Annotated in this window: 44 protein-coding genes; 11 read left to right on the top strand and 33 right to left on the bottom strand. The window is 30.2% G+C overall.

All coding sequences use genetic code 11. The features are described 5' to 3' along the window. Positions 1-426 precede the first annotated feature (426 nt). The 3 genes from perR to HMPREF2881_RS04605 all read right to left on the bottom strand — a co-directional run bounded on the left by perR (position 427) and on the right by HMPREF2881_RS04605 (position 2,383). Positions 427-876: a peroxide-responsive transcriptional repressor PerR gene (perR, locus tag HMPREF2881_RS04615; RefSeq protein WP_017175209.1), complete on the bottom strand. Its 450-nt coding sequence runs from the start codon at positions 874-876 to the stop codon at positions 427-429. A 95-nt stretch (positions 877-971) separates the two neighbouring features. After that, positions 972-1,922, bottom strand: coding sequence for a phosphoglycerate dehydrogenase (locus HMPREF2881_RS04610; protein WP_002488386.1), 951 nt, complete (start codon positions 1,920-1,922; stop codon positions 972-974). Positions 1,923-1,927: 5 nt separating this feature from the next. Then, positions 1,928-2,383: a peroxiredoxin gene (locus HMPREF2881_RS04605; protein WP_002488387.1), complete on the bottom strand. Its 456-nt coding sequence runs from the start codon at positions 2,381-2,383 to the stop codon at positions 1,928-1,930. Positions 2,384-2,463: 80 nt separating this feature from the next. Between HMPREF2881_RS04605 and HMPREF2881_RS04600 the strand changes: the two genes are divergently transcribed. Then, positions 2,464-3,753, top strand: coding sequence for a glutamate-1-semialdehyde 2,1-aminomutase (locus tag HMPREF2881_RS04600; RefSeq protein ID WP_002455138.1), 1,290 nt, complete (start codon positions 2,464-2,466; stop codon positions 3,751-3,753). 154 nt (positions 3,754-3,907) lie between these two features. Continuing rightward, the gene (locus HMPREF2881_RS04595; RefSeq protein WP_002448314.1) at positions 3,908-5,002 is read left to right on the top strand and encodes an FUSC family protein; all 1,095 of its coding nucleotides are present in this window, start codon (positions 3,908-3,910) and stop codon (positions 5,000-5,002) included. Between the two features lie 77 nt (positions 5,003-5,079). Here the strand turns inward: HMPREF2881_RS04595 and HMPREF2881_RS04590 are convergent, their stop codons facing one another. From HMPREF2881_RS04590 to mutY, 3 genes are all read right to left on the bottom strand, one after another. Then, positions 5,080-6,816 (bottom strand): ABC transporter ATP-binding protein, encoded by a 1,737-nt coding sequence (locus tag HMPREF2881_RS04590; RefSeq protein WP_002488090.1) that lies wholly within the window; start codon positions 6,814-6,816, stop codon positions 5,080-5,082. Positions 6,817-6,969: 153 nt separating this feature from the next. Then, positions 6,970-7,512 (bottom strand): nucleoside tri-diphosphate phosphatase, encoded by a 543-nt coding sequence (locus HMPREF2881_RS04585; protein ID WP_002450077.1) that lies wholly within the window; start codon positions 7,510-7,512, stop codon positions 6,970-6,972. A gap of 92 nt (positions 7,513-7,604) precedes the next feature. Then, positions 7,605-8,651 carry an A/G-specific adenine glycosylase gene (mutY, locus tag HMPREF2881_RS04580; RefSeq protein ID WP_002488054.1) on the bottom strand — a complete coding sequence of 349 codons (1,047 nt, stop codon included), beginning with the start codon at positions 8,649-8,651 and terminating at the stop codon, positions 7,605-7,607. A 135-nt stretch (positions 8,652-8,786) separates the two neighbouring features. Here mutY and HMPREF2881_RS04575 point away from each other — a divergent pair, with 135 nt between their 5' ends. After that, positions 8,787-9,764, top strand: coding sequence for a metal-dependent hydrolase (locus HMPREF2881_RS04575; protein ID WP_002450068.1), 978 nt, complete (start codon positions 8,787-8,789; stop codon positions 9,762-9,764). A gap of 116 nt (positions 9,765-9,880) precedes the next feature. Here the strand turns inward: HMPREF2881_RS04575 and HMPREF2881_RS04570 are convergent, their stop codons facing one another. From HMPREF2881_RS04570 to HMPREF2881_RS11645, 7 genes are all read right to left on the bottom strand, one after another. Beyond that, on the bottom strand, positions 9,881-10,645 hold the full coding sequence (locus HMPREF2881_RS04570) for a teichoic acid transporter (protein WP_002488069.1): 765 nt from the start codon (positions 10,643-10,645) through the stop codon (positions 9,881-9,883). Positions 10,646-10,653: 8 nt separating this feature from the next. Beyond that, a complete protein-coding gene (locus tag HMPREF2881_RS04565) occupies positions 10,654-12,171 on the bottom strand; it encodes an ATP-binding cassette domain-containing protein (RefSeq protein ID WP_002488056.1) in 1,518 nt (505 codons plus the stop codon). A 15-nt stretch (positions 12,172-12,186) separates the two neighbouring features. Beyond that, positions 12,187-12,501 (bottom strand): YfhH family protein, encoded by a 315-nt coding sequence (locus tag HMPREF2881_RS04560; protein WP_002455132.1) that lies wholly within the window; start codon positions 12,499-12,501, stop codon positions 12,187-12,189. Then, entirely contained in the window at positions 12,494-13,297 is an 804-nt protein-coding gene (gene recX, locus HMPREF2881_RS04555; protein WP_002488055.1) for a recombination regulator RecX, read from the bottom strand. The genes HMPREF2881_RS04560 and recX overlap by 8 nt, the downstream gene beginning before the upstream one ends. A gap of 168 nt (positions 13,298-13,465) precedes the next feature. Further along, a complete protein-coding gene (sgtB, locus tag HMPREF2881_RS04550) occupies positions 13,466-14,278 on the bottom strand; it encodes a monofunctional peptidoglycan glycosyltransferase SgtB (RefSeq protein WP_002450042.1) in 813 nt (270 codons plus the stop codon). Between the two features lie 451 nt (positions 14,279-14,729). Then, positions 14,730-15,248 carry a type 1 glutamine amidotransferase domain-containing protein gene (locus tag HMPREF2881_RS04545; RefSeq protein ID WP_002450071.1) on the bottom strand — a complete coding sequence of 173 codons (519 nt, stop codon included), beginning with the start codon at positions 15,246-15,248 and terminating at the stop codon, positions 14,730-14,732. Positions 15,249-15,357: 109 nt separating this feature from the next. Beyond that, positions 15,358-15,519, bottom strand: coding sequence for an SE1561 family protein (locus tag HMPREF2881_RS11645; RefSeq protein ID WP_002450046.1), 162 nt, complete (start codon positions 15,517-15,519; stop codon positions 15,358-15,360). A gap of 143 nt (positions 15,520-15,662) precedes the next feature. Between HMPREF2881_RS11645 and yfkAB the strand changes: the two genes are divergently transcribed. Then, the gene (gene yfkAB, locus HMPREF2881_RS04540; RefSeq protein WP_002488050.1) at positions 15,663-16,808 is read left to right on the top strand and encodes a radical SAM/CxCxxxxC motif protein YfkAB; all 1,146 of its coding nucleotides are present in this window, start codon (positions 15,663-15,665) and stop codon (positions 16,806-16,808) included. 297 nt (positions 16,809-17,105) lie between these two features. On the opposite strand, the gene HMPREF2881_RS04535 is transcribed toward yfkAB, so the two are convergent. The 3 genes from HMPREF2881_RS04535 to HMPREF2881_RS04525 are packed head-to-tail and all read right to left on the bottom strand — an operon-like array spanning position 17,106 to position 19,137. Further along, entirely contained in the window at positions 17,106-17,639 is a 534-nt protein-coding gene (locus HMPREF2881_RS04535; protein ID WP_002488082.1) for an acyl-CoA thioesterase, read from the bottom strand. A 32-nt stretch (positions 17,640-17,671) separates the two neighbouring features. Beyond that, the gene (locus HMPREF2881_RS04530; RefSeq protein WP_002488059.1) at positions 17,672-18,919 is read right to left on the bottom strand and encodes an aminopeptidase; all 1,248 of its coding nucleotides are present in this window, start codon (positions 18,917-18,919) and stop codon (positions 17,672-17,674) included. Positions 18,920-18,930: 11 nt separating this feature from the next. Continuing rightward, the gene (locus HMPREF2881_RS04525; protein ID WP_002488079.1) at positions 18,931-19,137 is read right to left on the bottom strand and encodes a DUF1128 domain-containing protein; all 207 of its coding nucleotides are present in this window, start codon (positions 19,135-19,137) and stop codon (positions 18,931-18,933) included. A gap of 141 nt (positions 19,138-19,278) precedes the next feature. Here HMPREF2881_RS04525 and HMPREF2881_RS04520 point away from each other — a divergent pair, with 141 nt between their 5' ends. The 3 genes from HMPREF2881_RS04520 to HMPREF2881_RS04510 all read left to right on the top strand — a co-directional run bounded on the left by HMPREF2881_RS04520 (position 19,279) and on the right by HMPREF2881_RS04510 (position 21,330). Then, on the top strand, positions 19,279-19,743 hold the full coding sequence (locus HMPREF2881_RS04520; protein WP_002488081.1) for a low molecular weight protein-tyrosine-phosphatase: 465 nt from the start codon (positions 19,279-19,281) through the stop codon (positions 19,741-19,743). Positions 19,744-19,748: 5 nt separating this feature from the next. Next, positions 19,749-20,030, top strand: coding sequence for a hypothetical protein (locus tag HMPREF2881_RS04515; RefSeq protein ID WP_002488074.1), 282 nt, complete (start codon positions 19,749-19,751; stop codon positions 20,028-20,030). 91 nt (positions 20,031-20,121) lie between these two features. Further along, complete coding sequence (locus HMPREF2881_RS04510; protein WP_002488060.1) at positions 20,122-21,330, top strand: YihY/virulence factor BrkB family protein; 1,209 nt, start codon at positions 20,122-20,124, stop codon at positions 21,328-21,330. 79 nt (positions 21,331-21,409) lie between these two features. Here HMPREF2881_RS04510 and vraR read toward each other — a convergent pair whose 3' ends face one another. From vraR to HMPREF2881_RS04490, 4 genes are read right to left on the bottom strand one after another with little or no spacing between them, the layout of a single operon-like run. Next, entirely contained in the window at positions 21,410-22,039 is a 630-nt protein-coding gene (gene vraR, locus HMPREF2881_RS04505; protein ID WP_002450048.1) for a response regulator transcription factor VraR, read from the bottom strand. A 1-nt stretch (position 22,040) separates the two neighbouring features. Then, a complete protein-coding gene (locus HMPREF2881_RS04500) occupies positions 22,041-23,075 on the bottom strand; it encodes a sensor histidine kinase VraS (RefSeq protein ID WP_002450020.1) in 1,035 nt (344 codons plus the stop codon). Beyond that, on the bottom strand, positions 23,072-23,773 hold the full coding sequence (liaF, locus tag HMPREF2881_RS04495) for a cell wall-active antibiotics response protein VraT (protein WP_002450089.1): 702 nt from the start codon (positions 23,771-23,773) through the stop codon (positions 23,072-23,074). Before liaF ends, HMPREF2881_RS04500 begins: the two co-directional genes overlap by 4 nt. A gap of 20 nt (positions 23,774-23,793) precedes the next feature. After that, positions 23,794-24,180: a hypothetical protein gene (locus HMPREF2881_RS04490; protein WP_002450072.1), complete on the bottom strand. Its 387-nt coding sequence runs from the start codon at positions 24,178-24,180 to the stop codon at positions 23,794-23,796. Positions 24,181-24,407: 227 nt separating this feature from the next. Between HMPREF2881_RS04490 and HMPREF2881_RS04485 the strand changes: the two genes are divergently transcribed. Continuing rightward, positions 24,408-25,418: a HoxN/HupN/NixA family nickel/cobalt transporter gene (locus tag HMPREF2881_RS04485; protein WP_002488088.1), complete on the top strand. Its 1,011-nt coding sequence runs from the start codon at positions 24,408-24,410 to the stop codon at positions 25,416-25,418. 48 nt (positions 25,419-25,466) lie between these two features. Here the strand turns inward: HMPREF2881_RS04485 and map are convergent, their stop codons facing one another. After that, the gene (gene map / locus HMPREF2881_RS04480; RefSeq protein ID WP_002455125.1) at positions 25,467-26,219 is read right to left on the bottom strand and encodes a type I methionyl aminopeptidase; all 753 of its coding nucleotides are present in this window, start codon (positions 26,217-26,219) and stop codon (positions 25,467-25,469) included. Positions 26,220-26,392: 173 nt separating this feature from the next. Between map and HMPREF2881_RS04475 the strand changes: the two genes are divergently transcribed. After that, positions 26,393-27,382, top strand: coding sequence for an FUSC family protein (locus HMPREF2881_RS04475; protein WP_002488087.1), 990 nt, complete (start codon positions 26,393-26,395; stop codon positions 27,380-27,382). Between the two features lie 44 nt (positions 27,383-27,426). Here the strand turns inward: HMPREF2881_RS04475 and HMPREF2881_RS04470 are convergent, their stop codons facing one another. Both HMPREF2881_RS04470 and HMPREF2881_RS04465 read right to left on the bottom strand, forming a co-directional pair. Further along, positions 27,427-28,143 (bottom strand): lipid II isoglutaminyl synthase subunit GatD, encoded by a 717-nt coding sequence (locus HMPREF2881_RS04470; protein WP_002450023.1) that lies wholly within the window; start codon positions 28,141-28,143, stop codon positions 27,427-27,429. A gap of 2 nt (positions 28,144-28,145) precedes the next feature. Further along, positions 28,146-29,456 carry a lipid II isoglutaminyl synthase subunit MurT gene (locus HMPREF2881_RS04465; protein WP_002488067.1) on the bottom strand — a complete coding sequence of 437 codons (1,311 nt, stop codon included), beginning with the start codon at positions 29,454-29,456 and terminating at the stop codon, positions 28,146-28,148. A gap of 241 nt (positions 29,457-29,697) precedes the next feature. On the opposite strand from HMPREF2881_RS04465, the gene HMPREF2881_RS04460 reads away from it, so the two are divergent. Further along, entirely contained in the window at positions 29,698-30,255 is a 558-nt protein-coding gene (locus HMPREF2881_RS04460; protein ID WP_002488078.1) for a 3'-5' exonuclease, read from the top strand. 27 nt (positions 30,256-30,282) lie between these two features. On the opposite strand, the gene dinB is transcribed toward HMPREF2881_RS04460, so the two are convergent. From dinB to gatC, 7 genes are all read right to left on the bottom strand, one after another. Further along, on the bottom strand, positions 30,283-31,353 hold the full coding sequence (dinB, locus tag HMPREF2881_RS04455; RefSeq protein WP_002450074.1) for a DNA polymerase IV: 1,071 nt from the start codon (positions 31,351-31,353) through the stop codon (positions 30,283-30,285). A 108-nt stretch (positions 31,354-31,461) separates the two neighbouring features. Then, positions 31,462-32,010 (bottom strand): DUF3267 domain-containing protein, encoded by a 549-nt coding sequence (locus tag HMPREF2881_RS04450; protein WP_002488057.1) that lies wholly within the window; start codon positions 32,008-32,010, stop codon positions 31,462-31,464. Between the two features lie 136 nt (positions 32,011-32,146). Beyond that, complete coding sequence (gene rlmD / locus HMPREF2881_RS04445) at positions 32,147-33,508, bottom strand: 23S rRNA (uracil(1939)-C(5))-methyltransferase RlmD (protein WP_037555682.1); 1,362 nt, start codon at positions 33,506-33,508, stop codon at positions 32,147-32,149. A 131-nt stretch (positions 33,509-33,639) separates the two neighbouring features. Continuing rightward, positions 33,640-34,560, bottom strand: a complete 921-nt coding sequence (locus tag HMPREF2881_RS04440; protein ID WP_002450025.1) for a diacylglycerol kinase — start codon at positions 34,558-34,560, stop codon at positions 33,640-33,642. Positions 34,561-34,874: 314 nt separating this feature from the next. Next, positions 34,875-36,302, bottom strand: a complete 1,428-nt coding sequence (gene gatB / locus HMPREF2881_RS04435; protein WP_002488075.1) for an Asp-tRNA(Asn)/Glu-tRNA(Gln) amidotransferase subunit GatB — start codon at positions 36,300-36,302, stop codon at positions 34,875-34,877. A gap of 12 nt (positions 36,303-36,314) precedes the next feature. Beyond that, complete coding sequence (gene gatA, locus HMPREF2881_RS04430; RefSeq protein WP_002488084.1) at positions 36,315-37,772, bottom strand: Asp-tRNA(Asn)/Glu-tRNA(Gln) amidotransferase subunit GatA; 1,458 nt, start codon at positions 37,770-37,772, stop codon at positions 36,315-36,317. Position 37,773: 1 nt separating this feature from the next. Beyond that, entirely contained in the window at positions 37,774-38,076 is a 303-nt protein-coding gene (gene gatC, locus HMPREF2881_RS04425) for an Asp-tRNA(Asn)/Glu-tRNA(Gln) amidotransferase subunit GatC (RefSeq protein WP_002450027.1), read from the bottom strand. Positions 38,077-38,501: 425 nt separating this feature from the next. Between gatC and putP the strand changes: the two genes are divergently transcribed. Continuing rightward, a complete protein-coding gene (putP, locus tag HMPREF2881_RS04420) occupies positions 38,502-40,040 on the top strand; it encodes a sodium/proline symporter PutP (RefSeq protein ID WP_002488066.1) in 1,539 nt (512 codons plus the stop codon). Between the two features lie 59 nt (positions 40,041-40,099). Here putP and HMPREF2881_RS04415 read toward each other — a convergent pair whose 3' ends face one another. From HMPREF2881_RS04415 to HMPREF2881_RS04405, 3 genes are all read right to left on the bottom strand, one after another. Next, the gene (locus HMPREF2881_RS04415; RefSeq protein WP_049417644.1) at positions 40,100-41,299 is read right to left on the bottom strand and encodes a CamS family sex pheromone protein; all 1,200 of its coding nucleotides are present in this window, start codon (positions 41,297-41,299) and stop codon (positions 40,100-40,102) included. 11 nt (positions 41,300-41,310) lie between these two features. After that, the gene (gene ligA / locus HMPREF2881_RS04410) at positions 41,311-43,314 is read right to left on the bottom strand and encodes an NAD-dependent DNA ligase LigA (protein WP_002455115.1); all 2,004 of its coding nucleotides are present in this window, start codon (positions 43,312-43,314) and stop codon (positions 41,311-41,313) included. A gap of 3 nt (positions 43,315-43,317) precedes the next feature. Continuing rightward, positions 43,318-44,862, bottom strand: a 1,545-nt coding sequence (locus tag HMPREF2881_RS04405) for a 3'-5' exonuclease (protein WP_070653667.1), incomplete at its 5' end; no start/stop codon positions are given.

Below are 44,862 nucleotides of genomic sequence, written 5' to 3'. Positions count from 1 at the left end.
GACATATTGTCATTCAGTTTTCAATGTTCATTTTAACAATTACATTTATTTATTATATCAAATACTAATTATTCTTGTCAAGAACTTTTTTATTTTTCTTTTCTTGAAGTTAATTAATATTTCAACAAATAATATCTTATAATAAATTGTTTTTATAATCAATGGTCAAAATTACACTTTTTTAACATTGTTTTAAACTAATTTACTTTGCGTTTTCAAACAATATCTTTTGTTTTTGACGACTTTTATATAATAGCAAGATTATTATTGAACGTCAATGGATTTTATAATATAAAATCGTTTAATATTTCACATCAAATGTATTCATTATCTTTAATGAGTATTTTTTTATTTAATATTTATCTTTTAAATTCTTTAATTACTTATAAACAAAAAAAGCAATGACATTAAAGTCATTGCCTAACTTTATTCTTTGTTTTTACATTCTTCACACAATCCATAAATTTCCATTCGATGATGTGTTACGTCAAAGTTTGTAACGTGTTGAGCTAATTGTTCAATTTCATCCAATTGAGGATAGTGGAAATCTACTATTTTACCGCATCGTTCACAAATAACATGATAATGATTATGAGTATTAAAGTCGAACCTACTTGATGCATCTCCATAAGTCAATTCTTTTACAATACCTATCTTCTTAAATACTCTTAAATTATTGTAAATTGTCGCAACACTTATATTAGGAAAATCAGGTGAAAGTGCTTGATAAATTTCATCCGCTGTAGGATGTGTATGTGAGCTAATTAAAAATCTAACAATAGCTTGTCTTTGAGGCGTGATACGAACGCCTGACTTTCTTAATGCTATTATAGCTTGTTCAAGTTCATGTTCAATTGATTCTATTTCTGCACTCATCATTTTCACCATCTTTCTACTTTATAATTATTATTATCTTATTAATAATATAACTACTTTCATACGGCATTGTCAATTATTCCATAAGTTTTATATTAATAGCCATCTTTTAAGTCTACTACGTTCTCACTTATTTCTTCTTTATTGAGAAAACGAGTTAGATTTCTTTCAAATATTTTCGTTGCTTCCTTTTTATTTTCTTTATCATTACCAGTTATATGTGCAGTAATTGTCACGTTATCTAAATCATAAAGTGGATGTTCTGATTCTAGTGGTTCATTTTCGAATACATCCAAGTAAGCATGACGTATTAATTTTTCTTTAAGTATTTCAATTAAATCGTGTTCTTCTACTATAGTTCCTCTACCTACATTAATAAATAAAGTATCTTCCTTCATTAATTGGAAATGATGTTTGTTTAATAAATGATATGTTTCTTTGGTTTCTGGTAACGTATTAATTATTATATCCGCTTCTCCTAATAACTTGTCTAATTCATTTATCTCATATGTTTGATTAAATCCTTCTTTTTGTTTTCCTGTTTTACTTGCACCTATTATTTTCAATTCGAAAGGTGTCAATAACTTTACAGTATCTTGAGCAATAGCTCCAGTACCTAAAAATAAAATTGTTTCATCCTTTAAACGTTTACCTGTCAAAGTACTATCATAAATATGCTTTTGTTGATTAATAAATGATGTTTCCATTTTTTTATGATCATTTAATATAAAAGTTAGTATATATTCTGAAAGTTGCTTTGATTGTATTCCTCTAGTATTGGTTAAAATTATTCCTTTATTCTTAATGTACTCTAATGGTAGATTGTTTACGCCTGTTGCATACCATGCAATCCACTTTAAATTCGGACAAGACTTTATAAATCTTTCATTAATCTCCCCGTCATATCCTATCAATACCTCGAGTTCTTTTTTGTCATTATCTGGAATATTATCTGCTTTATCATAAAACGAAAATGAAATATCAGGATACTTTTCTATTAATTCATTTTCTATATTACCTAAACGTTTCAAGCTTACGATTTTCATTTATCTCACTCCAGCATTTGTTTTAATTCATCTATTTGTGTTTTAACTTTTACTTTTTCAATGATATTTGTAATATATCCCGCTTCATCTATTACAAACGTTGTTCTCACTATTCCCATATTTTCTTTTCCAAAACTTTTCTTCAAACGATATATTCCTACTGCATTCGATAACTTAAATTCATCATCAACTAATAAATCAAAATTCAAATGATGCTTCTTAATAAAGTTTTCGTGTTTTTTTCTAGAATCCCCGCTAATACCATAAACTTTAACTTTCATATCATTAAAGTATTGTATATTATCTCTAAAGTCACATGCTTCTGTTGTACACGTTGGTGTGTTATCTCGTGGGTAGAAATATAATATTGTTTTTTCTCCCATAATGTTTTCATTAGTAATTAATTCTCCATTTTGATTCTCTAATTCAAATTTTGGAAAAAGATCTCCTATTTTTAACATCGTATCACTCATTTCTTCATATTATAATTATTATGTTACGATAGTAACGAATATTATTAAATAAGAAAGGTTGATACTCTATGAATTTCACTGAAAGTGAACGTCTCCAAAAGTTATCAAATGAATATATTTTAGGTGGAGTTAATTCTCCTTCACGCTCTTATAAAGCTGTTGGCGGAGGTGCTCCCGTAGTTATGCGTGAAGGTCATGGCGCTTATCTTTACGATGTCGATGGAAATAAGTACATTGATTATTTACAAGCATATGGTCCCATAATTACTGGCCATGCTCATCCTCATATTACTGAGGCTATCCAAGATCAAGCGGCTAAAGGGGTTTTATATGGTACACCTACTGAACTTGAAATTGATTTTAGTAAAAAATTACGAGCAGCTATTCCTTCATTAGAAAAAATTCGTTTTGTTAATTCTGGAACAGAAGCAGTAATGACTACAATTCGAGTTGCTAGAGCTTATACTAAAAGAAATAAAATCATTAAATTTGCGGGTTCTTATCATGGCCATTCTGATTTAGTATTAGTTGCTGCAGGAAGCGGACCTTCTCAATTAGGTTCTCCGGATTCAGCTGGTGTACCTGAAAGTGTCGCTAGAGAAGTCATTACTGTACCTTTCAATGACATTGAATCTTATAAAGAAGCCATGTCACATTGGGGAGATGAAGTAGCGGCTGTATTAGTAGAACCTATTGTAGGTAATTTTGGTATGGTAAAACCTCAACCAGGCTTTTTAGAAGAAGTTAACAACATCACTCATGAGCATGGAGCTTTAGTGATTTACGATGAAGTCATCACTGCTTTCCGCTTCCATTATGGCGCTGCACAAGATTTATTAAATGTTTATCCAGATTTAACAGCATTTGGTAAAATTGTTGGTGGTGGATTACCAATCGGTGGCTACGGCGGCCGTCAAGATATCATGGAACATGTCGCTCCATTAGGCCCAGCATACCAAGCAGGAACAATGGCAGGTAACCCACTTTCAATGAGGGCAGGTATTGCATTACTTGAAGTTTTAGAGCAAGATGGTGTATATGAAAAATTAGATGCTTTAGGTAAACGTTTAGAAGATGGTTTAAATAAACTTATTGAAAAACATCATATTACTGCGACAATTAATCGTATTTATGGATCTCTAACACTCTATTTTACAGATGAAAAAGTAACACATTACGAACAAGTAGAAAATTCTGATAGTGAAGCATTTGCAAAATTCTTTAAACTTATGCTTAACCAAGGTATTAATTTAGCACCTTCTAAATTTGAAGCATGGTTCTTAACTACGGAACACACTGAAGAAGATATTGATCAAACATTAGAAGCGGCTGACTATGCCTTCAGTCAAATGAAATAATATTTAAAATTTAACGAACCTAAGAATGTCATATCGTAAATATACATTCTTGGGTTTTTATATATGCGTATACTTGTATAGTTTTATTTGTTGAGTGTATACTAATTTAAAAATACATTAAACTATAAACTTGTTATTTAAAGGAGCGTTGTATTTGAAATTAGGCGCACGTATACTTAAAACTGGAATTGCTATCATTCTCGCCCTTTTTATCGCTTCTTTTTTACCTGATAATGTTGGTTTGAAATCTGTAGCAGGAATAAGTGCTATTTTTGCAATGCAACCTAATATATATCGTTCAATGAAAACGATATCTGAACAAGCTACAGGTAATTTAATCGGTGCTATATTAGCAGTGATTATGGTAACCATTTTTGGTAAAAACATTGTGATTATGGGTATCACAGTCATTTTATTAATCGCCATTTTATACAAATTAAACTTGGCGCATGTAGCAACATTAGCAGGTGTCACTGCGTTAATCATTATGGGGCAACATACAGGATCGTTTTATCTTGTAGCTACATTTAGATTTATTTTAGTAATGATTGGAGTTTTAAGTGCTTCACTTGTAAACCTAGTATTCTTACCTCCAAAATTCGAAACTAAAATTTATCATAATGCGGTTAATATTTCTTCCGACATATTTATATGGTTTAAACTTGTGATTAATGATACTTCTGAATATCATCAGATAAAAGAAGATGGTGAACAGTTAGAATCTCGCATTATAAAATTAGAACAAATCTATGATTATTATCACGAAGAACGTACGTTTACAAGAAAAGCTGCTTTCCAACAAAATCGTAAAAAGATATTATTTAAAGAGGTCGTTGGAACAACTCGACAAGCTTACGAAGTATTAAACCGTATGGCTAGATATCAAAATGATTTGCATAATACAAATCATCATTTATTATTTCAAATTAAATTAGAGTTAGATTCGTTAACAGCGTATCACGAACAAATTTTAAAAAGTTTATCAAAAAAGGCGCGTTATAATGTAGATGATTTTGATAATCAGATTTTAAATCCTCAAAAGAAAAATCTTATGGATGCTTTTCAATATCAATTAATTCAAAATCCATATCAAGTAGAATATTCATATTCGAATATCATGCAAATTATCGCAGCTATTGAAGAATATCGATATCATTTAGAGCATTTAGATAGACTAAGATTAAGTTTCTTTACGTATCATCGTAATGACACAGATATTGAAATTCAAGATGAAGATTTTGATTTATAAAAATTAAATATCAATACTAAAAAAGACAAACTTAACTATCAAAGTTAAGTTTGTCTTTTTTAGTAGTCATTATTTAGTTATAAATCTTGAATGCTATATAGATGTTCGTATTCACCTTTTTTAGCAATCAGTTCTTTATGTGTACCAGTTTCAACGATTTGACCATGCTGCATAACAATAATTTTATCTGCATGTGTGATTGTTGATAATCTATGAGCTACAATAAGTGTAGTTCTATCTTTACTTAAAACATCTAATGCATCTTGAATAATTGCTTCACTTTCTAAATCAAGTGCGCTTGTCGCTTCATCTAAAATTAATATAGGTGGATTATTTAAGAAAATACGCGCAATAGATAAACGTTGCTTTTGACCACCAGATAATTTTACGCCACGTTCTCCAACTTCAGTATCATAGCCATTCGGTAAATTCATGATAAAGTCGTGCGCATTTGCCATTTTAGCTGCTTCGATTATTTCTTCTTCAGTAGCATCAGGACGTCCTAATAAAATATTCTCTCTTACTGTATCAGAAAATAAAATATTGTCTTGTTGAACAAGTCCAATTTGATTTCTCAAGCTTCCTGTTAAATAATCTTTAATATTACGACTATCGATCAAAATTTCACCTTCACTTACATCATAGAAACGTGGAATAAGATTAATAAGCGTAGATTTACCTCCCCCGCTCATACCAACGAATGCTACTGTTTCACCTTTATTTATATTTAAATTTATATTTTTTAAAACTAAAGATTCATCTTCATTATATTTAAAGCTTACATTTTTTAATTCAATATGTCCTTCTTTTATTTCAATAGGTTGTGCACCTTTTTTATTTTTAATGTCATAGTCTTCATCTATTAATTGAAAAATACGATCCATAGAGGCGAAACTTTGCGTTAAAGTTGTGAATGAAGAAACTAAACGTCTTAATGGTCCGAATAATTGTTCTAAATATCCTACAAAAGCTGCTAAGGTACCTACTGTAATTGAACCAGTAATTGCTAAATATGACCCTACTCCAATAACAATGATAGGACCTAAATCTGTGACTGTATTAATAGCTGCAAATGAATAGGCATTCCATGAAGTATGTTGAAACGCTCTACTTAAAAAGTTTTTATTTTTTTTATCAAAGTTTTTCGCTTCATTATCTTCAATTGCAAAGCTTTTTATTACAGACATACCTTGAACACGTTCATGTAAAAATCCTTGTACTTCCGCTAATGCTTGTGAACGTTTACGTGTTAATTTTCTTAAACGTCCAAAGAAAAAATATACTGTAAAGACATAAAAAGGAAAAATAATAATTGCTGCAAGTGTTAATTTAATATCTAAGAAGAACATAATAGAAAGCGCAATAATAATCGTTACACAGTCTAACCAAATATTCATTAACCCAGTTAAAATAAAGTCTTTCGTTTGTTCTACGTCATTAATTACTCTCGATATAACTTGTCCCACTTGATTATTTGCATAAAATCGGGCACTTAAGGCTTGTAAATGGTCATACAATTGCTTACGAATATCATATAAAATTTTATTACTCGTCCATTGTGCTAAATATTGTCGAAGGTATTCAATTGGCGGGCGCACAATTAAAAATATAAATAGAGTAATACCTATCGCTATAGCAAGATGATGGAATTTTTCATTGGTGGTTAATGTACCATTATTAATTACACCATCAATCGCATATTTAATTAATAATGGGATTAACATTGGAATACCAAATTTTATAATCCCAATAATAATCGTTGCGAAAATACGATATTTATATGGTTTGACAAATTCTAAATATCGTCGAATCACACTGACTCCTCCTTAATTTTATTATCAAAAATTAATAGAGGTTGAACCCTCTATTCATAAACTCATTTATTTAAGAATAGGCAAGTAGTTTCAACCTCTTATTTATTACTCAAGTACTATAAACTAATTAATTACTATTTGCCTCAATTATGCTTAGTAATTACGAATTTTTTTATATCTTTGTTTCCATACTTTTATAAAGTCAGGAGCAAAAGGACCTTTTTTTTGTTCTATCCATTGTTGTAAAATGTCTACATTTCTTCTTAGTATTACGTCTATTTCATGAGGATAATTCATTTGTTTCATATGTTGTTCATATTCATCCTCATCTAACAAATGATATTTACCATTTGGATAAACTTTAATATCTAAATCATAATCAATATATTTTAAAGCTTCTTCATCACATACAAAAGGCGAAGATAAATTACAATAATAGTAAATACCATCTTCTCTAAACATGCAAATTACATTAAACCAATACTCAGCATGAAAGTACACGATTGCAGGCTCTCTAGTAATCCATGTACGTCCATCACTTTCAGTTACTAAGGTATGATCATTTCCACCAATGATGACGTGATCTGTTCCTTTTAAAATCGTTGTTTCAGACCATACTCTATGAATATTTCCATCATGTTTATAGCTTTGGATTTTTATATTTTCGCCTTCTTTAGGTATGGATTCTTTGACCATACTCCACACCACCTTTTAAAGTTTTTACAATTCGAATTATACCATATTTTTTTAAACTTCTTTAAAGAGATATAGAGAGATATTATATTTTTCTATTTACCAACAATAAACTCATAAATTTTACTCATTGATACTGGGAAAGAATAATCATCTCGATTTTCTAAATCAAACCATTCCATAAAGTCTGGTAATTGTGCTGAGTCAATATTTATATCTTCAATCACACTATAAACATTTAAATTCCAAGTTTTATGTGTAAACTGATGCTTTAATTGAAATATTATGTTCTCAGATAAAGTTAATGAATGGTTTAACTTATTTTCTAGTTTTTGAATCCCATTCGGACTTTCAAACATTGGAAATTGCCACATACCATTAAGTAGCTTTTCTTGACGTTTTTCAATCAGATATTGACCTTTCTGATTTCTGACTAAAAAAACCTCCTGATTAATTATTTTCTTAGCTTGTTTTTTAGTTTTGATAGGTAAATCTAACGTAGTTCCTTTTCGAAACGCTTCACAATTTTCCTGTACTGGACAAAATAGGCATAACGGATTCTTAGGTGTACATATTGTTGCACCTAATTCCATCATTGATTGATTAAATGTACCCGCTTCTTCTTGTACAAAAGGTTCAAGCTCTTTTTCAAATGATTTTCTAGTAGATTGTAATTTGATATCACGATGGTCATTATTAAGTCGAGTCCATACTCTAAAGACATTTCCATCTACAGTAGCTAAAGGGCGATTAAAAGCAATACTCATTACAGCTGCTTGAGTATATGGTCCTACTCCTTTTAATTCACCAAAAACTTTAGGGGATGATGGTACTTCCGCATTATAATTATGGTGTACTTCTTTAATTGCTGTATGAAAATTGCGGGCACGGCTATAATATCCAAGACCTTCCCAATACTTTAATACTTCATCTTCTTTTGCTTTACTTAACGCTTCAATTGTAGGAAATCGATGAATAAATTTATTGTAATAATCAATGACCGTTTTAACTTGTGTTTGTTGAAGCATAACTTCACTTAGCCATATATAATATGGATTAGTCGTTTCCCTCCAAGGCATTTCTCGTTGATTTTTCTCAAACCATGTCACAATATTATTTTTAAATGTCGTTTCATTTAACATTAAATTATCCTTTCTCTTACATAAAAAAATGTATAAGTTATAATACTTTCTAATATTTGATAAGTATCTTAATTTTGTTATTCTAATTTTTAGATTATAATATATATTAAATCAAGATGAAAAGAGTGAACTTTTATGGATACAGCCACTCATATTGCTATCGGCATTGGACTAACTGCTTTAGCTACACAAGACCCAGCAATGTCACATTCTATGACAGCTACTGCAACAACTTTAATTGCGGGTTCTTTAATACCTGATGGCGATACGGTTTTAAAATTAAAAAATAATGCAACTTATATTTCACATCATCGTGGTATTACGCATTCCATACCCTTTACGATTTTATGGCCAATATTACTTGCTTTTATAATATATGTTATCTTTCCACATGTAGATGTGACTCATATATGGATGTGGGCTCAGTTAGCGGTCTTTTTACATGTTTTTGTAGATATCTTTAATTCATATGGTACACAAGCACTTAGACCTATATCAAATAAGTGGATACAACTCGGTGTAATCAATACATTCGATCCAATTATTTTTTTAATATTATGTATAGGAATCACGCTATGGTTATTAGGCGTTCATCCATATCTAGTGTTCTTTCCAATTATTGGCGTTTTAATTATTTATTATATCGTTAGATTTAAAATGCAATCAATAATCAAATCTCAAGCGTTGAAACACATTCATGATGAACATCATCCTGTGAAAATTTTTGTTGCACCTACTATGAAATTTATGAAATGGCGTGTAGCGATTCAAACTGAAAACTATGATTATGTAGGTAGAGCTTATGGTCGTAATATAACGTTTAGCGATAAAGTAAAACGTCAACAATTTTCACCCGATACACTTTTATGGCAAATAAAAAGTAATCCTGAAATAAGAACGTTTCTAAAATTCTCTTCTATCTATCGTTGGCAAATACGTAAACTTGATGATCAAACAACTGAGATACGATTGATAGATTTACGTTATCTAAATAAAGGACATTATTCTTTTGCAGCAATTGCACATCTTACTCAAGATCAAAAAATTGACCATTCCTATATTGGATGGGTATTTACAGAAGAAAAACTTCAAAAAAAATTGTACTCTCATTAATTCATTAACTTTAACTATAATTTAAACAACCCCTAGATGACTTATTGACAGTCATTTAGGGGTTATTATTATAACATCATTAAAATATATGTTATTTATAGCGATTCACTCATATATTAAATATATTCATATTTCTTATGAGCAACAAGTCGAGTTAAAATAAAATTGATAACTCCAATTAATACTAAAAAAGCAATAAAATAAATATGATACACAATATTGTACATATTTACAGATCCAAAAACAATTGAAGTTGATAATCCGTCAATCAAATAATATAATGGATTAATTTTTAATATTTGATCAATCATATTTGCCTTATTATTAGGTATAAAAATGATAGGTACTAAAAAGAATAACATCATTATTGCTATCACATAAAATTTAAATACTTTTTTACTTATTAAAGTCAATAAACCTAATGTTATTGATATAAAAACAATAAATATAATCGACATTAGTATGAAATAAACAAAAGATATCACCGATGTTTCAAGGTTTACTGGCTTAAAGATTGACGTAATCAATGATAAAACACAGATGATTATAGCCCCTATCAGTGCATTAAGGATGGGCGTAATAATAGGTGTGAGTTGAAATGATTTAGCAATAAGATAATCATAATTATATAATTTGAATGATTTATATATAATATAAGCAATGGTTACAAAAGTATAGAACGCAATCATTCGATATATCCATTGGGCCTTTTCAATTTCTTCGGTATTAAATAAATACATCACTCCAATTATGATACTAATGATAATTAATTGTATTAAAAATAAAATCACATCATATTTCCAAGTCTCTTTTACTTTTGCTTTAGCTAAATGTAAAAGAGATGGAAAATGTTTAAAATATAATATTAACGTATCTATCATGTTTACACCTACAATTCGATATAAATCCATTTACTATTTTTCATATCTGCAATTAAATATCCATTACTTAATTTTGAAATCCATACATTACCTTTAATATTAAATTTACGCTCTAATTTTGATTTATCTACTATAGGAAATACAAAACCAGTTAACTTATCCTCATCATTAAATAACATTTTAATAGGTTGTTGTGTAATAGGCACCACAAATCGTTGATCTTTTTCAGGAACAAGCGTCTTTTTCACTTGCTTATGTGGTTTATGTAATTGAGTATTAAAATAATCAACATACTTACTGTAGTTTGACTTCATATAAGGCGCTAAAGTACTAAATTTATGTGTTTCATATAATGCAGCAGGATTAAAATAATAAATTTTGTTCTTACCTACTTCATATGTATCATCATCGACAATTAAGCGATATTTTGAAGCACTTTCTCCAGTAATCGTCACAAAAGAATATTTTGGCATTTCAATATCTTGATGATTAGATAATGTCACTTCATCATGTAGAATAATTCCATAAGAAAGTTTATTTTCAAAAGGATCCGTGTCTTGATTTTGAACTTTCTTCTGAGATTCGTTGATAGGAATTTCAATTTTTCCTATATTATTCACTACTAGTGTGCCAAGTAACACTAAGACGATTAACGTTGAAACTAAAAGCGTCCAAAATTTAACTATAAAATCCGGAACTTTAACATGTTTGTATCGTTCGACTCTTTTAAAGTTATAACTCATTTCCGGCAATCTACTTCTACTTTTCTTCCAATCTAAATCAAAATTCTTAAGTGTTTCTTCATCTTCGATACTTAATCTATCTCTTTCATGATCATTAAATACCGGTAAAACGTCATTTAAATACCCTTCCATACGCACTTGTCCGTGAGAAATCCATGTAACATAGTTACTCACTTGAGATATTTTAGAAATATCATCGTCTACAAATATAATTGATAAGTCATTAGACACATAGTCTTTTGAAAGTTGTTTTGCCTTATTTAAAAAAGCTTCATCAAGATATTCGAGAATATGACTTAAAATAATAATTTCTGTTTTACAAACTCTTGCAACACTTAAAATCAATTGCGCATACTCAGAGTGACTAAGTTTATTCACTTGAATCGAAGATTTATCATCTAAATGCGCATATTTAATAATTTGATCGACAATATGTGAAGACGTCTTGTAATTAAATAAGCATTGTGTTTCTTCAATATAACTTTTAACAGACATATTTAATAAATGTTTGTTTTTTATATCTCCATAATAAATACTTGCTGATTGTACAACTTTCCCTCTATCAGGTGCAATATCTTGGGCCATAATTCTTCCAATCAATGTTTTGGATGAACCAGGTTCTCCTATAAGTGCAAGGGCTTCTCCTTGATAAATGTGTAAAGATATTTTATTTAATTCTATGTCTTCCGCGCCATATCCAAACGGCAGATACCACTTTCTATTCTTTTGGTTTCTATAGTATTGTGTAACATTTAATAATTTTAAAACGATTGAACTTCCCATTTGTGTTACATCCTTCTAAATTTTTAATAATGCAATGGGTAAACCCTCTTCAGGATTCGTACTATTTATTCTATAACCCCAAGCAAAAACCCCTTTTAAACGTTCAACTTTAAAGTATTGTTCACTACCATCATTTAATTTATACATTCTGCCAATGTTAATTTTAGAACGATCGACTAAATAACTCTCAGCTACAATGACTTTACTTTCATAAACATCATATTCATTCATTATGCCATTCATTTCAGCTTTACGCATTTTTTCTTTACATAATTGTATTTCATGTCTCAATTCCTGTTCAGACATTTCACTTAATCTTTTGTCACTCATCTAAAATACCACTTTCTGCTAATTTAATTTTTATTTTATCATAATTATATCCTTTTCTCATAAGTGCTTCTATTGTTTTCATTTTTAATGTATTACCGTCATGTTTACGACGTTGCTTATTATAAACTTTTTCTAAATCCTTTTGTAATAAGTCATCTAGCACTTCTTCGTCTTGAGCAAAGTCTAACTCATTAAGTACATTTTGTGCAGTTTCTATTGTATATCCTTTTTGGATTAAGCTATGCATTACTTTTTGCTTTACTTTAACAACAGGACCTTTTTTAGTTTTCATTATTTTTTTAGCAACATGAATGATAGATTCTATAGGTTGCTCTTCTTCATATCGTTTAACATATCTATCTATAATATTAGGTTCTACTCCAACTTGGTATAGTTTTTGTTTAAATACTTCAGGTCCTTTATCTGTTGTGTTGATCATTGTATTTTTTAAACTTTCAGCGTAATCTTCATGATTAATATATTGCTCTTTATAACAATATTCAATCACTTTTTGTACTGTCATTTCATTAATATCATTCTTTTTCAAATAATCACTAACTTCTTTTTCAGTTCGTTTTTTATATGATAAATATTGTATTGCCATATTAATCCCTAGACGATAGTGTTCGTATTTTTGAATTTTTTCCATTTCTGCAGCATCTATCATTTGGTTCTTTTTCAAATTGAATTTAACGAGTGTATCTATATCAATTCCCATTTCAAATGCTTCATCAAGAAAGAGATTAAATCGTTCTTTATTATTTTTTTGAACTTCTATTTTAGTAATTTTCGGCATCATTATTCTCCTCATACTAATTAAAAATTGTATTTTAATAATATATTTATTTTATAACAGAAAATCTAACATATATAGTATTTGATATTAAAAAAGAGCGAAATGGAAGTTTATTTATTCTCATTCTCACTCTTAGTTTATATTCAATTAAATTGTTATATTACTATATTAATAATTATTAAGTTGCGATAAGGCTTCTTGATATTGACTGTCAGAAATATAATTCTGTTGTCGCATTTTTTCTAAATTCACTTTAATTCGATTCTTGAAATTATTTGATACGTTATTAATATCATATACACTTGGGGCATTAACTTTACTTGCTAGCATTGCACTTTGTAATACAGTAATAATCGGATAATAACTATTATTTTGATTTGTAGTTGCACCAAAATAATAATTTGCTGCACTTTCAATATCATATTGATTATTACCATAGTAAATATTATTCAAATAAAAACTTAATATCTGATTTTTACTATATTGCTGTTCAACTTTATGCGCGACAAATAATTCTTTTAGTTTACGTGTAAATGAACGTTCATTATTGTAATAATAATTTTTTACAGTTTGTTGAGTAATGGTGCTCCCACCTTGTACATCATGTTCACCAATCGTTGAAAATAATGCACGTGTTGTCCCTTTTATATCGAATCCATGATGTTTAGAAAAACGTTCATCTTCCATAGATATAAATGCGCCCTTAACATAATTCGGCATATTGTCTGATGATACAAAATTACTCTTATTTTCAATCGTTTGTAAATCATCGACATTCGCTCTAGATGATAAAAAATACATTAATCCAGTAAACAAAGCAAATATAATAATAAATATAATAAGCATTCTTAGAAAGAGCCGTTTACTTTTCTTCTTTTTCGGTGGTGAACCCACAGGTTGATAATAGGTATTATAATGAGGCTCATTTTGATCATAAGTTGTTTTCTCTTTTGGATAGTTATCTCTTTGTCTTCTTTTCATGGGTTTGCTCCTTTACTTAAAGGTCACTCTATAATTGAGAGTTTAACAGTAAGTGTTATTTTTATCTATATATACAATCAAAAATCAGTCTCAAGGTGTATCATTGATTTTTATATCTCTGAAATTTCCAAGTTACTTTAAAGAAGATAGAGAGGAATTATTTAAATTTGGATAAGAGGATTTAAAAAACGATATTAAGTTCATCAATATATACATGCTTAAAAGTAACATTTAAAACATATTTTCTCCATTTCTAGAAAACAAGAAAAACAAATCAATCAGATGCTTATGAATTGACACGACTTGTAATGATACATTCTCAGTTTCATTGGAGTCTATCCAAAATACAGTTATATTGTAATTCAATCATCGACTATCAACACATTAAAAATGCCTGAGACAATTATATATGTCTCAGGCTCAAATATAACTTTCAAAAAGTTATTTTAAATTAATCATTTAATTTTTTAACGATTTCTCTATTGAAATCATCTAAATCATCAGGTACACGACTTGTTACAATATTATTATCAACTACTACTGATTCATCAACAACATTGGCACCTGCATTTGATAAATCTTTACGAACATTTAATACTGCAGTTAAAGTGCGACCATTTAAATCATCAGTATCAATTAGAACTTGAGGTCCGTGACAAATAGCAAATGTTGGAACATCATTTTTAGTAAAGTATTTTGCAAATGTTCCATAACGTCCTTCTGCATCTCCACGTAAATTATCTGGAGAGAAACCACCAGGAATTAATAATGCATCATAATTTTCTGGTTTAGCATCAGCAATACTTACATTTACTGTAACTTTTTCGCCATGTTTCCCAACAACTTCAGCGTTCGCAGTATCTCCAATAACTTCAGTTTCAAATCCTGCTTCTTCTAATGCTTCTTTAGGACTTGTTAATTCTATATCTTCAAATTCATCAGCTAAAATAATTGCTACTTTTTTAGTCATAACCAAAATCACCTTTTCTTTCGTTTTATTATATTTAATATATAGACAAATTTAAGATGGTTTAAACATAAATATTAAATTTAGTTAAAAACTTTTTCATACTCCACAATTACTTAGAAACTAACTTAACTTTTTCTTCTAATTGATCTAATAATCCAATCCATTCATCAATATCTTTTACACTTACTTCATCAGGATTAACGTGGTCAATATCTTCTAAAAATTTAGACAATCTTGTTTTAATTTGTTCAATAGTTTGTTTTTCATCCATCGGAATTTAACTCCTTATATATAATATTTTTAGCTTTTATTCATAACTATCCTAACAAAATTTGACAAAAAGAGATATAATTCTAATAATATTTATTGTAATTTTATAAAGAAGAATGTTTTAAAAGTTTAGGAGTTTTTATAATGACAACATCAAAAATTAAACAAGCAATCTCAATTTATAATGATCCGTGGGAAGCTTATAATGATATTAAACAATTCGATCAACTCACTTTGAGTAATGTAGAATTTACCACAACAAATTTATGTAATATGAGATGTAGTCACTGTGCAGTTGGTTATACATTACAAACAAAAGATCCTGATCCATTACCTATGAATCTTATTTATCAACGTTTAGATGAAATTCCCAATTTACGTACTATGTCGATTACAGGTGGAGAACCTATGTTTTCAAAGAAATCTATAAATAATGTTGTTAAACCATTATTGAAATATGCGCATCAAAGAGGCATATATGTGCAAATGAATTCTAATTTAACGTTACCTCAAGATCGATATCTAGAAATTGCTGAATATATTGATGTCATGCACATTTCTCATAATTGGGGTACCATCCAAGAATTTGCAGAGGTGGGCTTTGGCGCAATGAAAAAACAACCTCCTTTAAAAGCAAAGTTAAAATTATATGAACAAATGCTAGATAATGCTAGTACATTATCTGACCAAGGGATGTTTGTTTCAGCAGAAACAATGTTAAATCAAAATACCCTACCACATTTAGAAAACATACATAAAGAAATTGTTAATGATATGAAGTGTAGTCGTCATGAAGTTCATCCTATGTATCCAGCAGATTTTGCAAGTCAACTCAATGTATTATCATTAAAAGACATGAAGCAAGCTATTCATCATTTATTAGACATTCGTGATAAAAATACTTGGATGTTATTTGGTACTCTCCCAATCTATCCTTGCATAAACGATGAAAATGACCAAGTTTTACTTGAACGATTAAGAAATGAAAAAAATATTACTGTTCGAAATGACCCAGATGGCCGTAGTCGCTTAAATGTAAATGTATTTAGTGGGGACGTTATTGTAACAGATTTTGGTGATGAAAACGGAACAATTTCTAATATTAAAAATGATAAGCTCACAGATGTATTTGATGCTTGGTTATCAACAGATTTAGCAAAATCTTTAAATTGTCATTGTGAAGCTTTCCAATGTTTAGGACCAAATGTATTAGTTAAAAATATGTATTATCCAAATACAAACTTTAGAGAAAATGAAATCGCAATGCACACTGAACATAGTTTTCAATAAAATTAAAAGAAACTGGGACATAATTCCTAGCAAAATAGCCAGTAAATGAGTTTATTATAAATTCATTTACTGGCTTCTTTCTTTATAATATTGCGTATTGTTGGCTCGCTTTTTTAGAAGACAACTTCAGTCTGTAATCTTCAGCTTATCCTATTCGCTGCTCAAAAGTCTCACCAAAATATCTAGTCTTTATATAACTTTACATTGACATATGTTTTTAAAAAATAAGGCTCTTTCGTATCATTTAATGCCAATACATATAATTTATATCATATGTATTGACATTTATTATAAATCCTAAATATTTTCTATGTGCTGTGCTTCAGATAAAAATTCAATCGTTCTTTTACTGTCTTCGCGTCGTTCTTTTCTTCGTTGAACACGTTTTGGTGCCCCTTCATAGAACCACTTTTCTATTTTTGTTTCAGGGTACACCTTAGGAATACGTGTTGGTTTTCCATTTTCATCTAGGGCAACAAATGTTAAAAAGCTCAATGCTGCTAAATGCCTTTCCTTATTTAGCACATCTTCAATAATAATTTGCACACAAATTTCCATTGAACTTGACCCTGCATAACTTACCATTGCTTCATAAGACGTAATATCCCCTGTTTTTATAGGCCTTAAAAAATCCACCGAGTCGGTAGAAGCAGTAACCACTTGTGCATTCGCATGTTTCATAGCTGTAATTGCAGCTATTTCATCAATATTAGCCATCAATGATCCACCAAACATTGTATGGTGATGGTTAGTATCTTGAGGAAATACTTGTCGTGTTTTAATACTTTTTGATTCAGACATAGATTTTTTATTAACTTGAGAATTTGACATACTTTATTTCTCCTATTCCTAATTTAAATGAGTCATTGTGCCCAATTCCCATTTTCGAAAACTAATTCTTTAGAGCCGTCTTGTAAAATACCATATATCGTTAGATCTGAACTTCCAATCATAAAATCCACATGAACATTAGAATCATTTAACCCACTTGCTATTTTTTCTTCAGTAGACATTTCTGTGCCACCTTTAATATTAAACCCGTAAGCTGAACCAATAGCAAGATGACAAGATGCATTTTCATCAAATAAAGTATTATAAAAGATAGTATTACGATTTGAAATTGGCGAATCATCTGGAACTAGAGCAACTTCTCCTAATCGCTTAGAGCCTTCATCTGTGCTAATTAAATCTTTTAAAACTTCTTCACCTTTTTCTGCTTTAACATCGATAATTTCACCATTTTTAAATGTTAAAGTGAATCCATCAATAATATTACCATTATAACTTAATGGTAATTTATTAGTTACATAGCCATCTACATGATTTCTATCTGGTGCAGTAAATACTTCTTCCGTTGGGATGTTAGCAATAAATGGTTGTTGATTTCCATTTACATAGCTTGTTGCATCTTCCCAAATATGTCCTTTTGGTAGTCCTACTGTTAAATCAGTGCCTTCAGACATATAATGTAATGCCTTATAATTTTTTTCTTGAAGTTTATTTGCATGTACACTTAGAGATTTCACATGTTGCTCCCAATTTGTTATTGGGTCATTTCCATCCACACGTACAATTTCGAATACTTCATCGATAAATTGACTGTATGCTTCTTCTTCAGGCAAATTAGGATATACACGTTTTGCCCATGCTTTAGATGGAAATGCAGCTACTACCCATGGAAATGCATTTTTTTGGCTACCTTCCATATACCCTTTGAATGCTTGTCCATAATTAAACTGAGACGCTTTTAATTTTTCTGCATCAATGCCATTTAATAAATCTGGATCACCGGAAATAAGTGCTAAATTCGCTGCTCCTCTACGAGCATAATCCATACGCTCTTCAACATCATAAACTTTAACAGCATGATTTTCAAAATAATCAACAGCTTCATTTTCATATTTTAAGCGTTCTAAAATAGGATCTGTATATACCACTCTTACATCTGAAGCGCCTTCTTGATAGGCTACTTCGACAATTAAGCGCGTTAAATCTATAGTTTCTACAGATGTTCTGATAAATACAGGCTGATTTTGTTGAACGTTCATACCTACTTTTACTAATAATTCTGCATATTGTTTTAATTTGTCTTGATAATCTTGATTGGCCATTTAAATTCTCCTTACTCGTGACGTAAATTACCTAATTCATCAGCAATTGCTGTAATTTCACTTGGTGAAAATGAATCTTTAGACATAACAAAATCATGAATATCTTTAATATCCTTTGTATCTGTATCTTTAAATTTTTCTGGATTAATTAAAGATTGATTTACAATATTTAATTTTTTTCGAATATTTTTAATCATTTGTTCATTATTCTGTACCATTTGTTTCACCTCTTTATTATCATATTTTATCAAAGTATAAAAATTTATTAAACTTTTATAGAAATTAGTAAAATTATGACTTTATAAATGTTAAAAATAACTATAAAATAGTTTATATATTAAAGTTTGGAGGAGTACAAGATGGTAGATGTAGCTTTTGTATGTCTTGGAAATATTTGTCGTTCTACAATGGCTGAAGCAATCATGCGTCAACGATTAAAAGAACGCGGTATTTCTGATGTTATTGTACATTCTAGGGGTACTGGACGTTGGAATTTAGGTGAACCTCCTCATCAAGGTACTCAAAAAATTCTGAAACAACACCATATACCTTTTGATGGTATTGTTAGTGAATTATTTGAACCTGATGATGATTTTGATTATATTATCGCTATGGACCAAAGTAATGTGAATAATATTAAATCAATTAATCCCAATCTTAAAGGTCAATTGTTCAAATTGCTAGAATTTAGTAACATGGAAGAGACTGATGTGCCTGATCCTTATTACACAAATAATTTTGAAGGTGTATATGACATGGTACAATCATCTTGTGACAATTTAATAGATTTCATCGTTAAAGATGCTAATTTGAAAGAGGGGTAACTAAAATGGAAAACAAATTTGTTCCAGGTATTATTATTGGTGCTATCGTTGGTGGAGTTGCTACTTTAGCAGATAAATCAACACGCAATGCATTAGTACAATCATTCAAAGACATTAAAGAAGGTAATCGTTCTCGTAAACCTTCTAAAATTACTTCAATTAAAAATGAAGTATTGTATTGGAAAGATACGATCGAAGAAATTCGTCGTAATAATCCAGAATTAGAAAAATCAATTAAAGATGCTAAAGATACATTTGTAAATCGTAAAAACAATCGTCTTAGCTAATCAAATATAATTGACAGAAAATAAAGGCAAAATTCCTTTTTACTTAGGTAGTTTTGCCTTTATTTTAGAATTAATTTTTAAGGAGACGTCTATGTCAAAAAAAAATCAATCAAACTCTAAGTACCTTAACTCTATTAAGGAAAAAGAGACAGAAAATAAAGAGAAAATAAAGGTTGATCGTACATACGTAGAACCTCAGGAATTTCAATCAAAGAATCCTAAAAAAGATAAACAAGTTTTTTTCGTTTCTAGATTGAATAAACCTGCAAAATACACTAAAAATTCTAATTTTTTATCTTATCTTATTTATCGTATTGGTAAAGATGATGCTTCAGGTTTAGCGGCTCAAATGACGTATCACTTTGTATTGGCTTTATTCCCAATGTTAATCTTTTTATTAACTTTATTACCATTATTCCAAATTGATCCTCAGCAAATTAAAGACTTAGTTAGTCAAAATGCTCCTGCCGAGACTGCTGACGTTGTTACTAAAATTTTTAAAGATATTACAAGTAACTCTAGTGGTAGCTTATTATCAGTTGGTTTGATTTTAGCTATTTGGTCAGCATCAAATGGTATGACAGCAATTATGAATTCATTCAATGTTGCTTATGATGTTGAAGATGCTCGTAATCCTATTGTTCTTAAATTATTAAGCATTTTGTTTACAATTGTTATGGCTATTGTATTAGCTATAGCTCTAACATTACCTACATTTGGTAATTTTATTAAAGATCATCTATTTGGTCCGTTAGGTTTAGATCAACAAGTCGCTTGGATATTTGATTTAGTGCGTATATTGTTACCACTTATTGTTATTATTATTTTATTCTTAACATTATATTCAGTAGCACCTAACGTTAAAACTAAGTTTAAATCTGTATATCCTGGCGCAATCTTTACTTCTATTGTATGGTTATTAGGATCATTTGCATTTGGTTGGTATTTATCTAACTTTGGCAACTATTCTAAAACATATGGTAGTCTTGCTGGAATCATCATTTTATTACTATGGATTTATATTACATGTTTTATTATTATTATTGGTGCTGAAATTAATGCAGTTATCCACCAAAGACATGTTATTAAAGGTTCTACACCTGAAGAAGCTGCCTTAAAACATGATGATAATAATGAAAATCACTACAATGAAAATACAAAATATGAATACGATTCTACAGCATCATCTAAATATGAAAAAAATTATGATGTGGATCCTACACCAAATGATAAACATAGTGAACAAGAATCTTTTGTTGATAAAATTAAAGATAAATTTGATAAAGATAATAATAAATAGCTATAGAAAAGAAAATATCTAACGAAAAAACTCCTTATGAGATAGTCATTTTTAGACCTCTTTATAAGGAGCTTTTTTATTATTGAATTAAATTATGTTGGAATGCATAAATAACCGCTTGTGTTCTATCTTGTACCTCTAGTTTACTTAAAATATTACTCACATGTGTTTTTACTGTTTTAATTGTAATATGTGAAGCACTGGCAATTTCTTGATTAGAATAGCCTTTAGCAATTAATAACAATATTTCCATTTCACGTTCAGTGAGCATTTCATATAATTCTGCTTTCTTCTTCATTCTATTTCTCATTTTTACTAAAACTTCTGGCTCAAATACAGATTCTCCACGATATGTTTTTCTAACTGCTTCTGCAATATCACTTGCGCTTGTCGTTTTTAATATATAACTATCAACCCCTGCATCAAGTGCCCTATATACTTCTTTATCTTCTATAAAACTTGTTAACATGACTACTTTGATGTGAGGCAAATCTTTTTTTATTTGTGTCGTCGCTTCTACACCGTCCATATCATTCATTAACAAATCCATTAAAATTAAATCAGGATTTAACGTATGTGCTTTTTCAATTGCCTCTTTTCCTGATGATCCTTCCCCTACTACTTCAATATCAGATTGAGTAGATAAATAACTTGAAATACCAATTCTAACCATTTCATGATCATCTACAAATAATACTTTAATCGTCATATTAACCCTCCTCTTTCGTTAAAGGTGCTTTTACCTCTATTCTAGTTCCTGAATCTGGTAAAGATACGATATGAAACGTTGCACCTATTTCTAATGCACGTTCTCTCATATTTTTCAATCCATAACTTTGTTCTACTTTTTCATCTACGTTAAAACCTTTACCATTATCCTGAATTCTTAATAATAAATAATCTTGATGATTAAATAATTCTACTGTCACTTTAGTTCCATTAGAATGTCTTAATGTATTTGAAATTGCCTCTTGTGTAATTCGAAATAGATGATCTTCAATTCCTTTTGGAACTTTAAAATCTTGTATATCATAAATCACTTTCATAGGTACTTTCTTTTGTAAATCAATGACTAAATCTTTAATACCTTCCCCTAATGATTTATCTTTGAGTCCTAAAGGTCGCAAATGTAGTAATAGCGCTCGCATCTCTAATTGAGATTCTTGTATCATTTTCTCAAGTACTGGAATTTGTTGATTAAGAGGTGGTGCTAGTTCTGTTTCTTTTATCGCTGATAGCATCATACTTGCTGCGAAAAGTTGTTGACTTACTGAATCGTGTAGTTCCCTTGCTAAACGCTGACGCTCATCTTCTATGATTTTTTTAACTTTAATGTCATTCATATTATAGTTTTCATTTGTTAAATTTTGAGTTTTAATTCTTAATCTCTGTAATTCTTGATTTAAAGGCACTAACATTTGATAAATATCAATTGTCTCATTATATAGTTCTATGTTTTTATCATTAATCCCTACCGTTTCACCTTCAATGGCATGTTCAATTTGATTCTTTATCCAATCATTTTGCTGATTTATTTTATAAGCTAATACAGAGCCAACGATAATACAAAGTAAAATAATCACTAAATTAAGAAATAGAAACACAGGTATACCAAATATTTGAGTATAGAACATTCCTTGAAAATATATAATATTTACAAAAACTTTATCTATAAATAAAAACGCAGTTAGCATGCTATATACTAAAATAAGCATGGATCCTATTGCTCTTAAATAGTGATTCATCGATAAATCACCTCAACATCACCAATAAATGTTGATACATATATATTTACACTATAATTTTCTTCTTTAGGTTTTTCTTCTACTTGGACATGATTATTTTCTACTTTATATGCTTCTCCATTTATATAAGCTGTACCATAAAATGCTGCCATGTGAAGATTAATATTATAATTAACTGGAACAATCAGTTGTACTTTACCTAAAATATGTCTAACTACAATCGTATTATTTTCTTTGATATTTGCTGCTTTTGTCATATCAATATGAATATCTCCAACCCCATGTTGAATTTGCACATCTTCCCATTTATATACATATACTGGAGTGCGTTGTTCACCTAGCCAACGTTGTTTAATAAATTGAGGAGAGGTCACTTCTTCTTCCGACGCCGCAATCTTCAAAGGTTTAAATTTAAAAACTAAGTATCTAATAATGATTATTACTAAAAATATAAATAAAATAATAATCGTATATTTGTTGGATAACAAGGTAAACGCTATGAGTAGTGCTCCTATCCAAAACGCTAATAACCCTCTTACTTTATGAAAGTAAAGGTATCCTACATAAATTAATATACACCCTAATAATAAAATAAATAAATATCCAATTTTTTCAAAAAAGATGTAATAAAAGTTAGCGATAATCATTAGCGCTGTAAAAATAATTAATAATTCAGTAGATATATATTTACGTGTCAATGTGTCCCTCCTGATTTTAATTAAGCTACATAACTCATTTGTTCAATTATTGCATATTGTTCTTCTGCAGCAATACGTTCTTTCGTACAACGATGAATATTAGCTTCAATTTTGGCATAATATGCTTCAAATTTATCTAAACGTTGTTTTAATAAATCTATTTCATAATTATGAACTTCTTGCGCATTTTTTATATTATACATATTTATCATATCAATATACTTATTTTCTAGTGTAGCAGATAAACTGTCAATTAATGTATTCATTTTTGCTTTTTTATTCTTTAAATATTTTATATATCGCTCCATATTTTGAAGCTTATCATCTAATAATGAGCGATAATCATTGATATTATTTTTTATAATTATTTTTAAAAAGTGTTGTAAATATAAATCTAAATAATTCATAGAACCACCTCGTTGTTGATTAAACTTTATTATAAATGAGTTTAATCTTACTTAATATAGTCCTAGGAACCATTTTCTTCTCATACTTAAGTACGATTAATTTTAATTTATTGAAGAATATGCTATAAATAAATAGCGCTAAATTAAATTTATAGTTAAATCAATTCATTATTCATCAAAATTAGCATATAATAATGTATATTTAGTTAGAAAGTAGGTCATATGAGTTGAATACAATTAAAAAGAGAGATTTAAGTTGGCTTCCATATATTGTAATAGTTATTTTACTTCACATTATCGGCTTTAGTTTTTTATTTATTGCTGATACTAATCATTTATTATTTGGTATGGGAATTTTAGCATATACTCTTGGATTGCGTCATGCTTTCGATGCAGATCATATTGCTGCTATTGATAATACAGTCCGCAAGTTACTTCAACAAAAACGAAATCCTGTTGGAGTTGGGTTTTACTTCTCTATAGGTCACTCAACTGTTGTGTTTTTAATGTCTGTTCTTCTAGGAATTTCAGTAAAATGGGCTAAAGATGAACTTCCATATTTTCAAAATATAGGCGGTATTATAGGGACATTAGTGTCTGGATTCTTTTTACTTCTTATTGGAATATTAAATTTATTTATTCTAATTTCATTAATAAAGCTTTTTGCTCGATTACGTAATGAACATATACGAGAAGAAGAATTAGATGCACTATTGGAATCACGTGGTTTTATTACTCGCTTTATTGCTCCTTATTTTAAATTGATTAGCCGTAGTTGGCATGTCTTACCTTTAGGTTTCTTATTTGGTTTAGGTTTTGATACTGCAAGTGAAATCGCTCTTCTTGCACTTTCATCAGGAGCTTCTCAACAATCCATTTCGTTTTTAGGCATTTTATCTCTGCCTATTTTATTTGCAGCAGGAATGAGCTTATTAGACACACTCGATGGCATTATTATGAAATCTGCCTATAATTGGGCTTTCTTTAATCCTATACGCAAAATTTACTACAATATTACAATTACAGCCATTTCAGTAATTGCGGCATTAATTATTGGATTAATTGAATTACTTCAAATTATGGAAGATAAACTTCACCTTAAAGGTACGTTTTGGAATATAATTCAGTCGATTCAATTTGATTATTTAGGCTACATCTTGGTAGCTTTATTCTTAATTACATGGCTTATTTCTACACTTATTTGGAAATTTGGCAAAGTAGAACAACGTTGGTCATAAAAAGAAGTTGGATAGAATTCAAAACGAATTCTATCCAACTCTTTTTTCTTAATCAATTTTTGTTGTTAGAATCGGACCGTCTTTAGTAACAATGACAGTATGTTCAATTTGAGCTACAAAACTTTTATCTTTAGTTTCAAATGCCCAATCGTTTTTACCTTCAGTAACAAAAGTTGCTTTAGACGAAATAAAAGGTTCTACTGCAATGACTACGCCTTCTTTTAAAAGCGTCTTATCTTTAGGATCATAATAATTCATAACGTGACTTGGCGCTTCATGTAAAGATTGTCCTACACCATGACCTGTTAAATTCTTAATAACAGTTAAATCATTTTTACGTGCTGTAGCGTGGACTGCCTTACCAATGTTACTTAATTTTGTACCTGGTTTTACTTTAGCCATTGCTGCATCAAATGCTTCAAGTGCTACATCACATACTTTTTGTTTTAAAGGATTATCCGCTTCTCCTACTACAAAAGAAATGCCAGTATCTGCATAATATCCATTTTTTAATGCTGAAACATCTATATTAACTAAATCCCCTTCACGAATAACACGTTTGCCAGGTATGCCATGAGCTACTTCTTCATTAACACTAATACAAGTTTGACCTGGGAATTTTTCATCATGAATAGGTGCTGAGATTGCACCATGTTCTTCAAATAATTCTTTAGCGATATTATCTAATTCTTTTGTAGTAATACCAGGTTTAGTTGCTTCTTGCATTGTATCTCGCACTTTCGCACATATATATCCTATTTCTTTTAACGCTTGTAATTCTTCATCTGTTTTTACAATCATATTATCCCGTTCCTTTTTAAAAAATATTCCACCTTATTATACCAAAAATTTTTTGATATACTAAATAAGAAATGTACTATCTACTGACTTGATGTCTCACTACATCAAGCTTGATATTAAACTTATTCTAACATTATAATCATCACGTTCATTCTTTGAGAGGATTTAACAATATGAATCAATGGTATAAACATATTATAGGCGCTAGAACAATAAAAACGGGGCTAGCTACTTTTCTAACCACTTTATTTTGTTTACTATTAAACTTAACTCCTATATTTGCTATTTTAACAGCAATTGTTTCGATTGAACCAACTGCTAAAGCTTCTTTACGAAAAGGTTATCGTCGACTTCCTGCTACTGTCATAGGTGCATTATTTGCAGTTATTTTTACGTATATCTTCGGCGATCAATCTCCATTTACTTACACCTTTAGTGCTATTTTCACTATTTTAGCGTGTACGAAATTAAATCTCCAAGTTGGTACAACTGTTGCAGTATTAACTTCAGTTGCTATGATACCTGGTATTCATGAAACCTATCTTTTTAATTTTTTCTCAAGACTCTTAACAGCTTTAATTGGCCTAGTAACTGCTGGATTAGTAAATTTTTTCGTATTACCGCCTAAATATTATCATCAAATCGAAGAGAACTTAATTCATTCAGAAAATAAATTGTATGAACTATTCGCTTCTAGATGTCATGAATTATTATTAGGAAAATTTGATTCAGATAATAGTAATATTTCATTAGCAACCTTATCTGATATGAATAAAAAAACAGATACTTTAATGAATTATCAACGAGATGAATTACGCTATCATAAAAATAACGAAGATAAATGGAAACAATTAAAAAACATGTCAAATAGAGCATATATTGATAGACTTCTTGCTACACATTTATCAAATATTATTTATTTACCAAAAAACGTAAATATTTGTTTTACTACTGAGGAAAAAATGGCAATTATAAAAATTAGTAATAGTATCAACAATATTCCTTTAGATGGAGTTTTTAAAAGAGAATCTAAGTCTGTATCTACTTTAAAATCATCAGTCAAAATATTAGAAGAATTCGATAAGAATCAAATTAAGAGTCATGTTATTTATGAAATTTTACTTATCTATAATTTACTAGATAATCGATTTGTTAAAACATAAAAAAGTTGGATGAATTGAAATAATTCAATTCATCCAACGTTTTTTTATTTTTCTGAACGTTCAATAATAACATATTTCGCAGCTTCTTCTTCAGTATTATCTAACTGTTTAGGTGTAAATGGAATCCCTTTACGTTCACATGCCTTCTCTAATAAATAATCAGTAAGTTCATGATTTTTCGGTAATATAGGGCCATGCAGGTAAGTTCCTAATAAGTTTTTATAATGAATACCTTCTTTTTTATCATCATCATTATTTCCATACCCTGTTACTACATGCCCCAATGTATCAAAATTATGATATGTACGACCACCGTGATTCTCAAAACCTACTATTGTTCCAAATGTATCACTTTTAATTACGATATCCCCTGTTAAACGATCTGTTTTTGATTTTGTATAAAAGTCCAAAATTCCAAGTCCTTCTAACTCTGTACCATCAGGGGTAATATATTTAGTACCTAAAAATTGATATCCACCACAAATGGTTAAACCTGGCATTCCATCTTCTATTGCATCTTTTAATATTGTTTTAATTTTACTTAACTCTTTAGTAGCGATACTTTGTTCTCTATCACTACCCCCACCAATAAAGAAAATATCGCAATTTTCTAATGTAACTCCCTCAGTTTCATTAATTTCGATAACTTTTAAATTAATATTGCGTTTTTTTGCTCTCTGTTTTAAAGCAATAATATTTCCTATATCACTATATAAATTTAATTTGTCCGACATAAAATGAAAAACTGTTAATTCGTACATATCTAACGTCCTCCTGCAAATGAGCGATTAAGTTGTTCTAACATAGGTGAAAGTGACGTATAATTTGGAATCGCTACTGTAAAGCCTGCATAATTCATAGTTAAAGCTGTAGCTTTATAAATATCTTTCTCTAAAATAATTGGAACATCTACTTCAGCTAATTTCAGTCTAAGTTGTAATTCTTCTGCTCTTGTACCCGTTACAATAATTTTTTCTATATTTTGATTACGTAACTTTTCAAAATCTGCATCGTAAATCCAAGATGTATCTCTGCCATCAGCTGCATTATCATTCAGACTGATAACATATACTTTTTTTTCTTTAAGTTGATCTCCGACTGATAGACTCACATTCATGCCAGCAGGATTTTTAGCTAAATTAATCATTGCTTCTTTTTGACCACGTTTAAAGTATTGCATTCGGCCATTATTTGAAGTGTATGTGTTAAATCCTTTACGAATTGCATCATTATTTAAGCCTAATTCTTTTAATACTGAATATGCAGCAAGTGCATTAAAAGCATTAAAATCACCAGCAATTTTCATTTCAAAGTGTGCATTGTTCACATCCATATCAATAAATGGCTGTACCTCAAATTGTGAAACCTCATATTTAGGTGTTTCACGCTTAAATCCACATTCACAATGATAATGTCCTAATTGATTATAATGGGTATAATCATAAGTTAATAATCTACCACAATTCGGACAATATTTACTTTCATTCATAGTACTTTGTTCAAATTCATGTGCATGAGCTTTCATTCCGTAATATACAATTGTATCACTCGCTATTTTCAAACGACTTACAAATGGATCATCGGCATTTAAAATTAATTTAATCCCTTTATTACTAATTGATTTTGCAATATTATTAACCATAATATCAATTTCACCAAATCGATCCATTTGGTCGCGAAAGAAATTAGTAAATACCATCATTGAAGGTGTAACTTCTTTTAATACTTTTGGAATTGAACCCTCATCAATTTCAATAACCGCTACTTTAATACCTTTTACATTTTTCATGATGAATGCCGAGGTAATTCCAGCAGCCATGTTAGCACCTTCATTATTATGTATAATTTCAATATTATTTGCTTTTAAAGTGTGCCCAATCAAATTGGAAGTTGTTGTTTTCCCATTTGTTCCACTGATAAAAACAATATCATCAACTTGTGAAGCTAACTTTCGTAAAATATTTTGATCTACTTTGCGAGCAATTTGACCTGGTAAATCAGTTCCTTTTTTTCCTGCTGCGATACTTATCTTGCGTGCTAATTTAGCCAAGTGTGTTGCTGTCCATTGTCTCATGTCTTTCCTCCTCGCATAATTCACTCGAGTAATTATACCATGTATCTAAAATAACAAAAAATATTCTCAATTAAAAGTAACTAAATACACTTCTAATTATAACTTTTTCACTTTAAATTCCGTATCTATTTTTTTACTTTGTTATTTATAGATTATGAAAAAAAGCAATTATTTATATTTAAACCGTACTTTCTGTTAAACTGTGAATAATTCAATTTAAGTATTTAGAAAGGAATATAGAATGGTTAAAAATTCATTTATAGCTTTGGATTTTGAAACTGCAAATAAAAAAAGAACAAGTATTTGTTCTGTTGGCATGGTAAAAGTAGTAGATAACGAAATAGTCGAAACGTTTTACACGCTTGTTAATCCTCATGACTATTTTTCAGAAACACATATTCATGTTCATGGTATTCATCCTAAGGACGTTAAAGATGCGCCAGATTTTAAAGAAGTCTTTCCATATATGTTGCAATTTATAAATCAATTACCCGTAGTGGCACATAATGCTGCTTTTGATATGGGTGTATTACATCAAAGCTTAAAACATTTAAACATAGCTGTTCCCTCACTTACCTATTTCTGCTCGTATCAACTTGCTAGACGTACGATCAAAGCTTATCGATATGGATTAAAACATCTAATGAACCATTACAACTTAAATTTTCATGGTCATCATGATGCCCTAAATGACGCAAAAGCTTGCGCAATGATTACTTATAGATTATTAAAACACTATGATAGCTTACAAAGTGTGCTTCAATTTCATGGTGAAAATTTAAAAGATAGAAATAGGTAATTTAAAACGTCTTATCTATCTCTATCTTTAAATGAAATCATAAATGGTCATATTTTGATATGTTGATTGCTCTAGATGACCTACTGTAACACCAATTAATCTGATAGGTACATCAGGGTCTTTTAATTCATGATATAAATCATAAGCTATATTATAAATATCGATGTCTTTACTTACCGCTTCTCTCAAACTTCTTTGTTTAGAATATGTTTCAAAACGATGCGTTTTAATTTTGACAGTAACTGTTGTGCCAGACTTTTGCAATTGAGTTAATCGTTCAGATGTTTTACCAGAAAGTTCCCATATTTTTTGTAGAATCGCTTCATCATCATTAATATCTGTTGAAAAAGTACGTTCTGTTCCTACTGACTTACGAATCCTACTTGCCTTTACTTCACTATCATCAATTCCTCTTACTTTTTGATAAAGTCCTCGTCCTTTTTTTCCAAACCAGCGAATCAATTCAAATTCCGATTTGCTATATAAATCTTTACCAGTATAAATATCATGTTCATGCATGATTTTTTTAGAAGCTTTTCCAACGCCTGGAAAATCGCCTATATCTAAGTTCATTAGTATGTCATGCACATTCTGATAATGAATAACCATCATTCCATTAGGCTTATTCATTCCACTAGCTAATTTAGCTAAATATTTATTATAAGAAACACCAGCAGAAGACGTTAAACCTGTTTTATTGAAGATATCTTTACGTATGTTTGAAGCAATTTTTGATGCTGATCGATGAGGTTTAACTAAATGAGTAATATCTAAATACGCTTCATCTAGTGCTAAAGGCTCTACAATCTCAGTATACTGTTTAAAAATTTCCATTATCTTACTTGAAACTTCCCGATATACATCAAATCTTGCTCTAACATAGTACCCATTCGGACATAGTTTATGTGCTTGCGACATAGGCATTGCTGAATGAACACCATATTTACGTGCTTCATATGAAGCGGTTGAAACGACTCCTCGATGACTTGCTTTTCCACCTACAATGACAGGTTTTCCTTGTAATTTAGGATTATCTCTCATTTCTACCTGAGCGTAGAAACAATCCATATCAATATGAACGATTCTCCTTTCTGTCATTGTCTCACTCCTTTTTAAATAAAATAAGCCTCAATACTATTATACTGCACCCTAAAAGAAAACACTTTATAAATGCATTTATAATAATATTAAGACTTATGCAGATGTTTATTCATAGTCATTATTTATAGATATAGGCAAATGATGATACATAAAGATACCTTCATCAGTAGAATGAATATATTTAAATTTGTTAATAATTGTTATAGCTGTTAGATAAATATCAATCAAACAATACCCGATGTGTATGCTTGATATAAATATAATAGAAGAGTAAGCAAAGTGATAAAATGAAAGCATTAACCCTATTGTAATGATCACTAATGGCGCAAGCATGACTGCACAAAATTGCCATTTATTAAAGTATTTAGATGACAAATAAATGAGCAAAATTCCATTTTTATATTTAAATTGTGGTTTCTGTCCTTTAGAAAAGATAAAAAATAAATACTTATGTATTAATTCGTGAATAATTAATACCCCAATAAAACCAAGTATTCCATAAATGACATTTGTCAAAAAACGTTGTTCAATAATATCAACATAATTAATTGCCCACTTATATGTAACTAAAATTGCAAATAACATCATAACAACTTGAATGGTAAGTAATTTTGATATTTTGATTCGATTGTGTGATAAATCAATTTTGTGCATCTGTCAACCTCCACCCATTTCGCTAAAACTCTTCCATAGTATACATGTAGAAGTGTTAGAATGAAAGCCATTATACATAACTTAAACCCTTTGTAATCTTATTTTAATAAATTTCTCCTCATTTACTTTAATTTAATTACAATGTTTTTCTTTCGAATAAGGCCACAGTTTCAATATGTGTTGTATGTGGAAACATATCGACTGGTGTTATTTCTTTTAAATAATATAGATTAGCTAAAAACTGAGCATCTCTTTGTTGTGTTGAAGGATTACATGAAATATAGATAATACGTTTAGGGGCTAACTCTAATAATGTTTCTATAAAGACTTGATCGCATCCTTTTCGTGGAGGATCGACCATGATAACATCAGGTTCTATTCCTTTTTGTTTCCATTCAATTATCACTTCTTCTGCTTTACCACATTCGAACGTTGTATTATCAAAATGATTAATTAAAGCATTTTGTTTGGCATCTTGAATGGCTGATGGCACAATTTCGACACCATATACATGTTTAGCCACTGGTGCCATGTAAAGCCCAATCGTTCCTATACCACAATATGTATCTAAAACAATTTCATTTCCACTTAATTGAGCATAGTCGATAGCTTTCTGATATAATTTTTCTGTTTGAACAGAATTAATTTGATAAAACGATTGATCACTAATTTCAAAAATAGTTTCACTTAACTGATCTGTAATTTTATCTTTTCCATATAAAGTCATCGATTGCTTACCCATTATGACATTTGAATGTGAATTATTAATATTTTGTTTAATACTTGTTATGTTAGGATATACCTCTGTTAGTCTATGTACTAGGGTTTCAGCTTCTTTAAATTTAGAACCATTTGTTACAAATATAATCATAACTTCATTTGTATAATGACTTGTTCGAATGACTACATGACGTAATAACCCTTTTTTATTTTTTTCATTATAAATGCTTACATTCAATTCATTTAACCACTGTTTTATATCATTCATTAGTTCTTGTTGTTTTTCATCTTGAATTAAACAACTATCCATATCAATGATGTCATGACTTCTTTGACGGTAATATCCCATTATCGTTTTATTATTTTTATCTTTACCTACAGGAAGCTGGGATTTATTTCTATATCGCCATGGATAATCCATACCAATAGTATCATGAATCACTGTTTCCTCTAATTTCGCCTTTTTATGAAATAAATTCACAACTTGTTGTTTTTTCATTTTTAGCTGAGATTCATAAGACATATGTTGTAACTGGCATCCTCCACATTTCTCATAATATATACAAGGAGGTATTACTCTTTGCTCACTTTGTTTTAGTACTTTTATTAGTTTACCAATAGCAAAGTTTTTCTTTACTTTAATTACCTTAAATTCTACTTCTTCATCAATTAACACATTAGGAACAAAAATAGGATAACGATCTAATTTAATCACACCATGTCCTTCATGTGTTAAATCGATCACTTTTCCTTTTATTACATCATTTTTATTAATCATCACAATTATTTTTTCACTCCATATGAAAAAGAGGTACGTATAACTTCTTACCTTTTCAAACCCGAAATTATAGATAACCTCTTTTTAACTTCTTATTTCATTTTCCCTAATCCGTTTATTTCTTAAATACTTTAATTATTTTCTGAGAGCTCACTATTATAAATATCTTTAGGCGTACAAACTTCAATATGCTGTTTTAAATTTAAAAAGTTTGCAGGTAATTTACCACCATATTCTCCATCTACATTTAATTGCATATCTGTAAATGATGAAATATTAATTGATTTTGCTTTTTTATATATTACTTTAGGATGTTTGGTATGTTCACCTCTAGAAGCTAATGTCATGATATGGCCTAATTCAGCTAAGTTTGCTTTCTCAACGATAATTAAAGTATAATACCCATCGTCTAACTTAGCATCAGGTACGAGTTTTTCAAAGCCTGCCATTGAATTGGTAAGCCCTAGTAAGAATAACAGTGCTTCCCCTTGGAATACTTCATTATCATATTCAATTCTCAAATCGACTGCCTTCATTTGCGGCAACATTTCGAACCCTTTTATATAATAAGCAAAAGGTCCAACAATAGATTTTAAGCGACTAGGTGTTTCATAGGATACTTGCGTGAGCTTACCTCCAGCAGCTAAATTTATAAAATATCGGTTATTCATTTTTCCGATATCTACTTTTGTCGTATGACCTTTAATAATAACATCTACTGCACCCATAATATCATTTGGTAAATGTAAAGCTCGTCCAAAATCATTCACTGTACCCATAGGTATAATACCTAATTTAGGTCTATTGGGTTGTTCAGCAATTCCATTTACAACTTCATTTAAAGTGCCATCACCACCAGCGGCTATAATAATATCATAGTTTTGTTCAAGTGCACGTTCCGCTTCAAGTGTAGCATCTCCTTCTCGTTCAGTTGCATAAGCACTTGTTTCATAACCTGCACGTTCTAATTTTATTAAAACATCTGGTAAAGTACGTTTAAATAGCTCCTTTCCAGAAGTTGGATTATAAATGATTCTTGCTCGTTTTCTCATAAGTGATCCCTCTACTTTTTTTTACATAACACTATATTAAATGATTTATGAATGAGTTAAAAGTATTTATACCAATTCTTTTAAATTTTTGTGGGTATCATTTTGTTGTACAATTGTTGTAAGAAACTAACCGACGTAAAGCATATCTCATTCTTTTGACACTAGGAACAAACTAAATACTGCGCTTATCTATCCTATTGAAATCCAATAGCCTTTTCTCTAGAAATATGAATAAAAAAACTGTTCACAATCTTAAACGCTTTGTGAACAGTTTAGCTTAAACTTATATTTAATACCTCATATGAGATGAGCTATTATCTTTTATCCAATTCTTGTTTTAATAATTGATTGACTTTTTGAGGATTAGCTTGACCTTTTGAAGCTTTCATAATTTGACCCACTAAGAAGCCCATAGCTTTCCCTTTACCATTTTTATAATCTTTAACAGATTGTGGATTATTATCTAAAGCTTCATTAACAAATTTTAATAATGTAGCTTCATCTGAAATTTGAACTAAACCTTTATCTTCCATAATTTGTTTAGCTTCTCCACCATTTTCAGCTAATTCTGGGAATACTTTTTTGGCAATTTTACTACTCATTGTTCCATCTTCGATAAGCTTAATCATTCCAGCAAGATTTTCAGGAGTTAATTTTGTATCTTCTAAATCTACTTGATTTTTATTAAGATATTCATTAACGCCACCCATCAACCAGTTAGATGTTAGTTTAACATCTGCACCATGTTCAATCGCACCTTCAAAGAAATCAGACATTTCTTTAGTAAGTGTTAATACATGCGCATCATATTCAGGTAAGCCTAATTCATTAACATATTTAGCTTTACGTTCGTCAGGCAATTCTGGAATGGTTTGTCGCACACGTTCTTTCCACTCATCATCGACATATAGAGGTACAATATCTGGTTCTGGGAAGTAACGATAATCATCAGAACCTTCTTTAACACGCATTAAAATAGTTTTACCCGTTGATTCATCAAAACGACGTGTTTCTTGACCAATCGTACCACCATTTAATAATTCTTCTTCTTGACGTTTTTCTTCATATTCTAAACCTTTTCTCACATAGTTAAATGAGTTTAGATTTTTCAATTCAGTTTTAGTACCGAATTCTTTTTGACCGTAAGGACGTAATGAAATATTAGCGTCACAACGTAGTGAACCTTCTTCCATTTTACAATCAGAGACACCAGTATATTGGATAATTGAACGTAATTTTTCTAAATAAGCATATGCCTCTTTAGGAGAACGAATATCTGGTTCAGATACAATCTCTATTAATGGTGTACCTTGACGGTTTAAGTCTACTAAAGAGTAACCATCTTTATGAGTTGATTTACCTGCGTCTTCTTCCATATGAAGACGAGTAATACCAATACGTTTCGTTTCACCATCAACTTCAATATCAATATATCCATTTTCACCGATTGGTTGATCAAATTGAGAAATTTGATATGCTTTCGGATTATCTGGATAAAAATAGTTTTTGCGATCAAATTTAGAATTTGTAGCAATATCCATATTTAGAGCCATTGACGCACGCATCGCCCAATCTACTGCTCTTCTATTTACAACAGGTAAAACACCCGGATAAGCTAAATCAATAACATTAGTGTTTGAGTTAGGTTCAGCCCCAAAATGTGCTGGTGATGGAGAGAACATTTTTGAGTCTGTTTTTAATTCAACGTGAACTTCAAGTCCGATAACTGTTTCAAAATGCATTATTTCCACTCCTTATAATTTTTCGTATGCGTCGTGTAAGTTAAATTGTGTTTCATATTGATATGCCACACGATATAATGTTTTCTCATCAAATGGTTTACCAATAAATTGTAAACCGATTGGACGTCCGTTTGATTGGCCACATGGCACAGAAATACCAGGTAAACCAGCTAAGTTAACAGGCGTAGTTAATAAGTCATTTGCATACATTGTTAAAGGATCATCAATTTCTTCGCCTAAATTAAACGCCGTTGTTGGAGCTGTAGGCCCTACAACAACATCATAATTTTCGAATACTTTATCGAAGTCATTTTTAATTAATGTTCTAACTTTTTGAGATTTATTATAAAATGCATCATAATAACCAGAACTTAATGCGAATGTACCTAAGAAGATACGACGTTTAACTTCGTCTCCAAAGCCTTCAGAACGAGACATTTTGTATAATTCTTCTAATGTTTGTGCTTCTTTTGAATGGTAGCCATAACGAATACCATCGAAACGTGCTAAATTTGCAGATGCTTCAGACGATGCGATTACATAATAAGAAGGAATACCATATTTAGTATTTGGTAATGACACTTCATCAACTTCTGCACCAAGTGATTTTAATGTTTCTACTGCTTGTTTTACAGAAGTTTTTACTTCCTCGTTAACACCTTCTCCTAAGTATTCTTTAGGAAGTGCAATTTTAAGACCTTTGATGTCTTTACCAATTTCAGAAGTAAAATCAACATCTTCAACCGGTGCACTTGTAGAGTCATTTTTGTCTGCGCCTGCAATTGCTTCTAATACCATCGCATTATCTTTAACATTACGAGTAATTGGTCCAATTTGATCTAATGAAGATGCAAATGCAACTAAACCAAAACGTGATACACGGCCATATGTAGGTTTCATACCTACTACACCACAATATGCAGCTGGTTGTCTGATTGATCCACCAGTATCAGAACCTAAACTAAATGGTACTAATCCTGCTGCTACTGCTGCAGCTGAACCTCCAGAAGATCCCCCTGGAACTGCTTGATGATCAAATGGATTTACAGTTTTTTTGAAATAAGATGTTTCTGTAGAACCACCCATTGCAAATTCATCCATATTTAATTTACCAATTAACACTGCGTTTTCTTGATGTAATTTATTCATCACTGTTGATTCATAAATCGGTACAAAACCTTCTAACATTTTACTTGCACAAGTTGTTTCGACATCTTTAGTAATAATATTATCTTTAATTCCCATTGGGATTCCAAATAATTTACCTTCAAATTGATCTTTAGCTTGTAACTCATCTAATTCTTTAGCTTTTTTAATTGCATTTTCTTTATCTAAAGCTAAAAATGATTTAATTGTTGGATCTGTTTCTTCAATAGCATCATAAATATCTTTAACTACTTCAGAAGGTTTAATTTCTTTATTCTTAATCATTTCTGAAAGTGTTTCAACAGATTCATAGCGAATACTCATCTTAAGCGTCCTCCTCATTCATGATAGCTGGTACTTTAAATTGACCGTCTTCTGTTTCTTTCGCATTTTTTAATGCAAGTTCTTGAGGAATACCCTCGATTGCTTTATCATCACGTAACACATTTTGTAAATCTAAGACATGATATGTTGGTTCCACACCTTCAGTATCTGCTGAATCGTTTTGTTTTGCAAAATCTAAGATACTTTCAAGTGTATTAGCCATTTCTTCAGTTTCTTCAGGAGAAATTTGAAGTCTTGCTAAATGTGCTATATGTTCAACTTCTTCGCGTGTAACTTTAGTCATTATTAAAAAAGCCTCCTTATTACTCATTCATCATAAAATTGTATCAAATTTTCAGTTAAAAATCTAAATATTTATTATGATACTCGGTGTATTAACTATTCTTAGCAAAGTTAAGAATTAAAACAACTTTCTTATGTAACTCATTTACATAGTTACCTATAAATATACATTAATTTCTATTAATAATTTATTAATATTAACGTTATATAATAAAATGAATTATTTTTTATCTATACTCTAATTCTTGTTAACGCTTATAATTACATTAAAATAAACTGTTATTTATAGATAAAATTTTACTTCTCTAATCTATAAATATCATTGTATAATATTACACGTAACTAATTTAAAAATCGTCACTTCTTTTTTTCAGTACAATGTTGTTGAAAAACATAAATTTAAAAGTTTTAAAGGGGGTAATTACAATGTTTGTATTAGGTGTAAATTTAGGCACTCATGCTAACACAAACTGGCAGACTTATATTATGATTGCAATCTATTTTATTATTCTGCTAGTGATTGGTTACTATGGTTATAAACAGGCAACTGGCAATTTAAGTGAGTATATGTTAGGTGGGAGAAATATAGGCCCATATATTACTGCTTTATCAGCCGGTGCTTCAGATATGAGTGGTTGGATGATTATGGGACTTCCAGGGTCAGTTTATAGCACAGGTTTATCGGCAATATGGATTACAATTGGTTTAACTATTGGTGCCTATGTTAACTATCTCGTTGTTGCACCAAGGCTTAGAGTATATACAGAAGTTGCTGGAGATGCAATTACGCTCCCTAATTTTTTCAAAAATCGTCTTAATGATAAACATAATATCATTAAAATTATTTCTGGTCTTATTATTGTTGTTTTTTTCACTTTATATACGCACTCTGGTTTTGTTTCTGGAGGTAAATTATTCGAAAGCGCATTTGGATTAAATTATCATTTGGGACTGATTTCAGTCGCAATTATCGTCATTTTATATACTTTTTTCGGAGGATATTTAGCTGTTTCTATTACTGACTTTTTCCAAGGGGTTATCATGCTTATCGCAATGGTAATGGTACCAATAGTTGCTTTGATGCAACTTAGTGGATGGGATACATTCCATCAAGTAGCTGAAATGAAACCAACTAATATGGATTTATTTAGAGGTACTACTTTTTTAGGTATGATTTCATTATTTGCATGGGGATTAGGTTATTTTGGTCAGCCTCATATTATTGTACGATTTATGTCTATTAAATCTCACAAACTTTTACCTAAAGCACGACGCTTAGGAATAAGTTGGATGACTGTAGGTTTACTTGGAGCTGTGGGTGTAGGGTTAACAGGAATTGCTTTTATTTCGAAAAATCATATTAAAATGGACGATCCAGAAACATTATTTATTATCATGAGCCAAGTTCTTTTCCATCCTTTAGTAGGTGGATTCTTACTTGCTGCCATTCTAGCTGCTATTATGAGTACAATTTCTTCACAATTATTAGTGACTTCAAGCTCACTTACAGAAGATTTCTATAAGCTCATTCGCGGTGAAGAACATGCTCAATCACATCAAAAAGAATTTGTACTGGTAGGCAGATTGTCTGTGTTAGCTGTAGCCATTGTAGCTCTTGCTATTGCATGGTCTCCTAATGACACCATATTAAACCTAGTCGGAAATGCTTGGGCAGGTTTTGGTGCAGCATTTAGCCCACTTGTTCTTTTTTCTTTATATTGGAAAAAACTAACACGTGAGGGTGCGATAAGTGGTATGATTGCTGGAGCTCTCGTAGTCATTATTTGGATTGTCTGGGTTAAACCACTTGCTAATATTAATGAACTATTTGGCATGTATGAAATTATACCTGGTTTTATTAGTAGTGTAATCGTTACATACCTTGTTAGCATCTTCACCTATAAATCAGACTATTCTATTGAACAACAGTTAAATCAAGTTAAAACAATTGTTCGCGAAAAATAAATTAATTTATTGAAAATTAAAAAGAGGCTGCGACACGACGTGTCACAACCTCTTTTTAATTAATTACTATAAATATGGACTTGTGGGTCTTTGTCATCTTTTGTTTTACTAATAAGTGCTCTTGAATTGTTACCATCTTTTATACGAATTTCGTAACTATCTATATTATCAAAATATTTCTTAGCTTGTTCTGTTACATATTGTGTAATTCCTATTGTTTCAGCTTGACCATAGTAATCGATTGGCAAATCAATCACTAGTCTATTAGGTTTCTTATCTACAAATTTCACTTTTCCAATTGCTTGAGTAAAATTAGAGAAATAAGATTGAAGATCGTCATTAAATTGTTTAAAGTTATTATTTAGATTTTTGTCATATTTTTCTGCTTCTGTTGAAGGTAAAAGTGCTGAAATCTCATCAATTTTATTCCATTTATTAATTTTAGTTTGTTTATCATCAACAATCGTATTAGCAATAAAGTGTCCTGGCGTAATTGCATCTTGACTCGATTGAACATATATTGCAAAGTGAATTGGAATATTTTTCAAATCTTTATTTGCTCTAAGGCGTGTAAGTAACTCTTGAGCCATTGCTTTACCTTGTTTTTCAATTTCTTTATTATCTAGCGATTTGCTATATGTTTCTCCATCTTTTTCTTTTTGATAATAATAGACACTATTCATAGCAAGACCAATTGTTATGCCTTTAATTTTTTTTCCTTTTGTATCATTTGTATCATAAAAATCTTGTTCTAAGATATTAGATAAATAAGCAGGAGAGCTTTCTGCTATTTTTTCTGGTTTAGTTTCTCCATCATGTGATGGATTAAGACCTAAATTTTCAGTAGCTTTTTTTGATTCTTTTTCACTTTCACTCATGTGATCAATTTCGTCTTTAGAATACTTGGGATTTAAATATGCGTTAACTGTATTTTTGTCTAAATACTGCCCATCTTGATATAAAAAATTATCAGTTGGAAATACAGACTTACTTAGATGTAATAAACCATTTTCGAAATCTTCACCATTATAGCTATTAGCCATATTATCTTGTAATACTCCACGAGCTTGGCTTTCTTTAAATGGTAAGATTGTACGATAATTATCTCCTTGAACTTCTTGATCAGTGGCAACTGTTTTTACATTATTTGAATTTTGTTCTTGTTGCTTATTATTTGACTGACTATTTTTATCATTCCCATTGCCACACGCTGTCAATATCATAAGCGACGTTATAACTAATAATAATAACCGCTTCATTACGTTCTCCTCTATTCTGCTATTTCATTTTGTTTTTCAATAAATTGTGATTCGGACCATATTTCTGTACCAAATTGTTCAGCTTTAGACAATTTTGAGCCAGCATCTTCACCAGCTATTACTAAATCTGTACTTTTAGTTACACTACTTGTTACTTTAGCACCTTGCATTTCTAACCATGTTGTTGCTTCTTTACGTGTCATTTGTTGTAATTTTCCAGTAAGAACAATAGTCTTATTTTGAAATTCCGGATGTCCTTCAATTTCAGAGGATTTAACACCTTTATATGTCATGTTGACATTTTTATCTTTTAATTTTTCAATAAGTGCTTTAATATCCTCATTATCTAGATACGTTACTACAGATTGTGCTAATTTATCTCCAATATCATGGATCGCTACCAGTTCTTCTTCTGTTACTTTAAGTAAACGATCCATGGTTTCAAATTTCTCTGCTAAAATTTGACTTGCTTTGGCGCCAAGATGTCGTATACCTAAACCAAATAATAAATGTTCTAAAGAATTTTGTTTTGCATGTTCGATAGCGCTTAATAAGTTTTCTACTTTTTTTGTGCCCATTCGTTCTAAAGGCAATAAATCTTCTTTAGTTAAATAAAAAATGTCACCTACATCTTTAATAAGTTGATGATGATACAGTTGCTGAATGATTTTATTTCCTAGTCCGTCTATATTCATCGCTTGTCGAGAAACAAAATGAATCAATCCTTCCACAAGTTGCGCTTGGCATTTTGGATTGATACATCTAAGCGCAACCTCTCCTTCAATACGCACTAATTCATGACCACAACTTGGACAATGCGTTGGCATATGGTATGGTTTTGCATCATTTGGACGACGGTCAATAATACTTCTTACGACTTCAGGAATAATATCTCCAGCCTTTTTCACTATAACGCTATCACCGATTCTAATATCACGTTCTTTAATTAAATCTTCATTATGAAGTGATGCTCTTGAAACTGTAGTACCCGCAACACGAATAGGTTCTAAAATGGCTGTCGGTGTAACGACGCCAGTACGTCCTATACTTAATTCAATATCTTTAAGTTCTGTGACAACCTCTTCAGCTGGAAACTTATAAGCGATTGCCCAACGTGGAGATTTTTGAGTAAATCCCATTTCGTCTTGTTGATCAAGATCATTCACTTTAATAACAATTCCATCAATATCATAAGATAGCTGTTCACGTTGTTTAGTCCACTTTTTAATATATTCTAGTACACCCTCTATATCTTCTACGCGTGCACGTTCATGATTAGTTTTAAACCCTAAACGATCTAATTCATCTAATGCATCACTTTGAGTAGTAGCGCTAAAATCTGTAAAATCATTTACACTATATAAAAAGACACTTAGTTTACGTTTAGCAGCTAATTTAGGATCTAATTGTCTTAAAGAACCTGCTGCTGCATTACGTGGATTAGCAAATGGTTGTTCTTCATTTTTTTCTCTCTCATCATTCAATCTCATAAAGGAACGACGTGGCATATATGCTTCTCCACGAACTTCAACATTTAAAGGTTCTTTAATTTTAAGAGGAATCGCATGAATAGTACGTAGATTTTCTGTAATATCTTCTCCTGTGGTCCCATCTCCTCGCGTTAATCCCTGCACAAATCGTCCATCTTCATATTTTAAAGAAACTGCTAAACCATCAATTTTTAGCTCACACATATATTCCACGTTACCAATATGTTCTCGAATACGTTCATCAAAACGTCTTAGTTCTTCCTCATTAAAAGCATTACCTAAACTAAGCATAGGTGTTTCGTGATTTACTTTTTCAAATGATGATTGAGCTTCTCCACCAACCCTAACTGTTGGAGAATCGTCAGTTTTTAGTTCAGGATGTGCATTTTCAATATCAATTAATTCACGTAATAATTTATCATATTCACTATCAGGTACAGAAGGATTATCTTTCACATAATATTCGTAACTATATTGATTTAATAAATCATGCAGTTCATTGACACGATTTTGAATGTTATCCATTTACTAATCCTCCTTTTTTTCGATAGGCGCAAATTGAGCTAATAAACGCTTAGGACCTTCAGATTTAAATATAATATCTAATTCAACAGAGCCATTTTTTTCACTTACATTGCTCACCATACCTTCGCCCCATGATTTATGTGTCACTTTATCTCCTACCTTCCAATCTGAAGCAGATACTTGTTTTTTAGTAGAAGTCGTACGTTTACTAAAACCACGTTTTGACGGTGTAGTTGACTTAGAAGTGATTGTTTGTCGTTTTGATTTTGCTGGTGTTTCTAATAATTCTTCAGGGATTTCTTTTAAGAAGCGTGATGGTAGATTTGCTTGTGAACGTCCAAATAACATACGAGAAGTCGCATGTGTAATATATAACACTTCTTCTGCACGTGTAATGGCTACATAACAAATTCGTCTTTCTTCTTCCATCTCATGGTCATCATCACTTTTAATTGCTCTAATATGAGGGAAAAGTGATTCTTCCATACCCATTAAGAATACAATTGGGAACTCTAATCCTTTTGCAGAATGCATGGTCATTAACGTTACACCACTATCAATTTGTGCTTCGTCAATATCTGCGACAAGTGATAAATCAGTTAAAAAGTTAATCAATGATTGTTCTTCTAAAGGTGTATCTTTTTCATAGTCTTTAGGTACAGACATAAATTCATCAATATTTTCAAGACGACTACGTGATTCAATTGTTTGTTCACGTTCTAACATTTGACGATAACCTGATTTTTCAAGTATTTCCTCAACAATCTCACTAATTTCTAAAAATTCTTGTTCTTTAATTAAGTTTTGAACCATTTCATAAAATTGTATACATTCTTGAGTTACTTTTTTAGAGAGCCCTATAAAATCCACTTCTCCTAATGCATCAAACATACTAATATTGTTATCTAGTGCATATCGTTGAATTTTATCAACTGATGATGGCCCTATCCCTCTTTTAGGAACATTAATAATTCTTTGAAGACTAATATCATCATTACTATTTGCCACTATTCTTAAATAACTTAACAGGTCTTTGATTTCTTTACGATCATAGAACTTTTGGCCACCAACCATCGTATAAGGAATATTTGATTTCATAAATGTTTCTTCTAACACACGTGATTGTGCATTTGTTCGATACAAAATTGCCATATCATTATAGTCTTTTCCAGACTTACGATGTTTAATAATTTCACGAACTACATATTCTGCTTCGTCACGTTCAGTCATCGCTTCATAATATTTAATCTTTTCTCCACCATTATTTGCGGTCCATAACCCTTTAGGTTTCCGTTCAGTATTATGTTTAATCACTTCATTTGCAGCTGTTAAAATGGTTTTTGTTGATCGATAATTTTGTTCTAGGAAAATAGTCTTTGCTTCAGGATAGTCTTCCTCGAAAGATAGTATATTTTGAATATCTGCACCACGCCATCCATATATTGATTGATCAGAATCACCTACAACACATAAATTTTTAAATTTACTTGCAAGTAATTTAACAAGTGTATATTGTGCTTTATTTGTATCTTGATACTCATCTACATG

The sequence above is a fragment of the Staphylococcus sp. HMSC057A08 genome (assembly GCF_001812925.1).
In the GTDB taxonomy this organism is placed as follows: Bacteria; Bacillota; Bacilli; order Staphylococcales; family Staphylococcaceae; genus Staphylococcus; species Staphylococcus hominis.
This window is presented reverse-complemented; position numbering and strand designations above follow the sequence as displayed.

Coding starts and splice junctions, on each gene's coding strand:
- HMPREF2881_RS04510 (WP_002488060.1), top strand. CDS start 20,122: ATGTCAAAAAAAAATCAATCAAACTCTAAGTACCTTAACTCTATTAAG.
- gatB (WP_002488075.1), bottom strand. CDS start 36,302: ATGCATTTTGAAACAGTTATCGGACTTGAAGTTCACGTTGAATTAAAA.
- HMPREF2881_RS04490 (WP_002450072.1), bottom strand. CDS start 24,180: ATGAATTATTTAGATTTATATTTACAACACTTTTTAAAAATAATTATA.
- HMPREF2881_RS04610 (WP_002488386.1), bottom strand. CDS start 1,922: ATGAAAATCGTAAGCTTGAAACGTTTAGGTAATATAGAAAATGAATTA.
- HMPREF2881_RS04600 (WP_002455138.1), top strand. CDS start 2,464: ATGAATTTCACTGAAAGTGAACGTCTCCAAAAGTTATCAAATGAATAT.
- mutY (WP_002488054.1), bottom strand. CDS start 8,651: ATGTTAAATGAAACGACATTTAAAAATAATATTGTGACATGGTTTGAG.
- recX (WP_002488055.1), bottom strand. CDS start 13,297: ATGCCGAAAATTACTAAAATAGAAGTTCAAAAAAATAATAAAGAACGA.
- HMPREF2881_RS04415 (WP_049417644.1), bottom strand. CDS start 41,299: ATGAAGCGGTTATTATTATTAGTTATAACGTCGCTTATGATATTGACA.
- HMPREF2881_RS04460 (WP_002488078.1), top strand. CDS start 29,698: ATGGTTAAAAATTCATTTATAGCTTTGGATTTTGAAACTGCAAATAAA.
- HMPREF2881_RS04530 (WP_002488059.1), bottom strand. CDS start 18,919: ATGGCCAATCAAGATTATCAAGACAAATTAAAACAATATGCAGAATTA.
- HMPREF2881_RS04440 (WP_002450025.1), bottom strand. CDS start 34,560: ATGAGAAAACGAGCAAGAATCATTTATAATCCAACTTCTGGAAAGGAG.
- HMPREF2881_RS04525 (WP_002488079.1), bottom strand. CDS start 19,137: ATGGTACAGAATAATGAACAAATGATTAAAAATATTCGAAAAAAATTA.
- perR (WP_017175209.1), bottom strand. CDS start 876: ATGAGTGCAGAAATAGAATCAATTGAACATGAACTTGAACAAGCTATA.
- HMPREF2881_RS04520 (WP_002488081.1), top strand. CDS start 19,279: ATGGTAGATGTAGCTTTTGTATGTCTTGGAAATATTTGTCGTTCTACA.
- rlmD (WP_037555682.1), bottom strand. CDS start 33,508: ATGATTAATAAAAATGATGTAATAAAAGGAAAAGTGATCGATTTAACA.
- HMPREF2881_RS04545 (WP_002450071.1), bottom strand. CDS start 15,248: ATGACTAAAAAAGTAGCAATTATTTTAGCTGATGAATTTGAAGATATA.
- HMPREF2881_RS04500 (WP_002450020.1), bottom strand. CDS start 23,075: ATGAATCACTATTTAAGAGCAATAGGATCCATGCTTATTTTAGTATAT.
- HMPREF2881_RS04585 (WP_002450077.1), bottom strand. CDS start 7,512: ATGGTCAAAGAATCCATACCTAAAGAAGGCGAAAATATAAAAATCCAA.
- HMPREF2881_RS04475 (WP_002488087.1), top strand. CDS start 26,393: ATGAATCAATGGTATAAACATATTATAGGCGCTAGAACAATAAAAACG.
- HMPREF2881_RS04465 (WP_002488067.1), bottom strand. CDS start 29,456: ATGAGACAATGGACAGCAACACACTTGGCTAAATTAGCACGCAAGATA.
- HMPREF2881_RS04575 (WP_002450068.1), top strand. CDS start 8,787: ATGGATACAGCCACTCATATTGCTATCGGCATTGGACTAACTGCTTTA.
- map (WP_002455125.1), bottom strand. CDS start 26,219: ATGATTGTAAAAACAGATGAAGAATTACAAGCGTTAAAAGAAATAGGA.
- HMPREF2881_RS04565 (WP_002488056.1), bottom strand. CDS start 12,171: ATGGGAAGTTCAATCGTTTTAAAATTATTAAATGTTACACAATACTAT.
- HMPREF2881_RS11645 (WP_002450046.1), bottom strand. CDS start 15,519: ATGGATGAAAAACAAACTATTGAACAAATTAAAACAAGATTGTCTAAA.
- HMPREF2881_RS04560 (WP_002455132.1), bottom strand. CDS start 12,501: ATGAGTGACAAAAGATTAAGTGAAATGTCTGAACAGGAATTGAGACAT.
- HMPREF2881_RS04535 (WP_002488082.1), bottom strand. CDS start 17,639: ATGTCAAATTCTCAAGTTAATAAAAAATCTATGTCTGAATCAAAAAGT.
- HMPREF2881_RS04515 (WP_002488074.1), top strand. CDS start 19,749: ATGGAAAACAAATTTGTTCCAGGTATTATTATTGGTGCTATCGTTGGT.
- sgtB (WP_002450042.1), bottom strand. CDS start 14,278: ATGAAAAGAAGACAAAGAGATAACTATCCAAAAGAGAAAACAACTTAT.
- ligA (WP_002455115.1), bottom strand. CDS start 43,314: ATGGATAACATTCAAAATCGTGTCAATGAACTGCATGATTTATTAAAT.
- yfkAB (WP_002488050.1), top strand. CDS start 15,663: ATGACAACATCAAAAATTAAACAAGCAATCTCAATTTATAATGATCCG.
- HMPREF2881_RS04470 (WP_002450023.1), bottom strand. CDS start 28,143: ATGTACGAATTAACAGTTTTTCATTTTATGTCGGACAAATTAAATTTA.
- gatA (WP_002488084.1), bottom strand. CDS start 37,772: ATGAGTATTCGCTATGAATCTGTTGAAACACTTTCAGAAATGATTAAG.
- HMPREF2881_RS04450 (WP_002488057.1), bottom strand. CDS start 32,010: ATGCACAAAATTGATTTATCACACAATCGAATCAAAATATCAAAATTA.
- gatC (WP_002450027.1), bottom strand. CDS start 38,076: ATGACTAAAGTTACACGCGAAGAAGTTGAACATATAGCACATTTAGCA.
- HMPREF2881_RS04605 (WP_002488387.1), bottom strand. CDS start 2,383: ATGTTAAAAATAGGAGATCTTTTTCCAAAATTTGAATTAGAGAATCAA.
- putP (WP_002488066.1), top strand. CDS start 38,502: ATGTTTGTATTAGGTGTAAATTTAGGCACTCATGCTAACACAAACTGG.
- dinB (WP_002450074.1), bottom strand. CDS start 31,353: ATGACAGAAAGGAGAATCGTTCATATTGATATGGATTGTTTCTACGCT.
- HMPREF2881_RS04570 (WP_002488069.1), bottom strand. CDS start 10,645: ATGATAGATACGTTAATATTATATTTTAAACATTTTCCATCTCTTTTA.
- vraR (WP_002450048.1), bottom strand. CDS start 22,039: ATGACGATTAAAGTATTATTTGTAGATGATCATGAAATGGTTAGAATT.